Origin of the sequence: Pantoea rodasii (assembly GCF_002095465.1) — a bacterium.
Classification (GTDB): Bacteria; Pseudomonadota; Gammaproteobacteria; order Enterobacterales; family Enterobacteriaceae; genus Pantoea; species Pantoea rodasii.
Map to the genome: position 1 here is coordinate 115,343 of NZ_MLFP01000009.1, position 57,671 is coordinate 173,013.

At 55.2% G+C, this 57,671-nt stretch carries 53 protein-coding genes, 4 pseudogenes and 1 riboswitch (2 of these 58 running past the window's edge); of the genes and pseudogenes, 21 read left to right on the forward strand and 36 right to left on the reverse strand.

What is annotated here, in order from left to right; all coding sequences use genetic code 11:
• The 5 genes in view from HA45_RS13595 to HA45_RS13615 are tightly spaced (at most 9 nt apart) and all read right to left on the reverse strand, a layout consistent with a single transcriptional unit that may run on beyond the window.
• Positions 1-246 carry the beginning of an ABC transporter ATP-binding protein gene (locus tag HA45_RS13595; protein WP_100703133.1) on the reverse strand. It extends 468 nt beyond the left edge of the window, so only the first 246 of its 714 coding nucleotides appear in the window; the start codon lies at positions 244-246; its stop codon lies beyond the left edge, outside the window.
• A complete protein-coding gene (locus tag HA45_RS13600; RefSeq protein ID WP_100703132.1) occupies positions 243-1,208 on the reverse strand; it encodes a HesA/MoeB/ThiF family protein in 966 nt (321 codons plus the stop codon). Before HA45_RS13600 ends, HA45_RS13595 begins: the two co-directional genes overlap by 4 nt.
• 9 nt (positions 1,209-1,217) lie before the next feature.
• On the reverse strand, positions 1,218-1,976 hold the full coding sequence (locus HA45_RS13605) for a thiazole synthase (protein ID WP_100703131.1): 759 nt from the start codon (positions 1,974-1,976) through the stop codon (positions 1,218-1,220).
• Between the two features lie 3 nt (positions 1,977-1,979).
• Entirely contained in the window at positions 1,980-2,177 is a 198-nt protein-coding gene (thiS, locus tag HA45_RS13610) for a sulfur carrier protein ThiS (RefSeq protein WP_100703130.1), read from the reverse strand.
• Positions 2,161-3,105, reverse strand: a complete 945-nt coding sequence (locus HA45_RS13615) for an FAD-dependent oxidoreductase (RefSeq protein ID WP_100703129.1) — start codon at positions 3,103-3,105, stop codon at positions 2,161-2,163. Before HA45_RS13615 ends, thiS begins: the two co-directional genes overlap by 17 nt.
• A 115-nt stretch (positions 3,106-3,220) precedes the next feature.
• Positions 3,221-3,340: riboswitch (TPP riboswitch) on the reverse strand.
• Positions 3,341-3,517: 177 nt separating this feature from the next.
• On the opposite strand from HA45_RS13615, the gene HA45_RS13620 reads away from it, so the two are divergent.
• The 7 genes and pseudogenes from HA45_RS13620 (at position 3,518) to HA45_RS13650 (ending at position 10,249) form a co-directional block, all read left to right on the forward strand.
• Positions 3,518-3,955, forward strand: a complete 438-nt coding sequence (locus HA45_RS13620) for a 6,7-dimethyl-8-ribityllumazine synthase (RefSeq protein ID WP_100703239.1) — start codon at positions 3,518-3,520, stop codon at positions 3,953-3,955.
• Positions 3,956-4,232: 277 nt separating this feature from the next.
• Positions 4,233-5,102 (forward strand): metal ABC transporter substrate-binding protein, encoded by an 870-nt coding sequence (locus tag HA45_RS13625; protein WP_420849070.1) that lies wholly within the window; start codon positions 4,233-4,235, stop codon positions 5,100-5,102.
• A pseudogene (locus tag HA45_RS13630) lies at positions 5,099-5,752 on the forward strand (manganese/iron ABC transporter ATP-binding protein); the annotation flags it as partial. The gene HA45_RS13625 and the pseudogene HA45_RS13630, both read left to right, overlap by 4 nt.
• Before the next feature lie 114 nt (positions 5,753-5,866).
• A complete protein-coding gene (sitC, locus tag HA45_RS13635) occupies positions 5,867-6,730 on the forward strand; it encodes an iron/manganese ABC transporter permease subunit SitC (RefSeq protein ID WP_100703126.1) in 864 nt (287 codons plus the stop codon).
• On the forward strand, positions 6,723-7,568 hold the full coding sequence (locus HA45_RS13640) for a metal ABC transporter permease (protein ID WP_100703125.1): 846 nt from the start codon (positions 6,723-6,725) through the stop codon (positions 7,566-7,568). Before sitC ends, HA45_RS13640 begins: the two co-directional genes overlap by 8 nt.
• Positions 7,569-7,830: 262 nt before the next feature.
• Positions 7,831-9,204 carry a Fic family protein gene (locus HA45_RS13645; RefSeq protein WP_205960966.1) on the forward strand — a complete coding sequence of 458 codons (1,374 nt, stop codon included), beginning with the start codon at positions 7,831-7,833 and terminating at the stop codon, positions 9,202-9,204.
• Between the two features lie 97 nt (positions 9,205-9,301).
• A complete protein-coding gene (locus HA45_RS13650) occupies positions 9,302-10,249 on the forward strand; it encodes a LysR family transcriptional regulator (RefSeq protein ID WP_100703124.1) in 948 nt (315 codons plus the stop codon).
• Here HA45_RS13650 and mdcH read toward each other — a convergent pair.
• From mdcH to HA45_RS13710, 12 genes and pseudogenes are all read right to left on the reverse strand, one after another.
• On the reverse strand, positions 10,231-11,130 hold the full coding sequence (gene mdcH, locus HA45_RS13655; RefSeq protein WP_100703123.1) for a malonate decarboxylase subunit epsilon: 900 nt from the start codon (positions 11,128-11,130) through the stop codon (positions 10,231-10,233). The two genes, HA45_RS13650 and mdcH, sit on opposite strands and share 19 nt — an antisense overlap.
• On the reverse strand, positions 11,127-11,735 hold the full coding sequence (locus HA45_RS13660; protein WP_100703122.1) for a malonate decarboxylase holo-ACP synthase: 609 nt from the start codon (positions 11,733-11,735) through the stop codon (positions 11,127-11,129). Before HA45_RS13660 ends, mdcH begins: the two co-directional genes overlap by 4 nt.
• Positions 11,736-11,737: 2 nt before the next feature.
• Positions 11,738-12,697 carry an AEC family transporter gene (locus HA45_RS13665; RefSeq protein ID WP_100703121.1) on the reverse strand — a complete coding sequence of 320 codons (960 nt, stop codon included), beginning with the start codon at positions 12,695-12,697 and terminating at the stop codon, positions 11,738-11,740.
• A gap of 140 nt (positions 12,698-12,837) precedes the next feature.
• Positions 12,838-13,638 (reverse strand): biotin-independent malonate decarboxylase subunit gamma, encoded by an 801-nt coding sequence (gene mdcE / locus HA45_RS13670; RefSeq protein WP_100703120.1) that lies wholly within the window; start codon positions 13,636-13,638, stop codon positions 12,838-12,840.
• Positions 13,635-14,471, reverse strand: coding sequence for a biotin-independent malonate decarboxylase subunit beta (locus HA45_RS13675; RefSeq protein ID WP_100703119.1), 837 nt, complete (start codon positions 14,469-14,471; stop codon positions 13,635-13,637). The genes mdcE and HA45_RS13675 overlap by 4 nt, the downstream gene beginning before the upstream one ends.
• Positions 14,464-14,763 (reverse strand): malonate decarboxylase acyl carrier protein, encoded by a 300-nt coding sequence (mdcC, locus tag HA45_RS13680; protein WP_100703118.1) that lies wholly within the window; start codon positions 14,761-14,763, stop codon positions 14,464-14,466. The genes HA45_RS13675 and mdcC overlap by 8 nt, the downstream gene beginning before the upstream one ends.
• A 13-nt stretch (positions 14,764-14,776) precedes the next feature.
• A complete protein-coding gene (locus tag HA45_RS13685) occupies positions 14,777-15,628 on the reverse strand; it encodes a triphosphoribosyl-dephospho-CoA synthase (protein WP_100703117.1) in 852 nt (283 codons plus the stop codon).
• Complete coding sequence (gene mdcA / locus HA45_RS13690; protein WP_100703116.1) at positions 15,628-17,283, reverse strand: malonate decarboxylase subunit alpha; 1,656 nt, start codon at positions 17,281-17,283, stop codon at positions 15,628-15,630. The genes HA45_RS13685 and mdcA overlap by 1 nt, the downstream gene beginning before the upstream one ends.
• Positions 17,284-17,556: 273 nt before the next feature.
• A pseudogene (locus HA45_RS13695) lies at positions 17,557-18,869 on the reverse strand (MFS transporter).
• Positions 18,862-19,497 (reverse strand): DUF4286 family protein, encoded by a 636-nt coding sequence (locus HA45_RS13700; protein WP_205960965.1) that lies wholly within the window; start codon positions 19,495-19,497, stop codon positions 18,862-18,864. Before HA45_RS13700 ends, HA45_RS13695 begins: the two are co-directional and overlap by 8 nt.
• Positions 19,497-20,840, reverse strand: coding sequence for an amidase (locus HA45_RS13705; RefSeq protein ID WP_100703114.1), 1,344 nt, complete (start codon positions 20,838-20,840; stop codon positions 19,497-19,499). Before HA45_RS13705 ends, HA45_RS13700 begins: the two co-directional genes overlap by 1 nt.
• Positions 20,841-20,851: 11 nt before the next feature.
• A complete protein-coding gene (locus HA45_RS13710) occupies positions 20,852-21,532 on the reverse strand; it encodes a DUF2848 domain-containing protein (RefSeq protein WP_100703113.1) in 681 nt (226 codons plus the stop codon).
• A gap of 114 nt (positions 21,533-21,646) precedes the next feature.
• Here HA45_RS13710 and HA45_RS13715 point away from each other — a divergent pair, with 114 nt between their 5' ends.
• Positions 21,647-22,321, forward strand: a complete 675-nt coding sequence (locus HA45_RS13715; protein ID WP_100703112.1) for a GntR family transcriptional regulator — start codon at positions 21,647-21,649, stop codon at positions 22,319-22,321.
• 226 nt (positions 22,322-22,547) lie between these two features.
• Here the strand turns inward: HA45_RS13715 and HA45_RS13720 are convergent, their stop codons facing one another.
• The 7 genes from HA45_RS13720 to HA45_RS13750 all read right to left on the reverse strand — a co-directional run bounded on the left by HA45_RS13720 (position 22,548) and on the right by HA45_RS13750 (position 30,796).
• Entirely contained in the window at positions 22,548-23,108 is a 561-nt protein-coding gene (locus HA45_RS13720) for a hypothetical protein (protein ID WP_128598958.1), read from the reverse strand.
• A gap of 311 nt (positions 23,109-23,419) precedes the next feature.
• Entirely contained in the window at positions 23,420-24,730 is a 1,311-nt protein-coding gene (locus HA45_RS13725; RefSeq protein WP_100703110.1) for an MFS transporter, read from the reverse strand.
• A gap of 865 nt (positions 24,731-25,595) precedes the next feature.
• Positions 25,596-26,993, reverse strand: coding sequence for a c-type cytochrome (locus HA45_RS13730; RefSeq protein ID WP_100703109.1), 1,398 nt, complete (start codon positions 26,991-26,993; stop codon positions 25,596-25,598).
• Positions 26,990-28,645: a GMC family oxidoreductase gene (locus HA45_RS13735; RefSeq protein ID WP_100703108.1), complete on the reverse strand. Its 1,656-nt coding sequence runs from the start codon at positions 28,643-28,645 to the stop codon at positions 26,990-26,992. The genes HA45_RS13730 and HA45_RS13735 overlap by 4 nt, the downstream gene beginning before the upstream one ends.
• Before the next feature lie 28 nt (positions 28,646-28,673).
• Positions 28,674-29,240 carry a sorbitol dehydrogenase family protein gene (locus tag HA45_RS13740; protein WP_100703107.1) on the reverse strand — a complete coding sequence of 189 codons (567 nt, stop codon included), beginning with the start codon at positions 29,238-29,240 and terminating at the stop codon, positions 28,674-28,676.
• 202 nt (positions 29,241-29,442) lie between these two features.
• Positions 29,443-29,658 (reverse strand): prevent-host-death protein, encoded by a 216-nt coding sequence (locus HA45_RS13745; protein ID WP_100703106.1) that lies wholly within the window; start codon positions 29,656-29,658, stop codon positions 29,443-29,445.
• A 115-nt stretch (positions 29,659-29,773) separates the two neighbouring features.
• On the reverse strand, positions 29,774-30,796 hold the full coding sequence (locus HA45_RS13750; RefSeq protein WP_100703105.1) for a LacI family DNA-binding transcriptional regulator: 1,023 nt from the start codon (positions 30,794-30,796) through the stop codon (positions 29,774-29,776).
• A gap of 238 nt (positions 30,797-31,034) precedes the next feature.
• Between HA45_RS13750 and iolG the strand changes: the two genes are divergently transcribed.
• A complete protein-coding gene (gene iolG, locus HA45_RS13755) occupies positions 31,035-32,033 on the forward strand; it encodes an inositol 2-dehydrogenase (RefSeq protein ID WP_100703104.1) in 999 nt (332 codons plus the stop codon).
• A 201-nt stretch (positions 32,034-32,234) separates the two neighbouring features.
• Here the strand turns inward: iolG and HA45_RS13760 are convergent, their stop codons facing one another.
• Complete coding sequence (locus HA45_RS13760; RefSeq protein ID WP_100703103.1) at positions 32,235-32,960, reverse strand: pirin family protein; 726 nt, start codon at positions 32,958-32,960, stop codon at positions 32,235-32,237.
• A gap of 123 nt (positions 32,961-33,083) precedes the next feature.
• Here HA45_RS13760 and HA45_RS13765 point away from each other — a divergent pair, with 123 nt between their 5' ends.
• Positions 33,084-33,962: a LysR family transcriptional regulator gene (locus tag HA45_RS13765; RefSeq protein WP_100703102.1), complete on the forward strand. Its 879-nt coding sequence runs from the start codon at positions 33,084-33,086 to the stop codon at positions 33,960-33,962.
• Between the two features lie 297 nt (positions 33,963-34,259).
• Here HA45_RS13765 and HA45_RS13770 read toward each other — a convergent pair whose 3' ends face one another.
• From HA45_RS13770 to HA45_RS13790, 5 genes are all read right to left on the reverse strand, one after another.
• The gene (locus HA45_RS13770; RefSeq protein ID WP_100703101.1) at positions 34,260-35,495 is read right to left on the reverse strand and encodes an MFS transporter; all 1,236 of its coding nucleotides are present in this window, start codon (positions 35,493-35,495) and stop codon (positions 34,260-34,262) included.
• 230 nt (positions 35,496-35,725) lie between these two features.
• Complete coding sequence (locus HA45_RS13775) at positions 35,726-36,661, reverse strand: ROK family protein (RefSeq protein ID WP_100703100.1); 936 nt, start codon at positions 36,659-36,661, stop codon at positions 35,726-35,728.
• Positions 36,658-37,524 (reverse strand): ABC transporter permease, encoded by an 867-nt coding sequence (locus HA45_RS13780; RefSeq protein WP_100703099.1) that lies wholly within the window; start codon positions 37,522-37,524, stop codon positions 36,658-36,660. Before HA45_RS13780 ends, HA45_RS13775 begins: the two co-directional genes overlap by 4 nt.
• Positions 37,524-38,444, reverse strand: a complete 921-nt coding sequence (locus HA45_RS13785) for an ABC transporter permease (protein WP_100703098.1) — start codon at positions 38,442-38,444, stop codon at positions 37,524-37,526. The genes HA45_RS13780 and HA45_RS13785 overlap by 1 nt, the downstream gene beginning before the upstream one ends.
• Before the next feature lie 3 nt (positions 38,445-38,447).
• Entirely contained in the window at positions 38,448-39,983 is a 1,536-nt protein-coding gene (locus HA45_RS13790) for an ABC transporter substrate-binding protein (protein ID WP_100703097.1), read from the reverse strand.
• Between the two features lie 200 nt (positions 39,984-40,183).
• Between HA45_RS13790 and HA45_RS13795 the strand changes: the two genes are divergently transcribed.
• From HA45_RS13795 to HA45_RS13805, 3 genes are read left to right on the forward strand one after another with little or no spacing between them, the layout of a single operon-like run.
• Positions 40,184-41,317: an ROK family transcriptional regulator gene (locus HA45_RS13795; RefSeq protein WP_100703096.1), complete on the forward strand. Its 1,134-nt coding sequence runs from the start codon at positions 40,184-40,186 to the stop codon at positions 41,315-41,317.
• A gap of 10 nt (positions 41,318-41,327) precedes the next feature.
• On the forward strand, positions 41,328-42,770 hold the full coding sequence (locus tag HA45_RS13800; protein WP_100703095.1) for a M81 family metallopeptidase: 1,443 nt from the start codon (positions 41,328-41,330) through the stop codon (positions 42,768-42,770).
• The gene (locus HA45_RS13805) at positions 42,767-44,557 is read left to right on the forward strand and encodes an ABC transporter ATP-binding protein (RefSeq protein ID WP_100703094.1); all 1,791 of its coding nucleotides are present in this window, start codon (positions 42,767-42,769) and stop codon (positions 44,555-44,557) included. Before HA45_RS13800 ends, HA45_RS13805 begins: the two co-directional genes overlap by 4 nt.
• 78 nt (positions 44,558-44,635) lie before the next feature.
• Here HA45_RS13805 and HA45_RS13810 read toward each other — a convergent pair whose 3' ends face one another.
• The 4 genes from HA45_RS13810 to HA45_RS13825 all read right to left on the reverse strand — a co-directional run bounded on the left by HA45_RS13810 (position 44,636) and on the right by HA45_RS13825 (position 46,518).
• Positions 44,636-45,097: a helix-turn-helix domain-containing protein gene (locus HA45_RS13810; RefSeq protein WP_100703093.1), complete on the reverse strand. Its 462-nt coding sequence runs from the start codon at positions 45,095-45,097 to the stop codon at positions 44,636-44,638.
• A gap of 173 nt (positions 45,098-45,270) precedes the next feature.
• Entirely contained in the window at positions 45,271-45,729 is a 459-nt protein-coding gene (locus HA45_RS13815; protein ID WP_100703092.1) for an acyltransferase, read from the reverse strand.
• A gap of 82 nt (positions 45,730-45,811) precedes the next feature.
• On the reverse strand, positions 45,812-46,210 hold the full coding sequence (locus tag HA45_RS13820; protein WP_100703091.1) for a tautomerase family protein: 399 nt from the start codon (positions 46,208-46,210) through the stop codon (positions 45,812-45,814).
• Positions 46,210-46,518, reverse strand: coding sequence for a carboxymuconolactone decarboxylase family protein (locus HA45_RS13825; protein ID WP_100703090.1), 309 nt, complete (start codon positions 46,516-46,518; stop codon positions 46,210-46,212). Before HA45_RS13825 ends, HA45_RS13820 begins: the two co-directional genes overlap by 1 nt.
• Positions 46,519-46,616: 98 nt before the next feature.
• Here HA45_RS13825 and HA45_RS13830 point away from each other — a divergent pair, with 98 nt between their 5' ends.
• Positions 46,617-47,501 (forward strand): LysR substrate-binding domain-containing protein, encoded by an 885-nt coding sequence (locus tag HA45_RS13830; protein WP_100703236.1) that lies wholly within the window; start codon positions 46,617-46,619, stop codon positions 47,499-47,501.
• Between the two features lie 10 nt (positions 47,502-47,511).
• The gene (locus HA45_RS13835) at positions 47,512-48,276 is read left to right on the forward strand and encodes a GNAT family N-acetyltransferase (RefSeq protein WP_128598959.1); all 765 of its coding nucleotides are present in this window, start codon (positions 47,512-47,514) and stop codon (positions 48,274-48,276) included.
• Positions 48,277-48,339: 63 nt separating this feature from the next.
• On the opposite strand, the gene HA45_RS13840 is transcribed toward HA45_RS13835, so the two are convergent.
• Positions 48,340-49,509, reverse strand: coding sequence for an ROK family transcriptional regulator (locus tag HA45_RS13840; RefSeq protein ID WP_100703088.1), 1,170 nt, complete (start codon positions 49,507-49,509; stop codon positions 48,340-48,342).
• Between the two features lie 261 nt (positions 49,510-49,770).
• On the opposite strand from HA45_RS13840, the gene HA45_RS13845 reads away from it, so the two are divergent.
• The 5 genes and pseudogenes from HA45_RS13845 (at position 49,771) to HA45_RS13865 (ending at position 54,800) form a co-directional block, all read left to right on the forward strand.
• Positions 49,771-51,018, forward strand: coding sequence for an extracellular solute-binding protein (locus HA45_RS13845; protein WP_100703087.1), 1,248 nt, complete (start codon positions 49,771-49,773; stop codon positions 51,016-51,018).
• Between the two features lie 9 nt (positions 51,019-51,027).
• A pseudogene (locus HA45_RS13850) lies at positions 51,028-51,935 on the forward strand (carbohydrate ABC transporter permease).
• On the forward strand, positions 51,925-52,764 hold the full coding sequence (locus HA45_RS13855) for a carbohydrate ABC transporter permease (RefSeq protein WP_100703085.1): 840 nt from the start codon (positions 51,925-51,927) through the stop codon (positions 52,762-52,764). The pseudogene HA45_RS13850 and the gene HA45_RS13855 overlap by 11 nt, the downstream one beginning before the upstream one ends.
• Before the next feature lie 8 nt (positions 52,765-52,772).
• Positions 52,773-53,714, forward strand: coding sequence for a carbohydrate kinase family protein (locus HA45_RS13860; protein ID WP_100703235.1), 942 nt, complete (start codon positions 52,773-52,775; stop codon positions 53,712-53,714).
• A 3-nt stretch (positions 53,715-53,717) separates the two neighbouring features.
• Positions 53,718-54,800 (forward strand): ABC transporter ATP-binding protein, encoded by a 1,083-nt coding sequence (locus HA45_RS13865; protein ID WP_100703084.1) that lies wholly within the window; start codon positions 53,718-53,720, stop codon positions 54,798-54,800.
• A 310-nt stretch (positions 54,801-55,110) separates the two neighbouring features.
• Here the strand turns inward: HA45_RS13865 and bamA are convergent.
• Positions 55,111-57,548: pseudogene (bamA, locus tag HA45_RS13870) on the reverse strand (outer membrane protein assembly factor BamA).
• Here bamA and HA45_RS27435 point away from each other — a divergent pair.
• A protein-coding gene (locus HA45_RS27435; protein ID WP_162288449.1) for a hypothetical protein crosses the window boundary here: on the forward strand, positions 57,517-57,671 show its 5' portion. It continues 46 nt past the right edge of the window; only the first 155 of its 201 coding nucleotides appear in the window; its start codon is at positions 57,517-57,519; its stop codon lies off the right edge, out of view. The pseudogene bamA and the gene HA45_RS27435 overlap by 32 nt on opposite strands.

Genomic DNA, 57,671 nt, shown 5'->3' on the forward strand with positions numbered 1-57,671 from the left:
CACCGTCAGCCAGGGATACAACAGATCCTGTTGCCCCATCCACGCCACCTTGCCCGGCAAACCGCTGATATCGCCCTGTTGCGGCCGCAGCAAACCCGCCACCAGCCGCAGCAAGGTGCTTTTCCCGATACCGCTGCGCCCTAGCAGCACGGTGGTTTTACCGCCGCGCAGTTGCAGATTGAGTTGCTGGCACAGCGCCTGTTCGCCCCAGCGAAAAGTGATGTCATTGAAACAGATCGGATTCATGGTCTTCGTGCCGCCAACATCGCCAGGCGAGTGAATCCTCGCTCTGCCAATTCCGATGCCGCCTGCGCTGCGCGAATACCACTGGCGCACACCAGCACGATGCGTCGATCCTGCGGCGGCTGCCAATCCGCTATCGCCTGCGGCAGAATGCGCATCACGTTGTTTGCCACGCTGACGGGCGCTTCTTCCTCACCGCGTAATTCGATAATGCAATCGTCGGCTGTCAGCAGTGGCTCATCGATAAAGGGCACAGCGTGCTCAGGCTCTTCTGCGCCGTCAAAGCGGAACGCGCGAAAATGCCAGTTGATGAAGTCGCAGTTGATTACGCTGCCCAGCGGCGAAGGTTGCAGTTGCAGCAACGCGCTCAACGCCATCTGTGCCTGCATCGCACCCAACGTGGCCACCGCCGGTCCCATTACGCCCGCAGTGTTGCAGTTGGCCGCTGAAGTGGGTAAGCGTGGAAATACCGCCCGATAGCTCGGCACGCTGCCGCAGAAGCCACCGACGTAGCCCTGCCGGCCTAATACCGAGGCACTGATCAAGGGAATCTGCGTTGCCAAACACGCGTCAGAGAGTTGATAGGTCACCGCGAAGTTATCGGCGGCATCGATTACCAGATCGATATCCGCGAGCAGGTGCGGCAAATCGCTCGCACCTATAGCGCGTGGCACCACCTCTATCTGCACCTCGGGATTGCGTTGCAACAGAGCCTGTTGCGCACGCGCTGCTTTGCCGTGACCGATATCCTGCATCGTAAACAACGTCTGGCGATGCAGATTATGTAGGGCCACTTGATCGTCGTCACACAGGCGGATAAAACCGACACCTGCGCCAACCAGCTGCGGCAACAATGTGGCACCCAATCCGCCCGCCCCCACCACCAATACGCGCGCATCGGCCAGTTTTTGCTGACCTGCTGTGCCGATTTCCGGCAGCATCATCTGCCGTTGATAGCGATCCATGATGGCTCCTTAACTCAGACTCGCCAGACCGAAAATCGGCGTGGACGCTGCCGCCATATCACGCTTCTCCATCAATCCGGCACTGCGCGCGGCCTGCCCCGCTTCAATCGCCAGACGGAAACCGTTCGCCATGCCAACCGGATCGCCGGCTTTCGCTACGGCGGTATTGAGCAGGATGCCATCGAAGCCCATCTCCATCGCCTGCGCGGCCTGTGATGGCGCACCAATGCCAGCATCAATAATCAGCGGGATGTCGCTAAACCACGCCCGCATCGCGCGCAACCCTTCGATGTTGCGCAGCCCCTGCCCGGAACCGATCGGCGCGCCCCACGGCATTAACAGTTCACAACCGGCTTCCAGCAGCTTTTCACCGACGATCAAATCTTCGGTGGTGTACGGGAAGACCTGAAAACCGTCCGCACACAGAATGCGAGCCGCTTCAACCAGCGCAAAAGGATCGGGCTGGAGCGTATCGGCATGACCGATCACTTCCAGTTTGATCCACGAGGTGTTGAATAATTCGCGCGCCATCTGCGCGGTGGTCACTGCTTCTTTCACTGTGTGACAGCCTGCGGTATTCGGCAGCACGCGAATATCCAGACCGGTCAGCAATTCGCGAAAAGCTGCACCCGCCGCGCCTTCACGACGCAAACTGACGGTGATGATGTCCGTACCGGAAGCGGCAATCGCCTGTTGCAGAATCGCCGGTGATGGATAGCCGGCGGTGCCGAGCAGAAAACGTGACTGAGGAGCGAAATCGTAAAACATGTGTCAACCTCCCTGCATCGGCGATAAGACTTCCAGCTGACAGCCCTCTTCGAGCGGCTGGCTGCTGTACTGACTTTTGGGCACAAAGTGGCCGTTGAAAGCGCTGGCGACGCAGGCAGCATCAATTTTCTGCTCGATCAGCAATTCACTGAGCGTGCTGGCCTCGGTGCGGATCGCCCGGCCGTTAAGCTGAATGTTCATAAGATTGTTCCCCGAAAAGGCGCTGCATCAGCTGTTCTGCCATCATCGGTGCCAGCAGAAAACCGTGGCGATACATGCCGTTAAGATAGTAAGTGTCGTTTTGATAATGGATTTCCGGCAGGTTGGCCGGATAGGCAGGACGCAAGCCGCTGCCGCTTTCCACTACGCGGGCTTCGGCAAGAGCAGGATGAATAGCGTATGCCGCGCTGAGCAGCTCCATCATGGCGCGCGCGCTGATCGCGCTGGCATCGTCGCTTTCCACCATGGTGGCACCCAGCATGAAATGGCCGTTACGGCGCGGCACCAGATAGCACGGGAAGCGCGGATGCAGCAGGCGAATTGGACGTGAGAACTGCACTTCGTCGCTGTGCAGAATCACCATTTCACCGCGTACCGCACGCAGGCGCGGAAGGTCGGCTTTGGCGTGCATGCCACGACAATCAATCACCCGGCCCGAAGGTTGTTGTGCATCAAAACGCACGCCGCGCTGCAACAGCTTTTCACGCATTTCGGTGAGCGCCAGCCGCGGATCGAGATGCGCTTCTTCGGCAAAAAACAGCCCACGGGCAAAACGTCCGGCCAGCAACGGTTCAATGTCGCCGGGATCGACCCATTGGTGCTGTTCGGTCATGCGCGCAAAACGGTTGAGTTCCTGGCTATCGCGCGGGGGGGCGACCACCAGCGTTCCCTGATGTGCCACGCTGCTGACGCGCTGATGCCACCAGCCAGCCGCGTGTTGCCCGAGTGAGATCACTTCCTGCGGTGCACTTTCAGATTCACACCAGGGCGCGAGCATGCCGCCCGCAAACCAGGAGGCAGGCTGGCGGGAATCGTCGCCGATCACCGTGACCTCTTCGCCGCGTTCAGCCAGCAGCGTGGCCACGCACAGACCTGCCACGCCGCAGCCTAAGACCGTCCAGCGGCTCACAGCAGGTTATCCGGGATATAAAGGGAATTCACATCGGCCTCTCAGTGTTGACTGAGACCCGCAGATACAGGAGGAGGGAAAGGGCGCGAGCGATCCTCTGCGCCAGACAACACCAGAACGATGCTGTCAGTCTTCCTACGCCAGTATCAACTGGGTCAGGTTCAAAGGGTCGCTAAGCCGCGCAATGCGCTTTTAGCCTCTCAGTCTCTTTGGCGAGACTCCCCCGACGCGTCTATTTGTATTGCAGGCGCGGGTCGCCGTCAAGCACGGATTGCCGCAGACAACCATCACGCCATCGCATGGCATTTATCGCTACGTGCACGTTCTGGATCGCAAACGTAACATATGGTATACAAAGGCATTATTGCTACTTTTCATGCGCAAAGAAATTACAGGTGATGTTGGACTCATTATGAAAAATATTAGAATTGCCTTTATTAAAGCCGGTTGGCACAAAGAGATTGTGCACAATGCTTTGGTGGGTTTTGAGCAAGAATTAAAATCGCAGAACGTTGAAGCGGAATTAAAAGTGCTGGAAGTACCGGGCGCATTTGAAATGCCGCTGCTGGCAAAACGCCTGGCGGAAACCGGCAAATACGACGCGATCGTTGCGGCTGCGCTGGTAGTGGATGGCGGTATCTATCGTCACGATTTCGTTGCTGCAGCCGTGGTTGATGGCCTGATGAACGTTCAGCTGACCACCAATGTACCGGTTTACTCCGTGTCATTGACGCCGCATAATTTCCAGCCGGTTGACGTGCTGGAAAACTTCTATACCGAACACTTTATCAAGAAAGGCAAAGAAGCCGCGCGTGCTGCGCTGGCCATTCATAATTTGTCGATTGATTAATTCTTTCTCAGGAACACTTCATTATTCGTGATGAGGTGTTCTTGCTTTCACTAATATCCCCTCGCCCTTAAGAACAATATGTTCTGCCTTATTTCGAAATATTGTATAAGCCACTTTCATTACTTTCCCCTGCTACTTCAACTTACGTAAATTTTTGTCGTAAACAGCAAAAGGTGTACAAAAACACTTCACATTCATAGCATTCACTATAATGTATAGCACAGGCTATACTTCTCAGGGGATGACTATGTTTACCAGGCACGTTGTATCAGTTGTGATGCTCACGCTGGCGATGAGCGCTTCAGCGCTTGCGGCTGACAAACTCAAAGTGGTCACCACTTTCACGGTGATCGCAGACATGGCGAAGAACGTCGCGGGGGATGCCGCAGAAGTGACCTCAATCACCAAGCCCGGCGCAGAGATCCACGAATACCAACCTACGCCCGGCGATATTCGTCGTGCACAGGGCGCCGATTTGATCCTGGTAAACGGTTTTAATCTGGAGCAGTGGTTTAGCCGCTTCTACCAGCGCCTGAAAGGGGTGCCGGAAGTCACGGTGACCGAAGGCGTTGAGCCATTGGGCATCACTGAAGGTCCTTACAACGGTAAACCCAATCCGCATGCGTGGATGTCACCGGATAATGCATTGATTTACGTCGATAACATCCGTAAAGCACTGCAACAATACGATCCTGCCAATGCCGCCGTTTATCAGGCCAACGCGGATCGTTACAAAGCGCAAATCCAGCAAACCCTGGCGCCAATGCGCGCCGAGATTGAAAAATTGCCGGAAAACCAGCGTTGGCTGGTGACCAGCGAAGGCGCATTTTCCTATCTGGCTCGTGATTTGGGTCTGAAAGAACTTTACCTGTGGCCGATCAATGCCGATCAGCAGGGCACACCACAGCAGGTGCGCAAGGTAATTGACGCGGTCAGAGCCCACAACATTCCCACCATCTTTAGCGAAAGCACCATCTCCGCCAAACCGGCTCAACAGGTGGCGCGTGAAGCGGGCATTCACTATGGCGGCGTGCTTTACGTTGACTCACTCAGCAACAGCAATGGCGCGGTGCCAACCTATCTCGATCTGATGCGCGTCACCACCGAAACCGTGGTAAAAGGCATCACCGCCGGGAGCCAAAAATGACCCTAAACGTGCAGGATGTTAGCGTCACCTACCGCAACGGTCACACTGCGCTGCGTCAGGCATCTTTCTCTGTGCCAGCGGGCAGCATCGCCGCGCTGGTGGGTGTCAACGGCTCCGGAAAATCCACACTGTTTAAGGCCATTATGGGCTTTGTACCGCTCTCGACGGGTCAGGTCACGCTGGCAGAGATGCCCGCGAAGCGTGCGCTGAAACACAATATCGTCTCCTATGTGCCCCAATCCGAAGAGGTGGACTGGAGCTTCCCGGTGCTGGTGGAAGATGTGGTAATGATGGGCCGCTACGGCTACATGAATATGCTGCGCATCCCGCGTGCGGAGGACAAACGCAGCGTGGATGACGCGCTGGCTCGCGTCGTGATGAGTGAATACCGCCATCGTCAAATTGGCGAACTCTCCGGCGGGCAGAAAAAACGCGTTTTCCTCGCACGTGCACTGGCGCAGAGTGGGCAAATTATCCTGCTGGATGAGCCCTTTACCGGCGTCGATGTCAAAACCGAGGCGGCGATCATCACCCTGTTGCAGGAGCTGCGCGATGAGGGCCGTACCATGCTGGTCTCCACCCACGATCTCAACACTATTCCTGATTACTGCGACCGCTGCGTGCTGGTGAAAAACACCGTGCTAGCCAGCGGCGTGCTGCGCGATACCTTTACTGCCGCCAACCTGGCACGCACCTTCGATGGGGAAGTGCAGCAGCGCAATGCCGCGCTGTTGCAGAAGATAGCCGCGCAACCGGGGGGGATCATGTCGTGGATTATTGAGCCGTTTGGCTATCAATACATGCTGAATGCGATGTGGATCGCCGCGCTGGTCGGGGCGATTTGCGCGTTTCTTTCCTGCTTTCTGATGCTGAAAGGCTGGTCGCTGATTGGTGATGCGCTATCCCACTCGATAGTGCCGGGTGTGGCTGGCGCGTACATGCTGGGTTTGCCCTTCTCGCTCGGTGCTTTTCTCTCCGGCGGACTGGCGGCGGGCAGCATGCTGTTCCTTAACCAGCGCACGCGCCTGAAAGAGGACGCGATCATCGGACTGATCTTCTCCTCCTTCTTTGGCATCGGGCTCTTTTTGGTGTCACTCAATCCGACGTCGGTCAATATTCAAACCATCGTGCTCGGCAACATTCTCGCAGTGGCACCCGCGGATATCTGGCAGCTCGGCACCATCGGTGTGGTGACGCTGACGCTGCTGCTGCTGAAGTGGAAAGATCTGATGGTGACGTTCTTTGATGAAAGCCACGCGCGCTCGCTAGGACTGAATACCACCGGCTTAAAGATCCTGTTCTTTACCCTACTCGCCGCCTCCACCGTCGCCGCGTTGCAAACCGTCGGTGCCTTTATGGTGATTTGTCTGGTGGTGACGCCGGGTGCCACCGCTTATCTGCTTACCGACCGCTTCCCGCGTTTGTTGATGATTGCCGTGGCTATCGGCAGCATTACTAGCTTCCTTGGCGCGTGGAGCAGCTATTTCCTTGATGGTGCCACCGGCGGCGTGATCGTGGTGGCACAAACTCTGGTGTTCCTGCTGGCGTTTGTGTTTGCGCCTAAACATGGCGTGTTGGCCGCGCGGCGACGAGCCCGTCTGGCACAGGAGACCAACCTCAATGAGTGAAATACTGCTGAGCCCTTTCGATTTCGAATTTATGAATATGGCGCTGATCATCACGCTGATTTTGTCACTGCCGTGCGCCATGCTATCCGCATTTCTGGTGTTAAAAGGCTGGTCACTGCTCGGCGATGCCATGAGTCACGCGGTATTTCCCGGTGTGGTGCTGGCGTGGTGGATCGGCTTTCCCTTTGCAATTGGCGCTTTTATCGCGGGCATGCTGTGCGCACTCGCCACCGGTTTTATCAGCCAGAACAGCCGCATCAAGCCCGATACGGTGATGGGTATTGTGTTTTCGGGGATGTTCGGTGCCGGCCTGGTGCTCTATCTCAAGCTGAAACCGGAAGTCCATCTCGATCATATTTTGTTCGGCGATATGCTCGGCATCGGCTGGGCGGATATCGCGCAAACCGCAGTCATTGCGCTGTTGGTAGTTCTGGTACTGAGCGTGAAATGGCGCGATCTATTACTGCATGCCTTTGATCCACAACAGGCGCGCGCCTGCGGCATCAACGCAAATCTGATGCATTACGGGCTGCTGTGTTTGATTGCGCTGACCATCGTTGCCGCGCTCAAGTCGGTCGGCGTGATTTTGTCGATCGCTATGCTGATCGCGCCGGGTGCGATTGCGCTGTTGCTGGCGCGGCGGTTCTTGCAGGTGATGCTGCTGGCAGTGCTGATCGCTACCTTAACCGGATTGTGCGGCGTGTATGCCTCGTTCTTCCTTGATAGCGCGCCGGGACCGACCATTGTGGTGCTCTATAGCTTGTTATTTGTGGTGACGTTTGTGGGTGTGAGCTGGCGCGAGAGAGCGAATCGTCACGGCTTTGCAGCTATCAAATAAAGTGATTCCGGGCCGCAAATTTTAAGATTGGGCCATAAATATAATTAATTGGGCCGATAATGAGTGAAATGAGCTGAAAATAATTTATAATGGGCCGCAAATGTGCAGCATGGGCCATAAAATCAATAATGTGGGCCATTAACGTTCAATATGGGCCACAAATCAGCACCCCTGCTCCTAAAGCGCTCGGTGAGTGCCCGGCACGGGCCAGGTAGGTTAATGAATAAGTGGATTTTTAAGCTAATCTCAGAGGCGTACGATTTTGATCCGGCTAACTTCCTCCGATGATCTTTCAGACCTACAACACAGAATTCTCTCCACTATCGCACGTGCCGAGTCTTCGCTCAGTTCCGGTGATCTCGCGAGGCGGCTCGGTGTGGGTCGTTCAACCATCAAACGTCATGTCGAGGTTTTGCTTGGTCAAAACAAAATTATCAGGCATGGCACAGGAAGAGGGACTCGGTATACCGCGCAGGCGCCCTTAAACAAACTGCTTCAATCCGGTTCATCAGTGGCGGAGAAGACACCTGAATATCATTCCTCTCCCCTCACTTCAGCTCAGTCACTGCTTCAATATCTAAACCTACCTCTGTCAGTAAGGGAGATTACCGGTTATGACCGCAGCTTCGTGGACAGTTATATTCCGAACGAAACGTTCCTCCTGCCTGAGACGTTAGCACTGACCTTGATGAATGAAGGAAAAATGGCAGGGCAACAACCCGCGGGTACCTACGCACGAAAAGTTTTGGAGCAATTGCTCATTGATTTGTCATGGTCATCCTCTCAACTTGAAGGAAACCGATATTCATTGTTGGCCACCGAAGAACTGTTCAAAAGTGGCGCGGCCTCAAATGATTTGGATGCCGTCATGCTGCTTAACCATAAACAGGCAATTGAGTTTTTGGTCGATGCGGTCCCCGAGTCCGGATTAACGGGGCCGGTAATCAGTAACTTGCATGCTTTATTGATGCACGATTTACTGTCAAATCCTGACGAGTTAGGGGCTATCAGGCGCAAAATCGTGAATATTTCGGGAACCACCTACACTCCACTACAGGCACCGTTCCTGTTGCAAGAAATGTTCGACATCATTATCAAAAAAGCACGGCTGATTAATAATCCTGTGGAGTCAGCCTTTTTCCTGTGGGTCAATATCGCTTATCTGCAACCCTTTGAAGACGGTAACAAAAGAACCAGCAGGCTGGCTGCAAATATTCCGCTTATGATCTACAACAGCGCTCCACTCTCCTTTCTTGATGCTGATGTAACAAGCTATGCCTACGCAATGATGGGAATATATGAAAAACGTGACGTGACTTTAGCCGTTGAATTGTTCGAACATTTATATCGTCGTTCAATCAAACGCTATGCCGTCACACTGGAAGCCATGGGCGTTCCGGACCCATTTAGACTTCGTCACCGGGAAGATTTAAACACCACTATTCGCTTAATCGTTGCCGATGGTCAGAATATTAATTCTGCCATGCAGATGATTGATCTTGATCCTGATGACAGAGAGCGATTTATGCAGCTTTTGCAGAATGAACTGCGCATATTGAGTACGTCAAATTGTGCCCGGTATCGCCTATCAATATCGTTAACGGAGCAGTGGATTCGTCAAGGTCGGCCAAGTTAGTTGTGAGGCCGACTTGCAGTGTTCACGCCCGTTTTTGGCTAACCCGCATCACGGCTTAACGCTATAGTGGCCCCCTGATTCACAACATGAAACCGGCATGAAACTGACTCTCGATAATGATCTCACCATCCGCAAGCTGCTGATTTTCAGTTGCTACATGGAAACGGAAAACCTCGCCAGAGCCGCAGAAACGCTGGGGATCAGCACGGTGAGCGTGCATCGTGCGCTGCACACGCTGGAAGAGAGTTTGCGCTGCCCGCTGTTTGAGCACAAAGGCCGCAATCTGGTGGCACTGCCCGCCGCCTCAACGCTGCTGGAATACAGCCGGGAAGCGCTGGCCACGTTGAGTCAGGGCATTGATGAAACGCGACGCAGCGCTGGTATCGGCCTGGGGCATCTGCGCGTTGGCACCTTGTATTCGCTGTCGCTGGAAACCGTGCCGCGCCTGATCATGAAAATGAAGCTGCGGCGGCCCGAGTTAGAACTCAACCTCACCATGGGTTCCAATGAATTGCTACTGCGCGCGCTGAAAGATAATCAGCTCGACGCCATTATCATTTCCGTCAGCGAAGCCGAGATCGATGACAAAGTTTTTGAGCAGGTCGCGCTGTTTCAGGATGACATCTTCCTCGCCGTGCCACAGGGTGACGGCGGCGGCAGCGAGGAGGATATTGATCTGCGCACCTACAGCGACAAACCTTTTGTCTCACTAGCCGAAGGTTTTGCCACCTTTGCCGGTTTTCAGGAAGCCTGTCACGTCGCCGGTTTTGAACCCAATATCGTTACGCGCGTGAATGACATCTTCTCGATGCTGAGCCTGGTGCAAGCGGGAATGGGTTATTCGCTGGTGCCGGGCAGGATGCGTAAACAGTATGAAAACGACCTGCGCTTTCTCCGCTTAGCCGAGCCGTATCAAATGCGGCAGCAGATCGCTATCGTATTTCCGCGCAACCGCGAACACGACCCAAACCTGCTGGCACTGGTGGCTGAAGGGCGTATGTTTGCCCTCAGTTTGCAGGAAAAAATTCAGCGCGCCAGCCGCTGAAACAGACGCAGCGCCAGTTCAGTGCCGCTGCGCTCAAAGGCGATACACTCGCCCTGACACTGCACACCGCGCGTTAAACCCGTCAGCACTTCGCCGGGTGGCATCTCAATCACCAGACGCACATCGCGTTCTTTTGCCGCCACCATCGCTTCATGCCAGCGCACGCTGCGTGCCATGTTCATCGCCAGATCCTCAGCAATACGCTCCGGCTGCCAGAGAACGCGGGCGCTGCTGCCGCTTAAATAGGCTCTTTGCGGACGTTGCAGGGTGACCTTGTCGATAGCGGCTTTAAGCTGCTGCGCAGGGCTATCCAGCAGCGCACAGTGGGACGGCACGCTGATTGCCAACCGCTGCGCACGCTGTGCCCCGCGCGCCAGTGCCTGCTGCGCCACCGCCGCCATCGCGCTATCGCTACCCGCTATCACAATCTGTGTTTCGGCATTGATGTTGGCGATAAAGCTGGTTTGCCCATCCACCAGTGCTTCGACTTGTGCCAGCGTCATGCCACTGATCGCTGTCAAACCATAACCCTGCGGATACGCCTGCTCCATCAGTTCACCGCGCAGTGCCACCAGATGCAGGGCATCAATAAAATCCAGTGCCCCAGCGATCACCGCCGCAGGATACGCACCGATCGAGAGACCGCACACCATATCCGGCTCAACCCCGCTGGCAATCAGCCGGCGCGCCGCCGATACGCCCGCAATCAGCAGCGCCAGCTGCACCGCGCGTGTATGTTGCAGTGCTGCGGCCGAATCGAGTTGCAACAGTTCATCACCCAGCACCTGATGCGCCACTTGCCAGGTCTCATCGCGCGGTAGCAACTGCAGCATGCCAGGCCGTTGCGTGCCCTGCCCCGGAAAAGTGAACAGCGTTTTCATCTCATTTCCTCTGTCCAGGGAAGATGCGTCAGGCGTGGGCCGCGTGCGGTTTTCAGCAACACGCGCCCCTCGCGCAGCCATTCATTAAGCGCAAATGCCCCCACCGGCGTTTCCACCTGGGTATCCGCACGGCAGGGCAAACATGCAAGTTGTTGCTGCCAGGCCGCGACTTCCTCCGTCTGCAGCGGCAACGGTGCACGAATTAACAGATCAAGATCGCTCGTGGCATGTAGCACCGGCAACCCGGTCGCCAGCGCGAATCCCGTGCTGCCGGTCACGCCCCACGGCCATGACCAGCGCTGCTGATGCAGTTGCATCAATGCCACAACCGTAGGGAATGCGCGAAACGGTGAATCGCTTGCACGCGCCATCAATGCTTCAGGTGTATCAATGCGCATCACATCCTCTCGCCGCACCCATCCCGCCGCCCGTTGATGGCGCGCACTGCCGCGCACGCCAATCGGGATACGATCCTGCTGCATCACATCACGCCGCACCACCACCGGCTGCTGAGCGTTCCACTGCTGCGCCACCCAGCTTTCCTTAATATCGAGCAACGGGGTATCAGCTTGCAGCCAGAGCAGATCGTGCGGGCGGATGTTCATGATTACATTCCTGAAGTTAAGCTAATAAACAGCGGCAACGACACAATCGACAGCAGCGAACTGAGCAACAGCACCGCTTCGGCATCCGGTGACTGCACGCCAAAACGGTTACCAAACACCACACCAAAGAAACCGGCTGACAGCGCAATCATCAGAATCGCGGTGACCGCCACGGTGCCGTGCAGGCCAAACAGCATCACAATGCCCCACGCCAGTAACGGTTGGATCAGCAGTTTGGTTACTGTCGAGCTGATTACCATGCTGTTGATTTTCAGCTGACGCGCCGAGAGGATCACCCCGGTCAGGAACAGTGCGGCGGCGGTGGCAGCCAGACCGAGCGGTTTAATCGCGGCCAGCACCAAATCCGGCATTTTGATGCCAATGGCTGACAGCACCACGCCCAACAGCGGTCCCAGAACAATCGGTTTTTTCACCGAGCGCCACATCAGCACCGGCAGCATCGCCAGCGTTGAACGCTGTGTCTCACCCGCCGCGCGTGCTTTTTCACGCTCCAGAATCAGCAGACAGAATGGCGTCATCAGTACTGAACCGCAGGCAATCGAGACCGCGACAGAGAGCGAAGTCGCCGAACCTTCCCCCACCACGCTGCCCAGGATGGGTAAACCCAGCGCGGCATAGTTTGGCAAGGCGACGGTCAGCGTTAATACGGCCGCATCCTGTGGCGATTTATGGAAGATTTTGGTGGCAACGAAATAGAGCACCGCATACGCCACCCACATCGCTAGCGTCAGCACCACAATCAGCGGCATCTGCGCCACAATCCCGCTCCACGGCGTTTGCACCGTGGCGCTGAACAACGCGGCGGGCAGTGCAAAATCCATCACAAAAATATTGAGTAAAGAGACATTCTTGTTATCAACCATTTTGGCTTTGCCGGCCCAGAATCCGAGCAACATGATAATGAAGATCGGAGCCAGAGCATGCAGAATCACGTAAGTCATAAATCACCTGTTTGTTATTAAAAGAGTGAGTACTGACGCGATGGTGTTGAATTTATCAGTTGCCGCAGAGGCCGGACGCCGCGAGCGTCCGGCATACTGACAGCCGGCAGGTTGATTTAATGCTTTTTATTATTAGGGTGTTACCAGCTGGCGCGCAGACGTTCGCGCACCAGTGACGAGCTTTGACGATTCGGTGCCGCCAGGCGTGAACCTCGGCCAGGCACACGGCGCGTATCGTCAATCGCCTCTGTCAGCGTGGCTTTAACGCGCGTCACCTCTTCTTCGGTTGGCGCATCCGGATGGGTGATATCCAGCAGCGATGAGAGTAAGCCCAGCGTCGCGTAGTTCCCGATGTCATAGGCCATCGGCGGCACGCTGGCGGCGAGTTTCTCCAGCGCTTCCACGGTACGCAAGGTGATACGTGCAGCCGAGTCTTTGCCCATGGCGTGCACCTGCACTGCCGGATCGTTAAACGCGATCAGTCGATTGGCCTGATAGCCGTGCGCCAGGAATGCGCCGGACATCGCCTTACCCACGATCAGCCCAATCACCGGATGCCCGGCCAGACGCGCTTGTGCATAAGCACCCGCAGCTCCCGCTAACGCCTGATGAATACCAAAGCCCTCTTCACGACGGCCATAAGCCTGACTCGGCACATCAATCACCGCGATGATGGGTCGTTTCACCACATTGGCTGCATCTTCAGCAATGGTTTCCTGCACTACTTTTGCCAGCGTCCAGCCTTCCAGCAATCCCACTTCACCCTGTGCGGCGCGCGGATAGCGGTTATTGGCATCCGGAACGACGGCAATAAAACGGGCGCTTTCGCCATTGAGTTCGGCATCTGCCACCTGCACCGACGGGCAGAGCCCAGTGCGGCGTGCGCCACCGGCGGTTAGCTGGTTGAGCCACAGCTCACCCCGACTGTTATGTACACTCATGATTTCACCTCCGGGTTGAAGACCTGATGAATGGTGGCCGTGCTGGCCTGCTGCGCGGTATCGAAGCGGCTTAGGCGATCAAGATAGAAGGCATAGTTCTCACTGCGATGCAGTGCCGGCACCCCTTGCGCCAGCGCTGCATCAACCGCCGTTTTCACCGCCTGCACGCCGTCTTGCACTAACGCATCCACCAGCCCACTTTGGTAGCGAATCTCGCCGCCGGTCATGCTCCAGATAAATGGACGGTTGCGCGAGTCATACTCATCGATGCCCGCCTCCTGCTCGATAACCTGCGGGCCGTTCAATCCGAGGCGCGCTTCACGCGTCACGATCAGATGGCTGCACAGCGCAGCGGCAATCGACATCCCCCCGAAGCAGCCTACGGTTCCGGCGACGATGCCGATCACCGGCGTGTACCGACGCAGATCGACAATCGCGGCGTGGATATCGGCAATTGCCGCCAGCCCCAAATTGGCTTCCTGTAAACGCACACCGCCAGTTTCCAGACACAGAATCGCCTGCGTCGGAATTCCGTTGCGGTTGTCTTCCGCCGCCAGTTCCAGCGCACCGGCCATCTTCGCACCGGAGACTTCGCCCATGCTGCCGCCCTGGAAGGTGCCTTCAATGGCGATCACCACCGTTGGTTGGCCGTTGTGGGTGCCTTTCATTACCACCATGCCGTCATCGGCTTGCGGCACAATGCCCTGTTTCTCCAGCCACGGTGACATCACGCCTTCGAAAGGATCGAGCAGTTCGCGTGCGCTACCGCTGTCCAGCAATGCCAGCGCACGCTGACGGGCGCGTAATTCGATAAAGCTGCTGTCATCACGCATGGTTCACCTCCTCAAACACCTGTTCGATACGGATACGCGCGACACCCGGCGTGGCACCGAAGTCATGGATTACCAGTTGGCCCGCCGGTAGCTCGGTCAGTTCCGCCAGGCGGCTGAACAACGCATCCCAACGCGCTTTGCTGTTATCCACAGAGGTGGTGATCGTCACGCTGAGCAAGGCGCTGTTATCCGCGCGATAAATGACTTCCATATCTCCTGAGCCCACCACGCCAGCCAGCGCTTGTCCGCTGAGCGTGCGACGTGCTGGGTACGACAACGTTATCTTTTCCATAGCAACCTCTTAATCAATGAGTGGCGATGCTGACGCGATCGATAAACAGCGTGGCGGCGAGTAAATCAGCCGCGCCGCCTGGTGACGCATTCAGCGCCAGCATCGCGCTATCCAGTTGTTGTAAAGCCTGACGACCCGCAGCCTGTGAAGTACCACCTGCTAGCAGCACCGCCTGCGCGCCACGTTGTAAAGTCAACAAACCTTCCATGCCCGCACGGTTCAGCACGCAGGTATCACTCAGCGAGGTCAAAATCGCCATCAGCGCATCAAGCCGCGCCTCGGTTTCATCCGCCCCTGCTTCGCGGCTGCGATGTAACTGCGGCAGCGCCCGTTGGGTGATATGCGGAAAACCCTGCTGCGCTTCTTCACGAGCGCCAGGCACCTGAAAACGGTGCACGGCACGCAGCCCTTTACTGAAGGTTTTGGGTGCGTGGCGATCCGGTAAACAAGCCAATTCCGCGGCGCGAGTGCAGAGTTGAGCGCTGTTCGCCTCACCGCCCTGCATCGCCGCCGCGCTGACCAACAAACCTAATGCCCAGATCGCGCCACGATGGGTATTCACCCCGTCTGTGGCAGCCATCATTTGCTGCTCCCCTTCGCGACCGAGGCGGCCAACGGTCTCGCGCAGCGCGATATCCGCCGGACGCTGCCAGCACTGCTGCGCCAGCGCATAAAAGGTCGGCGTCAGGCTGCGCGCCGATCGCTCCATCAGCGCCAGCGAGAGATCCTGATGCGCGCCGCTGCCGCGACGATCCACCAGACCCGGCTTGGGCGTCAGGTTCACTTCTTCGATCAGACAATCAGTGGCGTGCTGAGCCAGCTGATGCAGGCGGCTTTCAACCGCTTGCGGCGCGAGTCGTTTCATTACCAGCTCCGGAATTTTGCCGGTGGGTTGTAGAGGCCATCAGACCACTCGACCAGATCGGCGACGCTACCTGCCGCCAGCAGCGAACGTGTGGCATCAGAGCGGCGAATACCGAGGTCTTCCGGGAACACCACTTTGCCGCTGCGACGCAGTTCTGCCACGCGTTTGGCATCCACGCCCAATCCGATATCGGTGATACCGGCCACCGCCGCCACCATCGCCCGGCGCTCTTCAAGATCCTGCGCGCGATAGAGATAGGCGATACCCTCTTCCGTCAGCACATGCGTCACGTCATCGCCGTAAATCATCACCGGTGCCAGCGGCATCCCGGCGTTTTTCGCCACTTCAATGGCATCGAGTTTCTCTACAAAGGTCGGTTTCACGCCTGCCTGGAAAGTTTCCACCATCTGCACCACCAGCTTGCGGCCACGTTCCATGGCGTCTTCGCCATTTTTCATCGCCAGCCAGGCGGCAGTGGCATGGCGACGACCGTGCGGATCGTGGCCCATATTCGGTGCGCCACCAAAGCCGGAAAGACGACCACGCGTGACTGTTGAGGAGTTCGCCAGACCATCGATTTGCAGCGTTGAGCCGATAAACATATCGACGGCATATTGCCCTGCCAGCTGACACATGGCGCGGTTAGAGCGCATCGAACCATCGGCACCGGTGAAGAAAATATCCGGACGTGCGCGGATGTACTCTTCCATCCCCAACTCACCGCCGAAGCAATGCACGCTTTCGACCCAACCGCTTTCAATCGCCGGGATAAGCGTGGGATGCGGGTTCAGCGTCCAGTGTTTACAGATTTTGCCTTTCAGGCCGAGCTGCTCACCGTAAGTTGGCAGCAGCAATTCGATGGCGGCGGTATTAAAGCCGATGCCATGATTGAGCGATTGCACCTGGTGTTCGGCGTAGATGCCTTTGATCGCCATCATCGCCATCAGGATGTGTTCCTGCTTGATCAGGCGTGGATCGCGGGTAAACAGCGGCTCAATAAAGAACGGTTTGTCGGCGACCACCACGTAATCGATCCACGAACCGGGAATATCGACGCGCGGCAGATCACACTCGTCATCCACCAGTTCGTTAACCTGGGCAATCACAATCCCGTCGTGAAAAGCCGCCGCTTCCACCAGCGCAGGCGTATCTTCGGTGCTCGCGCCGGTGTAGAGGTTGCCTTTGCGGTCTGCTTTAAATCCGGCAATCAGCGCGACATTCGGCGCGAGGTCAACGTACAAACGGGAATAGAGTTCGATGTAGGTATGAATCGCGCCGATTTCCAGCTGATCGTCTTCCAGTAGCTGCGAAATGCGCAGACTTTGCGTGCCGGAGAAGGAGAAATCGAGTTTGCGGGCGATGCCTTTTTCGAAGATGTCGAGATGTTCACTGCGACCCACGCTCGGCATGATCATATGCAGATGGTGCACTTTTTGCGGGTTGACCTCGGCCAGCATGCGCGAGAGGAAATCAGCCTGCTTCTGGTTGTTACCTTCCAGTACGACCCGGTCGCCAGGCGAGATTAATTTTTCCAGCATCTCGACCATTTGATCGGTGGGTAACACTTTGCCCTGCACCGGTAATGACGCCTGCCGCCGTTGTTTTTCCATGCGGCGCGTATTCCACACTCGCGCCGTTTGTTGTCCTGATGACATGACTAACCTCCTGAATGAGCGAATCTCTTGATTACGTCAACGCAGGAAAGTGTGTTCTTAAGCGGTTCGGCCATCAATCAACCTGAGGGTGGGATCGTTAGCCTGAGAGTAATGATTGAGATGACAGAAATTTGCGGTCGGTCAACGATTGATGGGGGAAAGTATGTGCCGCAGCCTTGAGCGGCGTCTTTTAATGGCAGAGGGTTGTTGTGCTTTGTGGCACGTCGGGGCGGCCCAAAGGCCGCCCCCCGTTTTTCTACCGGAGACTGAGCGTTACAGCGGTTTATGCGCCGTCTCTTTTGCCTTCCACAAGGCAAACAGCGTGATCAGTAGCGCCAGCGTGACATACAGCGACACCCAAAGCGTGCTGCCCATTTCTTTAAACAGCGTGGTAATGATCAACGGTGCAAACCCGCCACCGACAATACCTGCCAGCGTGTAAGCCAGTGAGGCCCCGGCATAGCGAACGTGGCTTGGGAACTGCTCCGTCACGAAGGCGGCTTGTGGGCCATACATCATCGCGTGGATCAGTAACCCGCCAATCACTGCCAGCACAATCAGTACCGGCTGAGTGCTGTCTAACAACACGAAGAACACGAATGACCAGATGATAGCCAACAGGGCGCCGGTGATGTAAACCGGACGGCGTCCCCACTTATCCGACAGCGCGCCAAACATCGGGACGGTGATCGCATTTCCTATGGCGCCGAGCATGGTGGCCATTAATGCCAGCGGACGCGGCAGTTGCAATACGGTGGTGACGTAGGTCAGGGTAAATACCACCACCAGAGCGTACAGGACATCGGAACCAATGCGCGATCCGCCCGCAATCAGCAGCTGTTTAGGATAGTTGACGAACACTTCTTTCAGTGGCGTGTGCGTAGTTTTTCCGCAGCCTGCATTGCGACAAAGGTCGGCGTCTCTTCCACGCCACGGCGTAACCACAATCCAAACATCACCAACAACAGGCTCAGCAGGAACGGAATGCGCCAGCCCCACGCCTGGAACTGATCGGCACTCATCATTACCGTGACCAGTGTGATAAAACCGGTGCCAATCAAGGTTCCGCAGGAAGGTCCGACCTGCGCAAACGATGCATTACGCCCGCGTTTGTCGGCATCGCCGTGCTCCATCGACAGCAAAACAGCGCCAGCCCATTCACCGCCCAGCGCAATACCCTGCACAAAACGCAGCGCGACTAACAGCACCGGACTCCATATGCCCCATGTTGCATAGCCGGGCAGCAAGCCCATTAAGGCGGTGGTGACGCCCATGATTACCAGGGTGATGATCAACACGGCTTTGCGCCCTGCAACATCCCCCAGATGACCAAACACGAAACCGCCCAACGGACGTGAAATGTAGCCTACCGCATAGGTTGAAAACGCCAGAATGGTGCCGACCAGCGGATCAAAACTGGGGAAAAACACATGGTTAAACACCAGTGCTGCCATGATGTTGTAAACGGTGAAGTCATACCATTCCAGCGCGGTGCCAATCGAGCTGGCCGCGGCAAGACGACCGGTTTTCGAAGCGGTAGGCTTATCGCGTACCGTCTGCTGCAATGAAGAATCTGTATTAGCCATGTGCCAACTCCTGTTTGGTTAACTGCCAGCTAAAGGCATAGCGTTGAACATCGCCGGTCATCAATTCCGCTGCGTCTGCGGCCAGTTGGTCACAGCTTGATGCGTCACTGCAGTGAATCAGTAGCATCGGCAGCATCTGACGCTGTTCTTTGCTCTCCATCGGCAACGGAGAACTGAGCACCACATCCGGGGTCAGTAAACTGGAGGCGATATAGCCCGGCGTGTGGCTCATTTTCTGCTGCCAGCCGGTCAACACACCGGCATCCAGCGCTTTCAGCGTCACCACCGCCAGATGGGCGCCGGTGCCTTTGCCGTGCTTGTGGGTGACCGCGCTGACGCGGCGCATCGGATTCACCATCTTTTGCAGGTTCTTCACTGACCATTCGGTCTGGCGCGTAAAGGCCGCGTGATAATCCGTGCTGGTGAAGGCTTCCAATGCCTCGGTTTCGTACAGGCCGAGATATTTGCGCTCGGCATTGATTGCCTGATAGCGCGTTCCGCTCAGGAAGCCAGCGATCGCGACGCGCTCCTCTACATGTTCATGGTCATACCATTGGTTGAAGTCCGCTTCGTCTTCAGCGCCAATGTTGGTGGCGACAAACAGCATGCCGTGGGGTTGAGTCATCATCAGGATCTCCAGTCGAGGGCAGTTTCCACGGCGAGCGACCAGCTGATTAAGCGGGCGTCATCACCATGAACAGAAGCAAGGCTTAGGCCAACCGGTGCACAACCGGTTTGATGGCAGGGTAAAGAGAGTGCGCAGCCGTCCAGCATATTGATCACGCTGGTGTTACGAAGCATCAGCGCGTTGACCTCCATGTACTGCTGCGCATCTTCTAAAGAAGCGATGGTCGGCGCGATACGCGGCACGGTGGGCATTAGCAACGCATCAAAATCAGCCAGCGCGCTATTGATGCGCTGCTGCCACGCTTTGCGCTGTTGATGCAGTTCAATGGCATCGTGCTCGGTCAACAAACTGCCGCGTTGCACACGCACTAATACTTGAGGATCGTAGGCATCGGGTTGCGCCAGTGCGCTTTGTTGATGCCACTGCCATGCCTCGTATGCGGTAATGCCGCCACGTGCATTCATGCTGTTCAGCTCATCCAACTCTTCTAGCGGCAATGCAACCAGGGTGGCACCCGCCTGTTCCAGTGCCTCGATGGCATTTTTCCAGGCCTGCGCAACGTCTTCGTCGAGTCCATCCAGCACGCGGGTTTGCGGGATGGCGAAACGAGCATGGCTCAACTCAACCGGCTGGAGTTCAAGTGGCTGTTCCGCGATGACGCTGTCCAGCAACCAGCAGCTGCGCACGTCATGGGCAATCACACCGATGCTGTCGAGTGAGGCCGAGAGCGGTAACGTACCCGCCTGATTGACACGATTCGCGGTGGGTTTAAAGCCGGTCAAACCGCACAGCGCGGCGGGAATGCGCACCGACCCACCGGTGTCAGTACCAATGGCACCAAGACACATGCCATCTGCCATGGCAACCGCCGCACCTGAGGATGAACCGCCTGGAATGCGTTTTTCTGCGCGCTGCCACGGATTGGCCGGTGTGCCGTAATGCGGATTGATGCCCAACCCGGAGAAGGCGAACTCGGTCATGTTGGTTTTACCCACAATCGCCGCCCCGGCTTGATGTAAGCGATCGACCACGCTGGCATTCGCTGCTGCCGGGGTTGCATCCAGCAACAAACGAGAGCCTGCCGTGGTGGGCTCGCCTTGCACATCAAACAGATCTTTGATGCTGACGGGCAGCCCATCGATGGCACTTAAAGGCTGCTGGTTTTTCCAGCGTTCATCTGCCGCGATGGCCTGCTGCGTGGCCTGTGCGGCATACCATGTAGTGAATACCCGTTCCCCTTCCTTTGCCGAATCCTGCATCGCGTGCAATGCCGATGCAGTGAAGGTCTCAGGAGACGCGTTTCCTGCCTGAAGCTGCTGACTTGCTTGCCAGAGTGTGGTCATTAGCATGCTCCTTAAGCGACCACTGGCAGCGCGCCAGTGCAGTAAGCGTGTTCCAGCGTGCGGTTCAATCGCGGATCGTGCAGCGCCATGCGAAATTCACTGGAAGGGCGGATGCCGCCAATCGCGCCCAGCGTGCCGCAGGACATCGCCAGGCCTTCTTGCGCGGTGCTGCCGTTCAAATAGCGCGCCAGCAGATCTTGTGGTGTCAGTAATGAGGCCAGCGTGCCCTGCTGATACACCACCCATTCGCCCTGCTCTTTAATCCACGAGGTCAGCTCAAGCACATCCCAATGTTCAACCACTTCACTCATGCGCCAGGCTTTGCTGGCAACCGGCTTGATACAGGCCTGTTTGGAGAGGGCGACGCTGAAGGTTTCCAGATAGCGGTCGGTGTGATCCGAAGTCAGCGAAACCCACCATTCGCCGCGATGGAAGAACACGAAGGGTTCAGCTTCCCCGGAGGTTTCATTGCCCACCACTTCCAGCTGCGGCTGCTGACTCAGTTGGTTGGTTGCGACGCGGTAAAACAGCGGCACTGCACCGGGAGCGGGCACGCCCAACGCTTCCAGCTCCCTGATATGGTGCAACACCGCATCCGCATCGCGTCCGGCCCAACCCGCGATAATGAAATGGGAAACCTCGACATCGAGCGTGGTAGCGGCTTTATCGCCTGTTGTGAACTGAAGGTGCATGTGATGATCTCCATTTGAAAAATCACTGTGAAATTTCACTGTGATTTCAAACTAGCGATTTTCATGCCAGATTTTTGTGTAATATGTCTCATAGGCAAAAAAAGGAACGTCGTGATGAGTGAGTCAGTTACTGAAAATGTGAACCCAGCCAGCAGGGAAAAGAGTCTTTCTTTGAATGAACAGGCTTATCTGGCGTTCAGGCACAAGCTCATCACGCTTCGCTACAAGCCGGGTGAATATTTAAATACCGCGCAGGTGATGGATGATTTGGCCATGGGCCGCACGCCGATCAATCAAGCGATTCATCGGCTGGCCACTGAAGGGTTGTTGCAGATTATTCCGCGTAAAGGCGTGATGGTGGCGCCCTTGTCGATTGATGATGCGCTGGAGTTAATTGAGGTGCGACTGGTTAACGAAACCCTTTGCGTCGAGTTGGCCAGCCAGAAAGTGGTCGATTCACACCTTCACCAGCTACGCGAACTGAATCAGCAAATCGCTCAGGCGAGCAAGTCACGCAGTCGCGAAGAAATGATGCTGCTGGATCGTGAGTTTCACCAGGCGTTGGCCGATATCGCCGGAAACAGTCGGCTTTCAGATATTCTTAGCGTGATCCATGCTCAGGCACAGCGCTTCTGGGCGACAACGCTGTCTAACGTTGTCCATATGGATGAGGTGATTGCGGAACATAATGAGATTATCGCTGCGCTCGAATCAGGTGATACGCGCCGTGCGGCCGATGCGGCCCGCGCCCATATTTTTTCGTTTAAACGCGCCCTGCTCTCGACCTAATGCCTCCCGCAGTTTTCCACCCTGCCGCTTATATTTAGCGAGTAACCCAGCAACCGGACTGCGGCGGCTGGGCGATTAAATGTTAACTTTTGATTCTAACGGCGACTTGAAATTTTTCTGCTGTAAAAACGCTTTTTCTTTTTACCATGAACAATGGCGTAAATTGAAAATGCCAACACGATGCATAATATAAAAACCAAAACCAATTGTGACATGACCAGCCTTATTATTGTTTACAGACAATGCCTTTCGCAATATAGATCAGCGCTCGCTCAGAGAATGAACTCCTGATATGCAAACGCCTTTTGCAATATGAAAAGTTGTTTTTTATCGTTGAGTAACTTCTGTTCATCAGTGCTGCAATATCTGCAATCTCAACGCCCAGCGATTTCATGTAGATGATCTGCATGCTTTGCAGTGACAATCGCACCGCTCTGTTTTCATGCAAAATGACGGCACTCATGATGTAGCACAACAGCGCATTGGTTGACGATCTCAAAGAAACAAAATGAATACGGGAATAAATCTCGTAATTGTCCTTGTCCTGGGTGAGGACGAAAATAAATGCGCGCTCGCCATATCTTTTTCGTAATACAAATACATCATTGATTCTTGCTTCTAAAGACATGGAGCAAGTATTGACAATGATGATAGTACTGCCGATTGGTTGCTGTGGAAATCGCTCGTGCATCATGGCGGAAATACCGGCTACGGTATATTGGCAATCTGAATACAGCACGAGCGAAGTCGATCCCAGATTAAGTACCCTGGCGTTAGTCAGTGGCATGCGAATACCCACGCAATGTTGCAATTAATTAGGTTTTTTCTGATTTACATTGGACTTAAGTCACAAAAAATCATACACCTTTCATATCATGCCGCGCAGGGTTATTTCATTTTGCTTGCACGTTATGAGCGAAAACCTTACACAACACCCATGAGTTAAACCGACTTAAGGTGACTTATTCAAATAAGTGAGGTTTGGAAGGGGAAGTACCAACGATAAATTTGAATGCAATAAAATTGGCACGCCGTTCTTAATGAACTTTACGTGCCAATCTTAAGTGTTATTTTGATGCCGTTAATTCCTGGGCACGGTTATTTAACACTCATCAAACGCGAGTCGGCGCTTGCTTCTCGCGGAGCAGATGGATTGATGTCGCAGTTGCGTGGCAGCAATGCTGTGATAATGCCCGCTACCACCAAAGAACCCGCCAGCCAGCATATCGCCACGTTCTGCCCGTAGAGCATGGTCATGATACCGACCAGATAGGGCCCGCAGAATCCGCCGAGGTTGCCCAGTCCGTTGATCACCCCTCGCGCACTGCCCGCCACTTCGGGCGAGGCGATGCGGCCGGGAATCGACCAGAACGGACTGGTCGCCGCCTTCAGGAAGAAACCACACACCACCAACGCGATATAGGACGCGATGATATTGCTGTGCAGCACCACTGAAGCCAGCAGCGCGGCCGCGAAGCAGAATAGCGAAACCATTACCCACAAACGACGTTTTCCCGTGCGGTCGCTGAGCCAGGAGAGGGCATAAATACCAAGGATCGTCGCAACAAACGGGATCGCCGCCAGCAGCCCGACGCCCGCCATATTCGTGCCCGTGAGGTTTTTCAGAATACTCGGCAGCCACAGCGTGTAGCCGTAATCACCGGTTTGATAGAAGAAGTTCAGTGCCACCAACTTCATCAGACCCGAATTGCGGAATACTGATTTTAATGGCGCTTTATTCACTGGCGCAGCACTGCGATGCGCTTCACGCTCTCGCGTCAGCTCTCGCAACAGATACTCTTTTTCACGTGCGGGCAGCCAGCGCGCTTCTTCCGGACGGTCTGCAATCACCAGCCACCACACCAGCAGCACCCCGGCAGAGAGCAGCCCTTCGATGATAAACAGCCAGCGCCAGTCCAGCACGTTGATGATGTAACCGGAAATCGGGGCGGTAAACATGCCACCCAGCGGTGCAAACATCATCACGAAGGCATTGGCCCGTCCGAGTTCTTTTTCCGGGAACCAGTTGCTGACCATGGTGAGCACTACCGGCAGCATGCCGCCTTCGGAGATACCCAGTACAAAGCGCAGCGCCAGCAGTTGGTAGTGGTTGGTGACGAAGCCCGTGGCGATGGAGACCACCATCCACGCAATCAGCGACCAGGCGATAAAGCGTTTTCCGCTGCCATTAACGGCGATACGTCCGCCCGGCACCTGTAAGAACAGATAACCAATAAAGAAGATGCCGCTGACCATCCCGGCCATTTGGCTGGTGATCGCCAGGTCCTGATCCATACCGCCAGGCAGCGCGAAGCTGATGTTGACGCGGTCCATAAACGAGATGATGCAGGTAATTAAAATCGGGGCAATAACGCGATACCAACGTGTTCCGGGGATTTTCTCGTGCATAACGCCCTCTCTCTTTGCGCAACCATGCGTAAGCTCTATGGCTTCTTATTAAAGAGAGTTTGGTAATAATTATTGCGATCCTAATCACTGGGATGAATGTTAAGGAATTGTGTTACATACGGCGTGATCGGAGAGGCACATTTCACGGGTTATGAAGCCATTAAGCGCAGCCATAGGGATTTTAAGCGGGATGATTGATTAGGACTGGTGATTAAAATCGCGGGTGTAACCTGATGCCGTAACATGACATGCAACAAGTTCACCATTGATGGCGTAATGCTGGTTTATTAGCGACGGGTGATAACGCAGTCTGGGGTCGCTTTTGGGCTGTCGGTCCTCGCGCCGCTAGCGCGGTACCTTCACTTCACTCGTCAGCCGGGCGGACCGGCTCAGACGGAACATCCCTGTTCCGGCTGCGCCTTTCGCCAGCATCCATGCTGGCTCTCCTGGCTTCCTCACTCCGTTCAGCGCTGCGAAATGCCAGCCCAAAAGCGCCCCCAGCCTGCTCTTAAGCTTCAGTGCAGACTGTTAAAAAGGACACGATAGTGGAGGCCGGAGCGCCTCTTCCCCTGAACATCCCCAGCTCGCACTTAAGCTTCAGTGGGTGTTGTTAAAAAGGGCACTATAGTGGAGGCCGGAGCGCCTCTGCTGCTGTAAGGGCCATCCGCAGCGCTGAGGCTTTTACGTTGGGCCCGGAGCCAGCTGCAGAGGTGCGCTGGCCCGCACTCCGACATTCTCACCCAAACGAAAAAAGCTGCCACTTTTAACAGTGACAGCCCTAACGAATATGGCCTTAAATGACGCGCATTACGCCATAAATAGTGACCTTACGGCGGTTGGTGCAGTTTGTAGCGTGCATCTGGAATCAATCTACACGCCTACGACGTATCAAGCGCCACACGACAATCACCACCAGCAACACAATGATCGCGCCAATCATACCCGGCAGCATCATCGGTTGCAGGCGGGCCAGCAGCGGTGGATGACCGCCCTTCCTCACCCACGCCACATCTCCGGCGGTCACGGTAACAGCGGCATTACCGTAATGCGCTAACACGAAGTTGCTGATGTCGGCGACCTGCTGGTCATTCAACTTATCGACATACGACGGCGAACTGAAGCCCGGCATCAACACCTGATGGTCAGTCGTGTCGCGCTGCACACCAAATAAAATGGCAGAGATCAGGTTATTCGGATTACGCAGTCCGGTTGCCGTGTTGTGGAACAGCGAAGGATAGGCCTGATTGGCGCTGCCTGCACCATCCGGCTGGTGACAGCTGGCACAGTTACCGCTGAATAACACCGCACCGTTATCCAGCGAGTGATTGGCGTTGTTCGGGTTGCGTCCGCGTATGCTGTTTTCCACATCATAAGGCGCGCCGTAGCTAAAGGCCGCCATGGTGTCGCCTTCATCACGAATCGGTGCGGTGCCTTTCAGGTAAGTGGCGATAGCATGCAGATCGCTGTCTGGCAGATATTGCAGACTGTGCTCGACCGCTTCCGCCATACCGCCTGCTGCCTGGTTTTTACCCGGTGCGCGACCAGTTTTCAGATACTGCACCAACTCGTCATCGCTCCAGCCCCCAATGCCGCTGACCGCATCCGAAGTGATATTCGGTGCATACCAGCTACCCAGTGGACCGCCAGCCAGCGGACGATCCTGCTGCTCCTGCATCATAAATCCGCGCGGAGTGTGGCAGGTATTACAGTGCGCCAGACCGTTGACCAGATAGTTACCGCGATTCCAGTCCGCGCTTTTACTGCCATCGTTCTGCCACATTTTGTCGTTAGCGAACATCATGTTCCAGAATCGCATGCTGAAACGCAGGTTGAACGGGAACGGCAGGTCGGTCTGAGGATTTTGCTGCGCCTGCGCTTTGACGCCATGCATCATGTAGTAATAAAGCGCGTGCAAATCTTCATCGGTCATCATGCTGTAGGAGGTGTAAGGCATCGCCGGATAGAGTTGCGCGCCGTCCGCACGTACGCCGTGACGCACCGCCTCGGAGAACTGCGCTTCGCTATAGTTGCCAATGCCGCTGCTGTCTGGCGTGATGTTGGTGGCGTAAATGGTGCCCATTGGCGAGGCAATACCATAGCCGCCGCTGTAAGCGGTTTTGCTGCCCGGCGCGGTGTGGCAGGCCTGGCAATCCGAAGCGGTAGCCACCTGCTCACCCTGACGCAGCAAATTCACATCCAAATTTTCAGCCTGCGCGCCAAACGCCATCAGCGCGAACACGCTACCTGCAAGAAGTGTTTTCATACGAACTCCTTCATGCGCAGACTGATGTCGTGTGCCGCTTTCAGGCCCAGCGCCGCCATGGTCAGCGTACTGTTCACCACGCTGGCGGAAGGGATCGCTCCGCCGCCTGGCAGCCACAGGTTTTCATGGTCAAACGCACGACAGTTGCCGTCCACCACCGCATCTTTGCCGCTTTTGCCCATGATCACGCCGCCCATAATATGGTTGTTGGCGTTCAGGCCTTTGCTGATGGCGAACTCTTTGCCGTTAAACAACTTGCCGATGTTTTCCAGTTGATCATGCGACACTTCCGCGCCCTTACGCACATAATCACCGACGTCGTAATAGATATCCGGGCACGCCAGGCCGTGCGGATCTTTGCGGGTTTTACTCAGGGTGAGACGGTTTTCCGGGTCCGGTAGCGGTTCGAGGCTGATGGAGATATCGACGCTGTGCACCGAGCGATAGCGAATCTCCTCATCCAGCGCCTTGCCGACTAACCCTTTCTTCAGCGCCTGCTGCGTTGCCGCCACTACACGCGAGATGTTGTTCAAAATCATTTTGTTGGCAGAGTAATCACGGCGGAACTCGCCATCGCGATAGCCGACCATGCAGCTGCTTTGTGCCGGTCCACGTCCCAGCCACACCGGTTCTTCGGTGAGGAACGAGCAGTGGAAACCGGAGTGGTCCATCATATTACGGCCGACCATATCGGAGCCGTTGGCAATGCCGTTCGGGTTACCGCCGTTGGCTGCCAGCAGCAGCAAGCGCGGGGTTTCGATGCCGTTACAGGCCAGTGCGAACGCCTTACCGCTGGCTTTGTGCGAAGCGCCTGCAGCGTCTTTCCAGTGCACGGCGGTGATGCGGTTGTTGCCGTCGGTATCGATTTTATAAACCACCGCTTCGGCCAGCACCACTGCGCCATTACGCTCGGCGCGTTCGATGTGGTGGATGCCGTTGTACATCGCACCGATCGGGCAGATTGGCTGGCAGTTATTGTTGCCACAACAGGTTGGACGCCCTTCCCACGGCCGCGTGCTGCGCCCTTGCGGGATCGGCACCAGGTTATAACCGTGCGGATTCACCACGCTGGCGAAGTAGTTATCACCATGTGCGAACGACACCATATCCATTGGATACGGCTGGCTGCGTTCAACCGGCGATTGCATATGCGGATCGTTTGGTCCCGCGACGCCAATTTCGTTTTCGGCGCGGCAATACCACGGCTCTAACTCGTCGTAACTGATAGGCCAGTCACGTCCCACGCCGTATTTCGATTCCATCACGAAATCGCTGGGGTGATGACGCCAACACGATGCCGCCCAGTGCCAGGTGGTGCCACCAACGGTGCGCAGATAACCCTGCTGGAAGCTGGAGGCGTTGGGGCCCGTGACATTGACGTAGTTATTGGGCGGGAAATAGAGCGGCGCGGGTGCGAATTTGGACTGTGGATACAGCCCCTGAAAATCTGAACCCGCGCGATTAGCGAACGGCATATTGCGCCAGTTTTCGACCGCTTGCGCGCGGTCAATACGTAAACCTGCTTCCAGTACCAGCACCGAGTAGCCCTGACTGACGAGTTCGTTCGCCATCAATCCACCGACCACACCTGAGCCCACAATCACAATGTCTGCGGAGGCATCACCCTGCGCAGTAAAAGTTGGTTTTTTCATGATTTTTCGTCGTTTTAGTTTTAGGAAATTACAACTGTTCGAGATGACCGTCGTGCTCATCCGGTACCGGAGCCGTCCACCAGATTGGGCCGTTGCCGCAATACGTCGGCACCACCAGGCCATCGCTGACCGTCTGATACATCAGCGCCTGTTTATAGGCCACCAGGGTGCCGTGATAGTCATCCCCGACTGTGCCCGTGTACCAGGCAGTGACAATTTGATAGAGGAAATCGTGCAGGCCTGCATCACTGGCTTTTGCCAGGAGATCCTGGGCGCTGATTTGCGGAGTGATCAGCGTGCTGAGTTGTGCGAGACGCGGCACAAACTGCGCGTCACGCTGCGCCAGAACTTCATAAAAGCGTGCGGCGAGCACTACATCGAGATGCTTGTGTTCGGTGATCGCCTGTGAAACCTGCACAAACTGTTTTACTGCGTCGCTGGCGTGAATCACGCTGGCGGCAAACGCCCGCCCCGGCAGGGCTGCGACCGCGCCAGTGACGGTTAATCCGAGTGTGGCGAGCAGGAATTCCCTGCGAGTGGAACCGGTTCCATTTTTACTGACAGAAACGGTTTCGGGTGCAAAATGTCGTTTCATGGGGTTACCTGATGCTGAGACAAAAGAGGAGAAAGCCAACCGGCGCTATCCTAACCACTAAGTTGCAAAACTGTTATCAGGATTTGAACGAAATCCCATTAAACGGTGTGGATTTAGCTCTAAATGATAATTTAGCTCAAAAATTGTTGGGTTTGGGATAGTTGCGAGGAGGGATTGGATGTGGGTAAATTTTATTCAATCACTAAGGATCAAAGTCAATTTCAGCAACACTGGGCATAGCAAGTGCATCCTGAATATTGCGTCGCTTAACGATAAAATTTTTTTTAACTTGGATTGTCAATGAAATCTGGATCGCTTCTCTACCCTCCATGATATGCACAAGGCATTCTTCAGCCTGTATCTTAGCAGCAGATTTTTTTTGATTGGGTAAACAACCTGTAATAGTCAATATTCTCATCCCCCTCCTGTTTAAGCGAAGAATTGTATGTTTGATGTGCCAGTGATTCATCTTATCAGCACTTCATTTTCTTAAAATACAGATGTGGCTGGTAATCATCATTATTGCCTTATCACTATGAAAAATAAGAATAGCGGTGATAAATCAGCAGCGGCGTTTTCACATCCTCCGGCAAGCGCTCACTCAGCGGCCGTTCAAATATCGCCAGGCACTGCTCGATCTCGCGCCGCATGTCATGCCCCAGCACCATATCCATCGTGCCTGTCTCCAGCAGTAAGCGACTCGATTCACTCAACTCATGCCCGGTGAAAATAACCTGATCCTGCACACCAAACGCTTCCAGCGCTTTGGCCACGCCTTCATTGCCGCCCGCCGTGTTGTAAATTCCGGCCAGCGGCTTCCCCTCTTCCAGCCACTTTTTCACGCTGTGCCGGGCGGTTTCGGCTTCGTCGTTAATGTTGACGCGATCGCGAATTGTCAGCCACGGGAAAGCCTCACGCAGCACGCGTCGAAACCCGATTTCGCGATCCTCTTGCGTGCGATAAGTCGAACTGCAAATCAGCAGGATGTTGCCCGGCTGTTGCTGCGGCAGCATACGCCCCATAAACCAACCGGCAGTCGCACCTGAAGCGGTCTGATCGATACCCACATAAGCGGTACGCCGCGAATTGGGCAGATCGCTGGTGAGGCAAATCACCTGCACACCATCATCAATGGCGGTTTTCACCACTCGATTGATCTTCACATCATCACGACACACCAAAATAATGCCGCTAGCCTCACTGGCGCGGCGTTCAATCAGCTGGCTGAAACGGTCAGCGTTGAATTGCGCACTCGGCAACGTATCCAGTGTGATGTGCAGTTCTGGACGCTCGCGCGTTACCGCGCGTGCATGCAACTCAAGCTGAGCGACGAAGCTGGTGCCGGATTCGCACACAATCGCGATACGTTTTGCCGTTCCACGATGACCTTCTGTGTCACTCAGCCCTAATCGCACCATCGCATTTTCAACTTTCTTGCGCGTCACCTCGCGCACGCCTTGCCGCCCATTCAGCACACGGTCAACGGTGGCAGGACTGACGCCCGCTTCGTGCGCGATGTCTTTAATCGATGGCGATTTCCAGTTTTGCAGCGTCATGATCTTTCCTGATGTTTTTCACCTCATGGGTGAAACAGTAGCTTGAGAAGACGCTAATAATCAAATCGTTATAACTCCATGAATCAAGTGAATTAACTACTTTTTGATGTCATTAACCTCAAATTTTCATGTGATCCGCCTCATCCTTTCAGCATCCGTTTCAGGCTTTCCTTTGACTAAAAACTTCACGAATACGCTTAATAGCGCCATCACCTGTCGCCCTCATAGGAAATAAAAAATGCTCAATGTTGCTCTCTTAGGTGCTGGCCGTATTGGACAGATTCACGCCGGGAATATCGCAGGACATCCGCAATGTCGCCTGGCGTTTGTAATGGATGTCTACGCACCTGCTGCCAATGCGCTGGCCGAGAAATATGGTGCCAAAGTGGCGGATCTCGACACCATTCTGGCAGACAGTTCGATTGATCTGGTGGCGATTTGCAGCGCAACTAATACTCATGCGGATTTGATTGAAGCTACCGCGCGTGCCAATAAAGCCATTTTCTGTGAGAAGCCCGTGGATTTAAGTTTGCAGCGCGTGCAGAGCTGTTTAGCCACGGTGCGTGAAGCAGGCGTGCCATTGATGGTTGGCTTTAACCGTCGCTTTGACCCGAGCATGGCGCATTTACAGGCGTGTCTGCGTGATGGCGAGATTGGTGAAACCGAACTGGTGACCATTAGCTCACGTGATCCGGGCGCACCGCCTGCTGAGTACGTTAAAGTCTCAGGCGGCCTGTTCCGCGATATGACCATTCATGATTTCGACATGGCGCGCTGGTTGTTAAATGAAGAGCCGGTATCGGTGTACGCCAGTGCGTCGGCACTGGTTGATCCCGAGGTTAAAGCCTTGGGCGATGTCGATACCGCAGTGGTCACGCTGACCTGTGCCAGCGGCAAGATGGCGGTGATCACCAACAGCCGTCGTGCCAGCTACGGTTACGATCAACGTATTGAAGTGCACGGCAGCGAAGGGATGTTGCAGGTAACCAATCAGCTGGAATCACAATTGGTGAAATCCGTAGCAAATGGCGTGGTGGCGCAAAAGCCGCAGCACTTCTTCCTGCAGCGTTATGCCGATGCTTACCGCAATGAACTGGCGACCCTCATTGAGACGCTGGCAAAAGGCGAAGTCCTGTACCCTGGCGGGAATGATGGGTTGCAGGCGTTATTACTGGCGGATGCAGCGTTGGAGTCATTGAAAACCGGCAAACCGGTCGCACCGCAGTCGCTACTGTAAGGCGGTGCTGATAAGGGGCGAACCCTGGTCCGTCCCTTCAACAACGCCCAATAAAGATGGAAGCTTGATTGAAAGCTCACTGAAGCTTAAGCAAACCGGCCATAATGCGACACATGCAGCATTGTGTTGCCCATTTATGCCGATGTTAAGCAGCCAAAACGCAAATGCTTCAGGGCGTCTCTTAAGACGCCCTGATTTGACTTAACGCTTTGGATGATTCACTTCCAGCGGACGCAGGTCAAACAGCAAGACTTCTGCATCATCGCCATGGCTGAACTGCAGCGCTGACTCATTACGCACACGCGCACCGTCACCTTCCTTGAATTTCACACCGTTCACTTCGATGCTTCCACGCGCCACATGAATATAGGCATAGCGATCGGCATCCAGTGCGAAGGTCTGCTGCTCGTCGCCATCAAAGAAACCAGCATAAATGCGGATATCCTGACGCACGCTTAGCGAGCCGTTATCCCCTTCCGGCGAGATAATCAAACGCAGCTGACCGCGTTTCTCACTCTCCGCGACGGAGATTTGCTGGTAGCCCGGTTGAGTGTCACGCTCGCCTGGTACAATCCAGATTTGCAGAAAGTGCACGTTATCGCTTTTCGAGTGGTTGAACTCGCTGTGCGTCACACCGCTACCCGCGCTCATCAACTGCACGTCGCCGGGGACGATAACTGATCCGGTGCCCATTGAATCTTTATGCTCCAGCGCGCCGTCCAGCACATAGGAGATGATCTCCATGTTGTTGTGCGGGTGCGCACCAAAACCGCGACCCGGTGCAACACGGTCATCGTTGATCACCAGCAGATCGGAAAAACCGGCCTGTTTTGGATCCCAGTAACTGGCGAAAGAAAAAGTGTGGTGTGAGTTCAGCCAACCGTGGTCACCCACTCCGCGTTGCTCTGACAGACGTTGTTCAATCATGGTTTGCTCCTCAAATGTGCGGTGGAAAGACGTTTTCCCTTCCGAATGAGGATAAGTATACGTAAACTAATTTGCTCAACAATGCGCTAACCTGACAATGACTGTCACCGATAAGTGGACAATATGCAGATAGAAGATCTTCGCATTTATGTGGCGGTTATTAAGGCCGGAAACTTCACCGCCGCCGCCGAACAGTTGATGCTGTCGAAGCAGTACGTCAGCCGCCGTATTGCTGCGCTGGAGGAATCACTTGGCGCGCGCCTGCTGAATCGCAACACGCGTAAGCTGTCAGTGACGGATAACGGTCAGGTGTTTGCCCAACACGCGCAGCGTATTCTTGATGATGTGCAGGAAGCCGAGCTGGCGGTATCCGGGCGACAGCAGGTGTTGCAGGGCAGCTTTCGACTCAGCGTGCCGATGTCTTTTGGTATCAGTCATTTATCGCCCTATATCGCCGAGTTCCTTAGCCAGCATCCGGGATTGCAGTTCCAGGTGGAACTGGCGGATCGCTATGTCGATATGGTCGGCGAAGGCTTTGATATGGCGATCCGTATTGGCACCCTGCCTGACTCCAGCCTGATCGCCAAACGTCTGGGCGTATTTCGCCGCGTGATCTGCGGCAGCCCGTCATACATTCAGGGCGCGGGCGCACCACGTGAACCGGAGGATCTGCTCAATCACGCCTGTTTACGCTACGGACGTGAAAGCCAGACCGGTTGGGAACTGTTTAACGGTGATCAACGTAAGGTGATGGCGGTGCAAGGCCCGATGGTGAGCAATAATGGTGAGATGTTGCGTGATGCGGCGATGGCGGGATTAGGATTAATTCTGCTGCCGGAGTTTATCGTGGCACCGGCCTTAACCAGCGGTGATCTGATGACCGTGCTGGATGAGTGGCAGCCTTCCTCACTCAACCTGAACGCGCTTTATCCACAGCATCGTCAGCGCAGTGAAGTGAACAGAGTTTTTATGGCGTTTTTGCAGGAAAAGTTGGCAGGATAACGCAGCTTAAAATCCCAACCTGCTGAGAAGCACAAGCATGTGTTGTTAAAAAGGGCACCCTGCTTATGGCCGAAGCACCTCTGCGGCTGCCGGGCTATCCGCAGCGCAGAGGCTTTTACGTTGGGCCAGGAGACAGTCGCATGGATGCGACTGTCAGTTCGGGTTGGCCAGGACGACCTTACCCGAACGATCCGTAGGCACGACGTGGAAGCCGATGGCACCGCGTCAGCGGCGCGAGGACGGCCCGGCAGCCGCAGAGGTGCTGCGGCCCACACCACCGCACAAAGCAAAAGGGCGTTACACCCCGCTCTCATGCGCAAACGTAATCGACTTTCTCCGTGCATCGCGCACCGCGATACCATGAATCAGCAAGCCCAACACCGCCAGAATCGCACCGACCCAACCGGTTGACTGCCAGCCAAGTCCGGCAGAAATGGTCACGCCACCCAGCCATGCGCCGAGCGCATTCGCCAGGTTAAACGCTGAGTGATTCAACGCCGCCGCCATGGTCTGCGCATCGCCCGCCACATCCATCAAACGGATTTGCAGCACACTCGCCAGCGCCACCATGGTACCGACCAGCATCACATTAAGTGAACCCGCAAATGCATAGTGCGCGGTAAACACAAAGGCACTCAACACCAGCACCGACCAAATCAGCACGATACGGATAGTCTTCTCCAGCCCGCGATCCGCCAGACGACCACCCACCACGTTGCCGATAATCATGCCGAGCCCAAACAACGCCAGCACCGCCGGGATCCAGCTCACCGGCATCTGCGCCAGTTCGGTCAGCGTGGGTTTCACATAGCTGAACACCGAGAAAAGCCCGCCGCTGCCGATCGCGCCGATTGCCAGCGTCAGCAGGACCTGCTTACGTGTTAATGCAGACAGCTCACGCAACGGGCTGGCATTTTTATCCCCGGCCACGTTAGGCACCCACATGCCAACCAATACCATCGTTAGCAACGCCAGCACCCCCACAATGGCAAAAGCTTCGCGCCAGCCAAATATCTGACCAATCGCCGTCACCGCTGGCACGCCGAGCAGATTCGCGATGGTCAATCCAAACAGCACCATCGACACTGCCTGGGCACGCTTTTTACGCTCGACTAAACCGGCCGCCACCAGCGCCGCCACGCCGAAGAAAGTGCCGTGCGGGAAACCGGCGAGGAAACGCGCCAGCAGCATCGAGTAGTAGCCCGGCGCCACCGAACTCAGCAGGTTGCCTACCGCAAACAGCCCCATCAATGTCATCAGGAAGTTACGACGAGAAGCACGAGCGCCGAGGACCGCCAGCAGCGGTGCGCCGATCACTACGCCAAGCGCATAAATACTGATTAGATGGCCTGCGGAAGGAATCGAGACGTTGAGGCCTTTCGCGGCATCGGGCAGCAGGCCCATAATAACGAATTCGCCGGTACCAATGGCAAAGCCGCCGGTGCCAAGTGCAAACAGCGCTTTCAACACGCTGGCGCGCGGCAGCGGTGCCTCGTCCAGCAGCTCGTTAAGTTGTGGTTGAATGGATGACATGTTGTTCCAGGAACGCAGATGAAAATTCAATCACAATCGTGGCTGCATTGAGCGCAGTCATCGTTGAGACTGAAAGGATTTAGCCGCGCATGATACCCGATTTAGATGAAATTTCGATGGCGGAGAATTATGTGGCTGCTAATTAATACGGAATTAACCGCCCTGCGCCTGTCACGGCGCAAAGCATGAGGCCGAGCGCCGGGTATCTTCACTGGCGTCGTTGCAGATTATTAAGCGACCTGACGCGCCAGCAGCGCCGCACCCATCATCCCGCCGTTATGGGCAAACGCGCCCGGTACCACCAGCGGATGTGTTGTACGTCGCAATACATAGCGCTGTACGTGATCGTTGAGCGCGTTAATTAACAGGGTCACCGAGGCTAATCCGCCGCCCACCGCCACCAGCGAAGCACCGGTGATATTAATGGTGTAGGCCAGCGGCTGACTCACCAATTCCAACCACACCAGAATGGTGTGCTGTGCCTGTGCATCCTGCTGCTGCCAACCCTGAATAATATCAATGCTGCTAAGACTCACCTGATGCAAAGTGCGATGGAGATTCTCTAGCCCGCGCGCGCCGCCGTAGCTATCCAGGCAACCTTTTTGCCCGCAGGGACACGTCTGGCGCGGCAGCCGAACCGTTTCGCCCTCGATATCGATTTCGGTGAGCGTAATCGGACCATGTCCCCACTCACCCGTCAGGCCATTTTGGCCGGTAATAATGCGGCCATCAGCCACCAAACCGCCGCCGACACCGGAACCGAGAATCGCGCCAAACACCACTTTATGCCCTTTTCCCACCCCGGCCTGCGCTTCAGCCAGCGTGAAACAGTCGGCATCGTTATGCACGATCACTTTGCGATGCAGCAACTCACCCAGCGCCAGGCTGAGATTGCGTTGATGAAACGCCGGAATATTGCTGGCAAATATCTCACCGGTATCCGGTGCGACAATACCTGCGGTAGAAATCGCCAGCGGCGAATCCGCGGTGAAATACGTCTGATGCTGTTCGATCATGCGGCTGATTAGCGCAATAAACTCCGGCCAGCTGTCAGCAGGGATTTTTTGCTGATCGAGTATCGTTAACTGCTGCTGCGCATCCATCACGCCCAGTTTCACGAATGAACCGCCCAGATCGAGGCAGATCACTGCTGGTGTTGTACTCATAAACGTTTATCCATCACATCACGCAGGCCGTCGCCCAGTACATTAAAGCCGAGCACAGTAATCAAAATCGCCAGTCCTGGAAACAGCGACACGTAGATATTTAACCCGAGAAAGTTGCGGCCATCGCTCATCATGGTGCCCCATTCCGGCATCGGCGGTTGCACGCCCAACCCGAGAAACGACAGGCTGGCCGCCGACAGCACCACCGCACCGGCCGTTAACGTTGACTGCACAATCAGCGGGCCGATTGCGTTGCGTAGAATGTAATGGGTGATGATGCGCGGATAGCGCACGCCCAGCATATGCGCCGCTTCGATGTACTCCATGTTCTTCAGGCCGAGCGTCAGGTTACGGCTGAGGCGTGCATAAACCGGAATCGAGAACAGCGATATCGCGATCAGCATATTCGTCAGGCCTTCGCCGAGCACACTGACAATCAGGATGGCGAGGACAATGCCCGGAAAGGCAAAGATGATGTCCATCACCCACATAATCAGCGCATCGAGTTTCCGTCCCGCCAGACCGGAAATGATGCCGAGCGGAATGCCAATCACCATCGAAATCGCCACGCTCAGGCAGACCTCAAACAGCGTGATGCGTGCGCCGTAAATCACACGGGAAAAGATGTCGCGTCCGTAATCATCGGTGCCAAACCAGTGCGCCGCAGACGGAGCCTGCAAGGTGTTCAGCAAATCCTGTTCAATCGGATCCCAATGGGTGAGCAGCGGTGCCAACACCGCCGCCAGCACCACCAGCAATACTAATCCACCGCCAATGGTGATCGAGGGATTGTTCAGCAGGAAGCGCAGAAACTGACGATGGCGTGACCGCGCAGGCAGCAAAGAGGTATCGAGGCCGTTCATCAGTCGAACCTTATTTTGGGATTGAGCAGGCCAATCAAGATTTCACCCAGCAGATTCATCAGCACCACGCCAATCACCGCCACCAGCGTGACGCCCTGAATCACCGGATAATCGCGGTATTTCACCGAGTCCACCAGCAGACGGCCAATGCCCGGCCAGTTGAACACCGATTCCGTTACCACCGCGCCGCCAATCAGGCTGCCGAAGTTGAGTGCCACGATAGTCACAATCGGGATGAGCGCATTGCGCAGCGCGTGTTTCCAGTGGATATTCGCCGAGGACAAGCCCTTGGCTTTGGCGGTACGAATGTAATCCTGGCTCAACACATCCAACATGCTGGAGCGCGTCATACGGGCGATCATCGCCATCGGCAAAATCGCCAGCGTGACGGTGGGCATCACGTAGTTTTTCCATGAGTCCGCGCCCAGCAGCGGCAGCCATCCCAACTCCACCGCAAAGTAGTTCATCGCCAGCAGTGCCAGCCAGAAGTTAGCAATCGACGCGCCCGCAATGGTCAGTACCATTACGATTTGATCGGGAATCCGCTGGCGATAGATCGCCCCGGTCATGCCCGCAGGCACGCCGATGGCAATCGCCAGCAGATAGGCCAGCGCCGCCAGCGACAGGGTGTAAGGCAAACGCTCACTGATTTCGGTGATCACCGGACGCTGGGACTGCAAAGATGCACCCAGATTGCCGTGCAGTGCTTCGGTAGCAAATTTAACGTATTGCACCGGCAACGGCTGATCTAACCCGAGGCGGATGCGCATGTTATCCACGGCTTCCTGCGGCGCTTCCGGCCCCGCCATCAGGCGCGCCGGATCGCCCGGCAGCGCGCGGATGGCGATGAAGACGATGATCGAGACGCCGAATATAATCAGCGGCAGCGAGAGCATCTTTTTCGCAACGTACGCTTTCATCTATCAGTTCTTCACTGCGTCACGAACCACAATCTGCCCACCCGGTTGCAGGGTGACGCCGCTGATATTCTTGCGCGTGGCGTAGAGATCATCCTGATAAAACAGCAGCACCTGCGGAGCCAGTCCGCTGATCTGTTTCTGCGCCTGGAAATAGAGATCCTTGCGCTTGGCATCGTCGAGCGTGGAGGCGGCGCTGTCGATCAGATCATCGGTTTGCTTATCGCTAAAGAAGCCAAGGTTCGCTCCGCCCGGTGCAAAGCTGGCGCTGTGATACAGCGGACGCAGCTGCAAATCGGAACCGTATAAGCCAGATGACCACGACGCCAGCACCGCGTCAGTGCCCTGTTGGGCTTTTTCTTTGGCGTCCGCAAACGCGGCTTTAGCCCAGACACCGCTCTCCATCTGGCGAACTGTGAGTTTTACACCGATCTTGCCCCACAGCCCCTGTAAAACCTGGGCCGTGCGCGCGTCCGGTGCCTGCACCGCAATCGACATGCTGAAGCCATCGGCATAGCCTGCCGCTTTCAGCAGATCTTTGGCTTTCTGCACGTCGTACGGGTAATCCTTCAGGTTCTTGTCATAATTGGCATCAACCGGTGCCAGTGAAGCATTGGCCGGTTGCGCATAACCAAACATGATCGCTTTGACCAACGCCTGCTGGTCAGTGGCAAAATTCAGCGCCTGGCGCACGCGCACATCGCTCAATGCTTTGCTTTGGGTATTGAGATCTACCCAGAAAACGGCCGCGCCCGGCGACTGTTTTAAAATAACGTTGGCGTTATTTTTGAGCATGCCTGCAAATTGTGGCGGAACCGGGTTAATAATATCGACCTGCCCCGATTGTAGCGCCATATTCATGACCGAAGGTTCACTGCTCCACGTCCATTTAATTTCGTCTGGACCGGCTGATTTACCCCAATAATCGCTGTTCTTTTTTTCCAGTACGAATTCGCCGGATTTATACTGCTCCAGCTTATAAGGTCCGGTGCCGTCGGCTTTATTATTGATGCTGCCCGCTTTATCTGCCGTTGGGCTAACCATTAATCCCGGCCCCGAGGCCAGCACGGTTAAAAATGCCGGATTAATTTTCTTCAGCTGGAATTCAACCGTTAAGTCATCGGTTTTCTTCACACCCTGAATAAAGGTGCGGACTTTTCCACTGCCCGCCAGACCGCGTTTGGTATCCAAATGGCGCTGGAAGTTTTCTACCACCGCATCCGCGTTAAACGGTGTGCCGTCGTGGAATTTTACGTTAGGGCGTAATTTAAAGGTCCAGTTGAGTCCGCTGCTGTCAGCACTCCAGGACAGCGCCAATGCGGGAATAATCTTGCCGTCATCACCCAAACGCGTCAGGCCTTCATACATCGGGTCCAGCACCGTGCCGGTGAAGGTGGCCGTCTGGTTGCCCGGATCCATGCTGCGTGGCGGTTCGTTTTGCATAATCACCAGCTGGCTGGCCAATGCCGCCGAGCTTGCCAGTGACGCCAGGATACAACCGGCCAGCGTCAGTACCTTGAAATGCTTAAATGTGCTTTGCATGAAGGCCCTCAATGAATCATTGATCGTTCGGTGAAATAACCTCGCTATATAAGGCACACTCTCTAAACAAAAGCCAAGACGTTGGTTCATATATTTTACTTATAGTTAGATCTGCGTTCAAAAAATTAACTAAATAACGTTGTATTTGTTTTCTGGCCTGATTATTGTCAGGCCATACCGCTATTGCAGTGAGAAGCCAAATGCTCAATGCCCATCAGCAACAAATTCTGCGCCTGCTTATTGCCGCGCACGGCATGAGCCGCACCGCTATTGCAGAAAAAATGAAATTGAGTAAAGCCGCGATTAGTACGCTGGTGAAAGAGATGCTCAATGCCGGATTGCTGGAAGAGAGCATGCCGGAATCCAGCGGTCAGGGTCGTCCGTCGGTGTTGTTAAAAATGCGCGCTGACAGCGCCTATTTTCTCGGTGCATCGCTACTCGGCGAGCAGGTGATTTTAGTCCTCATCGACATGCACGGACTGGTACTGGCGAGCACCCATATGCCACTCGATGCAGATCCGCAGCAACTGAGCATGGCATTAGCCGCGGCCATTCCGGATTTGATCGCAGAGAAAGGGATTTCAGCCGACCAGCTGATTGGTTTGGGCGTCACACTCTCCGGTTTTGTCGATGAAAATCAGGCGATTTGCGTGCAGTCAGCGCTGTTAGGCTGGAAAAATATTCCGTTGGCCGAAATGTTAAAACAGCAAACCGGACTCGACGTATCGCTGGAGAACGATGCCAAGGCGCTGGCGGTGAGTGAGAAGATCTTCGGCGTGGCGAAAAAAGCCCGCAACTTCACGCTGATCTCGCACGGTGACGGCATCGGTTCTGCGCACTTCTTCCAGGGACAGCTGCATCGCGGCGCGCACGGCGGGGCGGGTGAAATCGCCCACTGCACCATCGAGCCCGGCGGACGTCCTTGTCGCTGCGGCAAACGCGGTTGCCTGGATACCCTCGCCTCGCTGACCGCCATTCGTGAAAGCGTGCGCGATAAAGCATTGGGGAGCCAGTCCATCGCCGAACTGGAAACGCTGGCGGTGAAAGGCAACAGTGCCGCCATCGCCATTTTGCATCAGGCCGGCCACGCGCTGGGGCTTTCTATCGCCAACATTATTCAGATGAACGATCCCGAACTGATCGTCATCGCCCATCAACCCGATGCTTTTGACGGCCTACTGAAAACCGTGGTGATGCAATCCATTGATAGCCACGTATTGCCCTCCATCATGGGCAAAACCCCGATTTCCAGCATCGTGATCAACGAGCAGAGCTGGGCGCGCGCCGCGGCAAGCGTCGCGGCATATCGATTCATCATTCAATTACCTGACTAGCGGAGGCTGTATGCGCATTGCTTTTGGTGGCATTCATACTGAGTGCAGTACATATAACCCGGTGCTGAACTACGCTGGCGACTTCCGCATCGTGCGCGGTAACGACCTGCTGACCAACCCCTACTTTGCTTTCCTGCAGGATTACGATGCGGAGTTTCTGCCGACCTTCCACGCGCGCGCTATCGCCGGTGGTCCGGTGGCGCGCGTCACCTATGATGACTTCAAGCAGGATTTCCTCAGCCGTTTGCAATCTCAGCTGCCGGTGGACGGCGTTTACCTCGCGATGCATGGCGCGGTGTATGTCGAAGGGATGGAAGATGCCGAGGGCGATTGGATCACCGCCACCCGTGAATTGGTCGGCCCGGATTGCCCGATTACCGTGAGTTACGATCTGCATGGCAACGTGACGCAGCGCATCATTGATGCCATCGACATGTTCTCCACCTATCGCACGGCACCGCACATTGATGTGGAAGAAACCATGCGTCGCTCGGTATCGATGCTGGTGAAAAGCCTGCAAACCGGCGTGAAACCCGGTGTGATTTGGGCACCGATTCCGGTGGTGCTGCCCGGTGAACGCACCAGTACCGAAGATGAACCGGCAAAAAGCTTGTACGAGCGTCTGCCGGGCATCAATGCCATCGACCACATATGGGATGCGTCGCTGATGGTCGGCTATGTCTGGGCCGATGAACCGCGCGCCACGGCGGCGGCGATCATGACCGGCACCGATGCTGATGTGTTATCAGAACAGGCAGCAAAACTGGCGTTGGCCTACTGGCAGGCTCGCGACGAGTTTGTTTTCGGCTGCGTCACCGGCAGCACTGAAGAGTGCGTGAAAATGGCCATCGCCAGCGAAACTGCACCGGTGATTTTGGCCGATTCGGGCGATAACCCGACGGGTGGCGGCGTGGGCGATCGCGCCAATCTGCTGGCCGAATTGATCCGTCAGGGCGCGCAGGATGTGATCGTCGCCGGGATAACGGATAAGCCTGCCACCGATGCCGCGTTTGCCGCTGGTGTCGGGGCGAAACTCACGCTCACGATCGGGGCCACACTCGATCCCGCTGGCGGCAAAGTTACCGCCGAATTTGAAGTGCTGCGGGTGAGTGATAATGCACGTTCATTAGCTAAACAGGCGCTGCTGAAAATCGGTGAGATCATCGTGGTGGTCGCCGATCGTCGTCGTCCTTATCACAATATCGCTGATTTTGAATTGCTGGGACTTCATCCCGCGCAGGCAAAAATTGTGGTGGTGAAGTCAGGTTATTTATCACCTGAACTGGCACCGCTCGCCAATCCTAACCTGATGGCGCTATCAGAAGGCGTGGTGGATCAGTACGTTGAACGTCTGGCGCGTAAACGTAAACTGCAGCCCGCCTATCCTTTCGATACTGATTTTGATTTCCTGCCAGTCAGCACTCGTTCAGCGCGCTTTGTGGCGGCCAAATGAGTCGTGATCCGGTTCTGCAGGTTGAAAATCTTACCGTCGCCTTTCGCCAGGACGATCAGTGGCGCGAGGTGGTAAAGAACGTTTCGATGACCATCAATGCCGGTGAAACGTTGGCAATTGTCGGTGAATCGGGATCGGGCAAAAGCGTCACTTCGATGGCAATTATGCGCTTGCTGAATATGCGCCACGCGCGCGTGACCGGCAAAGTGCTGCTGAACGGCGTAGACCTGCTGAATCTAAGCGAAAAAGCGATGCGCGATATTCGCGGCAACGCCGTGGCGATGATTTTTCAGGAGCCGATGACCAGCCTCAATCCCTCCTTCACCATTGGTCACCAAATCGCTGAAGTACTGATCAACCATCGCAACATCAGCAAACGTGCAGCACGCGAAGAGACGGTGAAGCTGCTGGAGAAAGTACGCATTCCCAATGCGGCAAAGCGCTTTGATGATTATCCACATCACTTTTCTGGCGGCATGCGCCAGCGCGTGATGATCGCCATGGCGCTGGCGCTGCGACCAAAACTGTTAATTGCCGATGAACCGACCACGGCACTGGATGTGACGATTCAGGGTCAGATCCTCGACCTGATTAAAACCTTGCAGGAGGAGGAAGGCACGGCGGTGCTTTTTATCACCCATGATATGGGCGTGGTGGCGGAAGTGGCCGACCGCACGCTGGTGATGTACCAGGGTGATGTGATGGAAACCGGCACCACGGCGGAAATTTTCTCGGCGCCAGCGGCAGATTATACTCGCACGCTGATCGCTACCGTACCGCAGCTCGGCGCGATGCGTGGCATTACTGGGCCGCAGAAGTTTGCGCTGAAAGGTGATGTGGTGGCGCTGCAACCCGAGCGCCCCGCTTCGCAACAGCCGCTGCTCTCGGTGAAAAACCTCAGCACCCGGTTCAGCATCCACGAAGGTTTGTTAAGCCGCAAAACCGGTGCGGTGCATGCCGTGGAAAACATCTCTTTTGATTTAATGCCCGGCGAAACGCTGTCGCTGGTCGGAGAATCCGGCTGTGGCAAATCCACCACCGGCCGCTCCCTTACCCGCCTGGTGAAAGCTGATGCAGGCGAAGTTGCCTTCGACGGTTATGACGTGTTGAATCTTTCTGCCAGCGAATTGCGCCAGTTACGTCGTGCAATGCAGATGATTTTTCAGGATCCGTTTGCCAGCCTCAATCCGCGCATGTCGATTCTCGAAGCCTTGACCGAGCCTTATTTGCAACATCAGCTGGGCGGCAAACAGGCTGCGCGGGACAAGGCTGCGGGCTTGATGGAACGCGTAGGCCTTTCAGCCGCGATGATGAAACGCTATCCGCATGAGTTCTCCGGCGGGCAGCGTCAGCGTATCTGTATTGCCCGTGCGTTGATGCTCGATCCCAAAATGATTATTGCCGATGAGTCCGTGTCTGCGCTGGATGTGACCGTGAAGGCGCAGATTATTAATCTGCTGCTGGATCTGCAATCTAACCTTGGGCTGTCGTATCTGTTTATTTCGCACGATATGGCGGTGGTAGAACGTATCAGCCATCGCGTGGCGGTGATGCTGCTGGGTGAGATTGTCGAAATTGGCCCACGCGCGGCGATCTTTGAGAATCCGCAGCATGACTATACGCGTAAGTTGCTCTCTTCCGTGCCGGTGCCCGACCCCGCAAGGCGTCACCTTAAACGACATATGGATGTCAGCGAACTGAAAAGCCCGGTGCGCGCGTTAGGGTTTGAGCCGGAAACACGGCGCTATCGCGAGGTGAGTGCTGGGCATTGGGTGATGGAGAGTTAAACAGCCGCTGTATAGTAATCAGTGAAACTGCCCGTGAATTGCGGGCATCAAGTGCAACCGGATAAGGCGAGTGAGTCATTAATAAATACCGAGTCCTTGGCTTAAATCAGCCAGTTCCTGCATAGCATTATTACTGTCACTTTCGCGCTGAGCTTTATAGCGCATCAGATCTGCAAAAAGCACACGGCGATGGCGGCCAGTTTTATGATATGGCAGCTTCCCTTCTTCCAGTAGTTTCACCATGTGAGGCCGTGAGACATTGAGGATATTGGCTGCTTCTTGTGTGGTTAATTCAGCATGAACCGGAACGACCTGCACCGCATTTCCTACGGCCAGTTCTCCCAAGATCTTCATTAACAACGTCAAAGCTGAGGTTGGCAACTCGATTGGGTGAGTTTCGTCGTTTGCATCCTGAATGGATATGACTTGTGTCTCCAGCATTGTGGAGAGAAAAGTCGCCAGTTCTCTTTGTCCACGCAAAGCGACCTCAATTTCCTTCTGAGCCGGAAGGCTGACATTGTCCAGAATTGAGTTTGTCATGAGTTTTTCCAGTGTCTTAGTTCGTGAGCTTTCAGTTTTCAATTTGTCAGTTAGTTGCGTTAAATCTTCATCATTTATCACTGTTGACTTAGCAGTCAGCGCTTTAATTCTAATCGAAACAAACGAAACATACAACAAACGAAATAAACGAAACCATTTGTCTGTTCCACGCACTATAACAACCGCAGTAAACGCGCCGGATTTCCGGCGTAAACACCCTTCTGCGTGATGTCTTTCGTCACCACACTGCCCGCGCCGATGACCGCGCCATCGCAAATATTAACCGCCAAAATGCTCGCGCCGCTGCCAATAGAGACATTGTTACCCACCGTGATACGCGCCCAACTTTCTCGATCGGCATTGGGTTGGCCATCACGGAACATATCGTTAGCGAACATCACGCCGTGACCAATAAAACAATTTTCACCGACGCTGACGTATTCACAAATAAAGGAGTGCGACTGCACCTTCGTGCCACGTCCAATCACCGCATGTGCCTGGATTTCGACAAACGGGCCGATGAAAACATCGTCTTGTAGGGTGCAGCCATAAACATTTGCAGGCTGGTAAATCGTGACGTTGTTGCCGATTTCAACGTTTTTGACGGCGACTTCGCGTAGGTTTGGCTGCATTGAGGGGGCTCCTGAATCTTGCAGGTACGCACAGATGCGCACCTTCCTGTTGACGCGCTTAACGGTGTTGCCACATCCGCCACTAATCCTGTGGAATCATCCCCAATTCAAACATATTGCCGCCGCTAAAGCTCCAGTCTTCGGCATTGGTATGCTGGATGATGATCATCAAATCCGCAGGTCTGAGCTGCAACCGTTCAAGGAACAGGTCACTTAAGCGCTGGTAAGTCTGGCGTTTCTGCGCTTCACTGCGCGTCTTGCCAGCCACAATATGCAGCAGCACATAGCGCTCACTGCGACCTTCACTTAGGTAGTGTGCATCATAAATCAGGCGTTGTTCTGGCAATACTTCAATCACCTGAAAACGGTCGTGCAGAGGCACGTTAAATTCCGCCACCAGCACCTCATGCAGCGTGTCCGATAAGACTTTTAAATCGGTTTCACTCCAGCCGTGCCGCACTGTTATCCGGGTGAAGGGCATTAGATAGACTCCTGTTCAAGCACAGTAAGCGCACTCACCGCAGCCGGCCAACCCGCGTAAAACGCTAAATGGGTGAAAAGTTCGACCAGTTCCTCCTGACTTAATCCATTTTGCACCGCAAAGTGCAGATGCCAGGGCAGTTGCCGATCGCGACCCAGTGCAGTTAATGTCGCCAGCGTAATCAAACTGCGCTCGCGAGGTGTCAGCGTGCTACGCTGCCAGATATCAGCAAATAAAACCTGCTGCGTCAGTTCCGCTAATTTCGGTGCAACACGTTCTAACGACTCTCGATCCAATGAATGACTCATGATTTTCTCCTGCGGGGGTAGGCAGTGATTGTGTTGCACGGCAATAATCCTGAAAATCATATTGTTCAGGAACAACAATCCTGACTTAGAGGATGATTATGGAAAAGATTCCAGTATCGCTCGACAGCGATGCCCTGCGCAGTTTTGTACTGGGGATTGAACGCGGCAGTTTCGCGTTGGCGGCGCAACAGTTATGCCGTTCAACCTCGGCTGTCAGTGCACAACTGAAAAAGCTGGAACAGCAGTGCGGAATGGCGCTGGTCACCAAGCGCGGACGCCATTTGGTGCCGACTGAGGGCGGCGAGTTGCTGTTGAGCTACGCCCGGCGCTTAATCGCGTTGAATGATGAGGCCTGGCGCGCGGTGCGCGGAGAACTGTTGCAGGGCGATGTGCGCATCGGCATGCAAGAGGATTTCGGCGAATCGCTGATGCCCGGTATTCTTGGTCCCTTCAGCCGCCAGCATCCTGGGGTGCGCATCAGTGCCCGCGTGGATCGTAATCAACCGCTACTTCAGGCGATGGCGGACAAAAGCCTTGATATGGCTTTACTGTGGCAAGGTGATGATCTACCCGCACAAAGCCAGCTACTGGGACAGACAGCGCTGACTTGGATTGGCGCAGAAAGCCTGGATATTGCGGATGTCCTGAGACAAGGCGAATCTCTGCCATTAGTCATGTTTGAGGCGCCTTGTTTGATGCGCGCGCGTGCTATCGCGGCACTGGAACAGGCGGGTATTTCATGGCGCGTGGTGTTTACCAGCCACAGCCTCAGCGGTATTTGGGCTGCCGTGCAAGCCGGGCTGGGCGTGACCTTGCGCAGCCATATTGGATTACCCGGCTATTTGTCTCCCCTCAATGCCCCATTGCCATCGCCAGGTCATATGGGCATTGCATTGTTGCAGCATCAGCCTGAAAACGCGACGCAGCAGATGTTGTCGCAACTCACGCGCCATGCCGTGACCGGTTTTCTTCAATCAAGTTAAGGACTAGACGATGACGCGACTGAATCAATATGGTCAATCGGTAGGTGAAGCTTTGCCGGATTGGCAACCGCTGGCTTCACCGCCCGCTATCGCCTTAAAAGGCCGATTTTGCACCCTTGAACCGCTGAACTTTGCACACAGCGTCGCCTTGTTTGATGCCTTCTCACGCGCGCCAGACGATCGTGACTGGACCTGGTTGGGCGCGACAAAGCCCGCTTCGCTGGAGGAGATGGAAAGTTGGATCAGTGGTAAATGCCACGACAGCGGCTTGGTGAGTTATGCGGTGATCGACCATCGTAGTCAGCACGCTGTGGGTGCGGTGTGTTTCGCCAATATTGATGGCGCAAACGGCGCGATTGAGATTGGTCATGTCACCTGGTCAGCGCTGATGCAACGCAACGTGCTGGGCAGTGAAGCAATCTACTTGTTATTGCAGCATGCATTTGAGCTGGGCTACCGCCGCGTCGCCTGGCGCTGTGACTCCACTAACCTCGCCTCGCGTCGGGCGGCAGAACGCCTTGGCTTCACCTATGAAGGGCGTTTCCGCCAGGCAATGACGCGCAAGCAGCGCAATCGCGATACCGACTGGCTGTCGATGATTGATGGTGAATGGCCGCAGGTGAAGCGTGCGTTATCGGCCTGGCTGGCGGTCGATAATATGGATACGCACGGCCAGGAGCGGGAAAAGTTAAGCGTATTTTCGCACGCTAAATCCAAACAGATTATCCACCGCAGCGCAGGCCGCCGGAAAAATACCCTTGCGGATGGCGAGTAAGGATTTACGTTGTTTCAGAGTCAATTAAGGTCAGGAATGAGCCTTGCCAGCTCATTCTAGCCCTTACTTCATCAACACCTGAAATTGCGGATTAAACTCGTCAAAAATCGGCAACGCCGCGGCACCCAATGCCGCGGTATCACTGCCGGTCATGCCGGTTTTCAGACGTGAGCCGGTGAGATAACGCCCGCGCACCGATTGATAGAGCGGCGGCAGGCGCTGAATGATCTTATCCAGCAGCGCAGCGGGCATCATGCCGCCGATGATTACGCTCTCCGCATCGAAAATGCACTCCAGCATATTGATGCCCTGGCGCAGCGGTGTCAGCACGGTATCTATCCAGCGGTCGAACACCGCAGGATCCACCTCCAGCAAATCATCCGGCAACGCGGTCATCGGGTCCAGCCCACAGAATTCATAGGCGGCCTGCAGTGACACATAGCGCTCAAGGCAGCCATGATTGCCGCAATAACATTCGCGTCCGCCCGGTTCCACCACCACATGCCCAATCTCTCCGGCATTGTGCGCATGGCCGCTATACACATGACCGTCCATGATAATACCCGCCCCCAATCCGGTACCGATGTAGAGATAGATAAACGAGTTGAGATGGCGCGCCACGCCGTGGAAACGCTCTCCGATCGCCGCCACCGTGGCATCGTTCTCCAGCGTCACCGGCACGCCGCTCATCTCCGCCAGTCTCGCTTCGATATCGACCGACTCCCAGCCGTGCAAGGTGGTGGGGCCAACCGAAGAAATCCCCTCAACGCCAAAGGGTCCCGGCATCACTACGCCAATCCCCAGGACTTTCTGCCAGCGTGCGCCCAACTGCGTTTTGATCTCTGCCAGCACCTCCGCAATGCGCGCTAAAGTGGCATCGGGCTGGGGTTTTTGCACCATAATAAGGCGACGGAAATGAATTTCACCGGTGAGATCCACCAGCACGATCAGCAAGGTTTGGTGGTCGAGATGAATGCCGATGGAGAACGCGCTGGCTGGATTGAGGATCACCGGAATCGCCGGTTGCCCACGTCCCTGCTTGCGCGGTTGGCGGCTGGTAAGCAGTTCAGCGCCTTCCAGTTCAGCCACGATATTAGAAACAGTTTGCGGTGTTAAGGCGGTCAGTCGCGCCAGCTCAGCCCGCGTCAATTCACCGTGCAGGCGGATCGCTTCGATGATGACACGGCGATTGTGCGCGCGCGCATGCTCCAGATTGGTTCCTGATGTTTTCATCCTGCTTCCCTCTTCTCACGCCCGCGACTGCCAGCGCATCAATATCTATGATCGGCGACACAATTTACAACCTGTTTACCTGACAGCGGCAAAAATCTGTGCAGAGTAGTGAGCAGCGGCAAACGAGATTTATGCCCTGGCACGTCACTTGCTTTAGCTCATTGATGTCAGCTGCAGCAACCTGACAACCTGTGCGCGTTATTAAATCAATCAAATTGATTTAATTAAACACCCTCTTCTTGCATCAAGGCGGAAAATGTTATGAAAATCCGGTTTTCGACCACATTGAAAGGCTGTGCCATCGCGGTGATGTTAGCCAGCGCCGGTAGCGCGGCAGCCGCAACCACCCTCAACGCGCTGTTTATGACTCAGGCGGCTTATAGCGAAAATGATATTCGCGCCATGACGCAAGAGTTCCAGAAAGCGCATCCGGATGTGCAGGTGAATCTGGAGTTTGTGCCGTACGAAGCGCTGCATGACAAAATTGTCGCGGCGCGCGGTGCAGGCGGTAACGGCTATGATGTGGTGCTGTTCGACGCCATCTGGCCTGCGGAATTCACCAAGTTTGATTTGCTGCAGGACGTCAGCAGCCGTATCGCTGCGGATGAGAAAGAGAAGATCTTCCCCGGCGCGATGAACACCGTCGTCTACAACGGCAAAACCCTCGGCATGCCGTGGATCCTCGACACCAAATACCTGTATTACAACAAAGCGATGCTGGAGAAAGCCGGGATCACCACCCCACCGCAAACCTGGCAGCAGGTGATTGACGACTCTCGCATCATCAAACAGAAAAACATCGTCAAGTATCCACTGGTGTGGAGCTGGTCGCAGGCGGAAGCGCTGGTGTGTGACTACACCACGCTGGTATCCGGCTTTGGAGGCAAGTTCTACAACAACGGCAAGCTCGATTTCTCCAGCCCGGCATCCTTGCAGGCGGTGAAGCTGATGAAAAGTTCGCTGGATGAGGGGCTAAGCAATCCGGCATCGCGTGAATATCTGGAAGAAGATGTGCGTAAAGCCTTCTCGAATGGCGATGCGGCCTTCGCGCTGAACTGGACCTACATGTACAACATGGCCAACGATCCGAAACAGAGCAAAGTGGCCGGTCAGGTCGGGATCGTTCCGGCACCGGGCGATGCGCCGGGTAAATTTGGTGCAGTGAACGGCTCGATGGGCCTCGGCATTGCTAAAAACAGTACCCACGGTGACCAGGCGTGGCAATTTATCAGCTACATGACCTCGCAACCGGTGCAGAACAAGTATGCCACTTTGAGCCTGCCGATCTGGAAAAGCTCATATCAGGATCCTGCAGTACTGAAGAACCAGGAGAGTCTGATCGCAGCCGCTGACAAATCACTGAATGTGATGCTGTCGCGCCCGGAAACTCCTGATTATTCCCGTCTCTCCAACAACTTGCAGCAGCAACTGCAGCAGGTGCTGGTCGGCAGCGCCACGCCAGAGGCGGCGATGCAGACGGTGGATAAAAATGCTGCGCGTTTACGTTAAGGGGTCAGCATGCTGAGTTTGCGTCAACGCGAACAACGGCAGGCATGGGTGCTGTTAGCACCCATGTTGCTGGTGATGCTGTTGCTCACCGCCTGGCCGCTGCTGCGCACTATTTGGCTGAGTTTCACCGATGCCGCCCTGATCGGCAGCGGTGATGCGCCAGCCTGGGTTGGGCTGGAGAACTATCTGTTCGCCATTACCGATGCCGATTTTCGAAGCTCGCTGTGGCGCACGCTCTACTTCACCGTGGTTTCGGTGGCGTTCGAGGGCGTGATTGGTGTACTGGTGGCGTTATTGCTCAATCAGAAATTTGCCGGGCGCAATATTCTGCGCGTGCTGGTGATCCTGCCATGGGCGCTGCCCACAATCGTTAACGCCATGATGTGGCGTCTTAATTTCAATCCGGATTACGGCAGCATCAATGCCCTGCTTACCCAGCTCGGCATTATCGATGGCTACCGCAGCTGGCTGGGATCGCCGGATTCCGCGCTGAATGCGGTGATGTTTGCCGATATCTGGAAAACTATCCGCTGGTCACCTTGCTGGTGCTGGCTGCACTGCAATCGATTCCTGATGATTTATTCGAAGCGGCGCGTCTTGATGGTGCTTCCGCGTGGCGGCGTTTTCGCGCCATCACCTTTCCCGCGATTGTCGGTCCGCTCAGCGTGGCACTGGTGTTGCGTACTATCGATGCCTTCAAAATCTTCGACATCATCTACGTGATGACGCGTGGTGGCCCGGTTGATAGCACCAAAACGCTGAGTTTTTACGTCTATCAGGAGTCGTTCAGCTACTTGCGAGCGGGCAGCGGCGCGGCTTACGCCATGCTGATGACCGTATTGTGTGCGGTGCTGATCACGCTTTACATGTTGTTATTGTGGCGTCAGCGCCGTAAAGGGAGCGCGTATGAAGGCTAAATTACGCAACACGGCCAAATACGCTGCCGCGCTGCTGGTAGCAATTTCCGTGCTGGCACCGATGGGTTGGCTGTTTCTGATGAGCGTTAGCGCCACCAGCGACCTGACGCGTGTTCCGCTGGAGTGGTTGCCGCGCCAGTGGGACTTCAGCCGCTACGGCCGATTAATTTCTCTGGAACCCGGCCAGCCCGGCACGCTGTTCCTGCATGCGTTGGGCAATAGCCTGTTAGTGGCAACGGGCGCGACCATCATCTGTCTGCTGCTGGCAATCCCAGCGGCCTTCAGTTTCTCCCGCTACCGTGGTCGTGATGGCTGGTTGTTCGCCTCGCTCGCTATTTACATGGTGCCACCGGTGGCCTTTGTGCTGCCGCTCTACTTCCTGCTGCAACAGTTTGACCTGCTAAACACGCGCCCCGGTCTGATCATCGTCTACTGCTCGCTAATCTTGCCGTTCCTGACGTGGATGCTGAAGAACCAGTTCGATGCCTTACCGCAAGATATTGAGCAAGCAGCACGCCTGGATGGTTTGCGCGTCTGGCAGGTACTGCTGCGTATTACCCTGCCGCTGGCAAAACCGGTACTGGGCGCAGCGGCGCTCTTTGGCTGGCTGCTGGCATGGGATGAATTTTTCTATGCGCTGTTATTCACCAGCAAAATTGCGGCACAAACCCTGCCGGTGACAATTGCGGGCTTTACCGCCGGACGTGCCACCGATGATGGTTTGATCGCAGCAGTCGGGATTCTGGCATCCGTGCCACCGCTGTTTATTGCTATCTGGCTACAGAAAACGCTGGTCAGCGGCCTCGCTAGCGGCGGGAGCAAAGGATGAAGATGAACATGGACTCTACCGCCACGCTGTATGTGGTCGGCAATATTAACGTCGATTTGATTATGGGCACGCTCGACCACTGGCCGCAGCGTGGCACCGAAGTGATGATGAATCACAGCGAATTGCGACCGGGCGGATCGGCGGGAAACTGTGCGCTAGCGCTGGAAGCGATGGAGGTTCGTCATCGTGCGGTGGCGAATCAGGGCGATGACGGTCTGAGCGCCTGGTTGGGCAGTTACTTCCCGCACAGCGTCGCACACTGGACGCGCTATCACTGTGAAACCTCACTCACCGTCGGGGTGACACACTCCGATCACGAGCGATCCTTCCTCAGCAACCTCGGTCATATCGTGCGGTTGACCGCCGAAGATGTGCTGAATCAACTGCCGCTGCGTGCCAGCGAAGGCGATATCGTGCTGCTGTGTGGCACCTTCTTGTGCCTGCATCTGTATAACGAATACCCGCTGTTGTTGAGTGAGTTACAGCAGCGCGGTTTTATCACCGCCGTGGATACCGGCTGGCCGCCACAGGGTTGGACTGACGACGTTCGCCAGCAGATGGCGCAGTGGTTGCCGCTGTGTGACTGGCTACTGCTCAACGAAGTCGAGACGCTGGGCCTGATGGACGCGGAGGACCTCAACGTGGCCGCCACCCAACTCGCTCAACAACTTAGCAAGCGCGGAGGTTGCGTGGTGAAATGCGGTGCGCAAGGCGCAGGTTGCTGGCAATCACAACAGCACATCACTCAACCCGCTAAGCCCGTCACGGTAGTGGATACCATTGGCGCAGGCGACAGTTTTAACGCCGGTTTTCTCACTGCGCTGCTGCATCAGCAAGATATCGCTACCGCGCTGCAATGGGGCATCGCGGTGGCTTCACTGGCAATCAGTACTCAGCCACGTCGCTATCCCGACTGGCATCAACTGCAACTTTCCGCACAGGAGCGCTAAATCATGGCCAGTGTTGAACTCGTAAAAGTGGCTAAGCGCTACGGCAAACAATCCGTTCTGCATCCGCTCGACCTCACCATTCCCGACGGCAGTTTTACCGTGCTGGTTGGCCCTTCCGGCTGCGGGAAATCGACGTTGTTACGCTTGCTCGCCGGGCTGGAGAGCCTGTCAGATGGGGCGATCATGATGGATAAAGTCCAAATCAACGATCGCGACCCAGCCGATCGTGATATCGCCATGGTGTTTCAAAGCTATGCACTCTATCCGCATCTGACGGTGGCAGAGAACCTTGCGTTCCATATGCAGGTGAAAAAAGTGAAGCGCGAAGAGCAGCAGAGCAAAATCGAGCGCATCGCCGGCATTCTCGGCATTGATAAGTTGCTGGGGCGCTACCCGCGTGCGTTATCCGGCGGGCAACGCCAGCGTGTGGCGATGGGCCGCGCGATGGTGCGTAATCCTCAGGTGTTTCTGTTTGATGAACCGTTGTCCAACCTCGATGCACAGTTGAGGATGGAGTTGCGTGCGGAGATTAAATCGCTGCACCAGCGCTTCAAGACTACCATGGTGTATGTCACGCACGATCAGGTGGAAGCCATGACGCTGGCCGATCAGATTGTGGTGATGAAAGAAGGCCGCATCGTGCAGCAGGGTGCACCGCTGGCGATTTACGATCGTCCGGCGGACACTTTCGTGGCGCGATTTATTGGTTCACCGCCGATGAATCTGTTACCCGCCCAACTGATCACCCGTGAAGGCGTGCCTGGCGTGCAGTGCCAGGATTTGTGGCAACCGCTGCCTCTGCGCTGGCAAGCGGCAGCACAGCAACGCGAAGGGGCGGCGGTGACACTGGGCGTGCGTCCTCACGATTTGCTGGAAGCCGAGACCCGCGCACAAGCCACGGTGAAGGTGGTTGAGATCACCGGGGAGTCCACCTTGCTGCATCTCGAATGGCACGGACATGCGATGCACATGCAGATCGCCGGGCGTCATGCCGCAAGGAGCGGCGATGCGATTCACATCGGATTTAACGCCGAGAAGCTGCATTTATTTGATGCGGAAACGGGATTACGTTTGAGCGAAGGTTAAATATAAAAATGCCACCCAATTGGGTGGCGAAATAATTGTACAGAAAATGCATTTCCCAAAATAATTCAAGGTGCAGGCAGGCGGCAAGGGAATGAATCCCCTGGAGCTTACTCAGGTAAGTGACTGGGGTGAATGAGCGCAGCCAACGCACCTGCAATTTGAAGTATGAAGGGCATAACAACGATGGTGGCAGGCACTCATTCCCTAAGCACCGTACCCTGACTATTTTACGCAAACGGCTATTTTATTCTGTTCTCTCTGTTTAAAGATAACGTAAATATTACTTCGTTCTTTAACAAAGAAATAACCGCTACCAGGTTTTACCTATATTAAACTGGAACTGCTCTGCCTCATCACCCTCATATTTCTTGATTGGCAAGGCATAAGAGAATACCAATGGGCCAAGCGGGGATTGCCATTGCAATGCCAAACCGGCTGAGACGCGAATTTCACTCGGATCGCCATAATCAGGAATACCTGCTGCACGTGTCGCCGCCGTGTTTTCCCATTTGGTATCCCAAACCGTACCCGCATCGACAAAGAACGAAGTACGCAGTGAATCCGCATAGCGATCGTTAACAAACGGTGTCGGTACAATCAACTCAGCACTGGCTACCGCCATGGCGTTGCCGCCCACGGCATCATCGGATTTACTCACCGCACAGTTGCCATAACTGCTTTCGCTGCCGGTACAGCTGTAGTACGCCGCTTTTGGACCGATCGTATTGGATGAGAAACCACGCACTGAGCTAGAGCCGCCCGCGTAGAAGTTGTCATAGAACGGCACTTCTTTGCCGCCCAAACCATCAGCATAGCCGGCTTTGGTACGTCCCATCAGCACCCAGCGATGATCATTACTCAGCGGTAAGTAAGCATTAGCACTCAGCGTACTTTTGTAATAGCTGTTGGTGGATCCGGGGATCGTCACCTTGGTATTAAAGCCCGCAGTCACACCCGACGTCGGGAAGAAACCCCGATCTAATGAGTTATAGTTCCAGCCAATGTTCCAGAAGAAATCGTTGGCGATAAACTTCTCATCGCTGGTGGCATAGTCATCATCGTCATCTTCATTGGTGGTGATGACTTTAGGATGTATGTTTTGCGATCCCAGATAGCGCCACATTGCGACCTGCGGTGCCATATTGCTGACGCGGTTATAGGTGTAATCCAGTCCTGAACTCAGATTACTGTTTTCGCTGATCGGGAAGCTTAACGTGCTGCTGGCACCAAAACTCTTCAGCGTATATTCAGAGAGGTCGTTATCTTCCGCGCTGTAATCGTTGTAGAACAATTTGCCGCCGAGACTCACGCCATCCACGGTGAAATACGGATCGGTAGCGGCGATCTCAACATAGGTCTGATAGCTGTTTTTCGTACCGCTAAAGCTCACCGTATTACCGGTGCCCATCCAGTTATCCTGCTTACGCCAAGCTGATAGCTAATGCCGCTATCAGTACCGTAACCCAAGCCGACGTTGAAAGTGCCGGTGTTGCGCTCTTTCACTTTATACACCACGTCCACCTGATCCGGACTGCCCGGCACGCGCTGGGTATCCACATCCACGCTTTCAAAATAGCCGGTACGGTTAAGGCGAGCCTTGCCCTGGTCAACCGTATCGCTGGCCAGCCACGCCCCTTCCATCTGACGCATTTCACGGCGTAACACGGCATCTTTGGAGGTGTCATTGCCAGAGAACTTCACCTTACGCACGTAGAAGCGATGGCCTGCCTCGACATTAACGTGCAGCTTAACCGTCTTGTCGGCATCATTGATTTCCGGCTGGGTGCTGACCTGCGGGAAAGCATAACCGTAACGTCCGAGCAGGGTTTTAATCGCCCCTTCGTTCTCGGTGATTTTTGCACCGCTATACAACGAGCCGGCTGGGAAATGTGCCAGCTTTTCAATTTCTGCCGAATGGCCGGCCATATCACCATTGAGAATCACGTCGGAGACATGATAAACATCGCCTTCATGAATATTGACCGTCAGATAAATGCTTTTTTTATCCGGGGTGAGACTTACCTGTGTTGAATCGATATTAAAACGCGCAAAGCCACGATCGAGATAATAACTGCGCAGTGTTTCCAAATCGCCGGAAAGTTTTTGCTTTTGATATTTCTGGTCGGCAATTAAATTCCACCACGGCACATCGTCGCGTAGCTGGAAATGAGAAATCAGCTCATCAGAAGAAAAAGCATGATTGCCAACAATATTGATCTGCTGGATCTTTGCAGAGACACCTTCGGTGAAGATGAACTTGAGATCGACACGATTGCGCGGCAGCGGCGTGACCACAGCTTTGACGCTGGCGGTATATTTACCGGCGCTGTAGTAGAAATCTTCCAGCCCCTTTTCGATATCCGAGAGCGTGGTGCGGTCCAGCGCTTCACCTACGCGCACACCGGTCGCATCCAGATTTTGCTTCAGCTGGTCTTCTTTAATCGCCTTGTTGCCTGAGAATGAAATACTGGCAATGGCCGGACGTTCTTTCACGCGGATCAGCAACGCATCGCCATCACGCAGCACTTGTACATCTTCGAAGTTGCCGGTGGCAAATAGCGCACGGATGGTATTGCGGATATCGTCGTCACTGACGCGATCGCCCACGCGCACCGGCATACTGAGCATTGCTGCGCCGGGTGCGACGCGCTGCAAGCCGTCAAAATGAATATCCCTGAGGGTGAAATCGTCCGCACCAAAGGCTGTGGTGGTTACCATGAAAAGTAACCCGGTTAACATCTTTTTCATCTGCTATGAGCCTGCCGTTTTTCCATTCAACGCATTTCTGCCGCACCACAAAAAACGGGCTGAACACGCGGTTCAACCCGTTACTTGCGGCGATATGTTCCGGAAAAAAGACCGCTACGCCAA

Excerpts from the sequence above, each read along its gene's own strand:
- HA45_RS13600 (WP_100703132.1), bottom strand. The coding sequence starts at position 1,208 with ATGGATCGCTATCAACGGCAGATGATGCTGCCGGAAATCGGCACAGCA.
- HA45_RS13605 (WP_100703131.1), bottom strand. The coding sequence starts at position 1,976 with ATGTTTTACGATTTCGCTCCTCAGTCACGTTTTCTGCTCGGCACCGCC.
- thiS (WP_100703130.1), bottom strand. The coding sequence starts at position 2,177 with ATGAACATTCAGCTTAACGGCCGGGCGATCCGCACCGAGGCCAGCACG.
- HA45_RS13620 (WP_100703239.1), top strand. The coding sequence starts at position 3,518 with ATGAAAAATATTAGAATTGCCTTTATTAAAGCCGGTTGGCACAAAGAG.
- HA45_RS13625 (WP_420849070.1), top strand. The coding sequence starts at position 4,233 with ATGCTCACGCTGGCGATGAGCGCTTCAGCGCTTGCGGCTGACAAACTC.
- sitC (WP_100703126.1), top strand. The coding sequence starts at position 5,867 with ATGTCGTGGATTATTGAGCCGTTTGGCTATCAATACATGCTGAATGCG.
- HA45_RS13640 (WP_100703125.1), top strand. The coding sequence starts at position 6,723 with ATGAGTGAAATACTGCTGAGCCCTTTCGATTTCGAATTTATGAATATG.
- HA45_RS13650 (WP_100703124.1), top strand. The coding sequence starts at position 9,302 with ATGAAACTGACTCTCGATAATGATCTCACCATCCGCAAGCTGCTGATT.
- mdcH (WP_100703123.1), bottom strand. The coding sequence starts at position 11,130 with ATGAAAACGCTGTTCACTTTTCCGGGGCAGGGCACGCAACGGCCTGGC.
- HA45_RS13660 (WP_100703122.1), bottom strand. The coding sequence starts at position 11,735 with ATGAACATCCGCCCGCACGATCTGCTCTGGCTGCAAGCTGATACCCCG.
- HA45_RS13665 (WP_100703121.1), bottom strand. The coding sequence starts at position 12,697 with ATGACTTACGTGATTCTGCATGCTCTGGCTCCGATCTTCATTATCATG.
- mdcE (WP_100703120.1), bottom strand. The coding sequence starts at position 13,638 with ATGAGTGTACATAACAGTCGGGGTGAGCTGTGGCTCAACCAGCTAACC.
- HA45_RS13675 (WP_100703119.1), bottom strand. The coding sequence starts at position 14,471 with ATGCGTGATGACAGCAGCTTTATCGAATTACGCGCCCGTCAGCGTGCG.
- mdcC (WP_100703118.1), bottom strand. The coding sequence starts at position 14,763 with ATGGAAAAGATAACGTTGTCGTACCCAGCACGTCGCACGCTCAGCGGA.
- HA45_RS13685 (WP_100703117.1), bottom strand. The coding sequence starts at position 15,628 with ATGAAACGACTCGCGCCGCAAGCGGTTGAAAGCCGCCTGCATCAGCTG.
- mdcA (WP_100703116.1), bottom strand. The coding sequence starts at position 17,283 with ATGTCATCAGGACAACAAACGGCGCGAGTGTGGAATACGCGCCGCATG.
- HA45_RS13700 (WP_205960965.1), bottom strand. The coding sequence starts at position 19,497 with ATGATGACTCAACCCCACGGCATGCTGTTTGTCGCCACCAACATTGGC.
- HA45_RS13705 (WP_100703114.1), bottom strand. The coding sequence starts at position 20,840 with ATGACCACACTCTGGCAAGCAAGTCAGCAGCTTCAGGCAGGAAACGCG.
- HA45_RS13710 (WP_100703113.1), bottom strand. The coding sequence starts at position 21,532 with ATGCACCTTCAGTTCACAACAGGCGATAAAGCCGCTACCACGCTCGAT.
- HA45_RS13715 (WP_100703112.1), top strand. The coding sequence starts at position 21,647 with ATGAGTGAGTCAGTTACTGAAAATGTGAACCCAGCCAGCAGGGAAAAG.
- HA45_RS13720 (WP_128598958.1), bottom strand. The coding sequence starts at position 23,108 with ATGCCACTGACTAACGCCAGGGTACTTAATCTGGGATCGACTTCGCTC.
- HA45_RS13725 (WP_100703110.1), bottom strand. The coding sequence starts at position 24,730 with ATGCACGAGAAAATCCCCGGAACACGTTGGTATCGCGTTATTGCCCCG.
- HA45_RS13730 (WP_100703109.1), bottom strand. The coding sequence starts at position 26,993 with ATGAAAACACTTCTTGCAGGTAGCGTGTTCGCGCTGATGGCGTTTGGC.
- HA45_RS13735 (WP_100703108.1), bottom strand. The coding sequence starts at position 28,645 with ATGAAAAAACCAACTTTTACTGCGCAGGGTGATGCCTCCGCAGACATT.
- HA45_RS13740 (WP_100703107.1), bottom strand. The coding sequence starts at position 29,240 with ATGAAACGACATTTTGCACCCGAAACCGTTTCTGTCAGTAAAAATGGA.
- HA45_RS13745 (WP_100703106.1), bottom strand. The coding sequence starts at position 29,658 with ATGAGAATATTGACTATTACAGGTTGTTTACCCAATCAAAAAAAATCT.
- HA45_RS13750 (WP_100703105.1), bottom strand. The coding sequence starts at position 30,796 with ATGACGCTGCAAAACTGGAAATCGCCATCGATTAAAGACATCGCGCAC.
- iolG (WP_100703104.1), top strand. The coding sequence starts at position 31,035 with ATGCTCAATGTTGCTCTCTTAGGTGCTGGCCGTATTGGACAGATTCAC.
- HA45_RS13760 (WP_100703103.1), bottom strand. The coding sequence starts at position 32,960 with ATGATTGAACAACGTCTGTCAGAGCAACGCGGAGTGGGTGACCACGGT.
- HA45_RS13765 (WP_100703102.1), top strand. The coding sequence starts at position 33,084 with ATGCAGATAGAAGATCTTCGCATTTATGTGGCGGTTATTAAGGCCGGA.
- HA45_RS13770 (WP_100703101.1), bottom strand. The coding sequence starts at position 35,495 with ATGTCATCCATTCAACCACAACTTAACGAGCTGCTGGACGAGGCACCG.
- HA45_RS13775 (WP_100703100.1), bottom strand. The coding sequence starts at position 36,661 with ATGAGTACAACACCAGCAGTGATCTGCCTCGATCTGGGCGGTTCATTC.
- HA45_RS13780 (WP_100703099.1), bottom strand. The coding sequence starts at position 37,524 with ATGAACGGCCTCGATACCTCTTTGCTGCCTGCGCGGTCACGCCATCGT.
- HA45_RS13785 (WP_100703098.1), bottom strand. The coding sequence starts at position 38,444 with ATGAAAGCGTACGTTGCGAAAAAGATGCTCTCGCTGCCGCTGATTATA.
- HA45_RS13790 (WP_100703097.1), bottom strand. The coding sequence starts at position 39,983 with ATGCAAAGCACATTTAAGCATTTCAAGGTACTGACGCTGGCCGGTTGT.
- HA45_RS13795 (WP_100703096.1), top strand. The coding sequence starts at position 40,184 with ATGCTCAATGCCCATCAGCAACAAATTCTGCGCCTGCTTATTGCCGCG.
- HA45_RS13800 (WP_100703095.1), top strand. The coding sequence starts at position 41,328 with ATGCGCATTGCTTTTGGTGGCATTCATACTGAGTGCAGTACATATAAC.
- HA45_RS13805 (WP_100703094.1), top strand. The coding sequence starts at position 42,767 with ATGAGTCGTGATCCGGTTCTGCAGGTTGAAAATCTTACCGTCGCCTTT.
- HA45_RS13810 (WP_100703093.1), bottom strand. The coding sequence starts at position 45,097 with ATGACAAACTCAATTCTGGACAATGTCAGCCTTCCGGCTCAGAAGGAA.
- HA45_RS13815 (WP_100703092.1), bottom strand. The coding sequence starts at position 45,729 with ATGCAGCCAAACCTACGCGAAGTCGCCGTCAAAAACGTTGAAATCGGC.
- HA45_RS13820 (WP_100703091.1), bottom strand. The coding sequence starts at position 46,210 with ATGCCCTTCACCCGGATAACAGTGCGGCACGGCTGGAGTGAAACCGAT.
- HA45_RS13825 (WP_100703090.1), bottom strand. The coding sequence starts at position 46,518 with ATGAGTCATTCATTGGATCGAGAGTCGTTAGAACGTGTTGCACCGAAA.
- HA45_RS13830 (WP_100703236.1), top strand. The coding sequence starts at position 46,617 with ATGGAAAAGATTCCAGTATCGCTCGACAGCGATGCCCTGCGCAGTTTT.
- HA45_RS13835 (WP_128598959.1), top strand. The coding sequence starts at position 47,512 with ATGACGCGACTGAATCAATATGGTCAATCGGTAGGTGAAGCTTTGCCG.
- HA45_RS13840 (WP_100703088.1), bottom strand. The coding sequence starts at position 49,509 with ATGAAAACATCAGGAACCAATCTGGAGCATGCGCGCGCGCACAATCGC.
- HA45_RS13845 (WP_100703087.1), top strand. The coding sequence starts at position 49,771 with ATGAAAATCCGGTTTTCGACCACATTGAAAGGCTGTGCCATCGCGGTG.
- HA45_RS13855 (WP_100703085.1), top strand. The coding sequence starts at position 51,925 with ATGAAGGCTAAATTACGCAACACGGCCAAATACGCTGCCGCGCTGCTG.
- HA45_RS13860 (WP_100703235.1), top strand. The coding sequence starts at position 52,773 with ATGGACTCTACCGCCACGCTGTATGTGGTCGGCAATATTAACGTCGAT.
- HA45_RS13865 (WP_100703084.1), top strand. The coding sequence starts at position 53,718 with ATGGCCAGTGTTGAACTCGTAAAAGTGGCTAAGCGCTACGGCAAACAA.